Raw genomic sequence first — 57,671 nt, forward strand, 5'->3', positions numbered from 1 at the left:
GGGGGAATAGTGTGAAACAAATTTTTTCCTATGTAAAGCCTTATAAATGGACTGCATTTATTGCGTTAGGTTTGATGTTGTTGGAATTATTTGTCGAGCTTGCTCAGCCACTTATAATGGCTAAAATCATAGATGATGGAGTGCGAGCTCAAAACCAGGGGATGATTTTGCAATGGGGGGCTGTTTTACTTGCCTTATCCTTCGTAGCCTTTATAGCTGGTGTCGTGAATTCATATTTTTCATCGCATACAGCACAAAGCTTTTCCTATGATTTACGGAATGCACTGTTTGAAAAAATACAATCCTTTACTTTAACTACGTATCAAAAATTCTCAACGGCTTCCCTTATTACAAGGTTAACGAATGATGTGACACAAGTACAGACGGTGTTATTTATGAGTTTGCGTATCATGCTTCGGGCACCACTTGCCGTAGTTGGTAGCATTGTGATGGCTTTTGTTGTGAATGCAAAGCTAGCGTTGTTTTTAGTTATTGGTGCACCAATTATCCTCATTTTTCTTGTTTTTATGGTGGTAAAAGGTGTGTCTTATTTTGGACTTGTGCAGAAGAGAATAGACCGCTTAAATCGAGTTTTACAGGAAAATTTACAGGCAATTCGATTGGTGAAGGCTTATTTACGTGGTGCTTATGAAGCGTCGCGTTTCGATGAGGTCGCCTCACGTTTAAAAATTGATACAGTAAAGGCTCTTCGCACAATGGAGTACATTATGCCAGTACTGTTATTCATCATGAATATGAGCTTACTTGCAGTGCTGTGGTTTGGGACAAAGCAAATAGCTTCAGGTACAACACCACTTGGAGATGTTGTGGCTATTGTCAATTATGCAATGCGCATGACAGGATCGTTTTCGATGTTTGCCTTTATTATTATTTTTTATGCGCGTGCAAAAGCCTCAGCAGAGCGTATGGCAGAGGTCCTTTCGACTGAGAATGAGATTGAGCTACCGTCATCCTCAGAGAAAACATCTAATGACTTGAATTTTGGCGAACTAGCTTTCGAGCATGTTAGTTTTACTTATCCTGGGGGAGACTTGCCTGTACTATCCGATGTCAGCTTCCGAGTGAAATCTGGTGAAAAGTTAGCCATTATGGGGGCAACAGGTGCAGGGAAATCAACGTTGCTACAGCTTATTCCACGCTTCTACGATGTCACAGAAGGCAAAATAGTAGTAGAGGGGAAAGATGTACAGCAATGGGATTTACAAGAACTGCGCGAAATCATCGGCTATGTTCCACAACAGTCTCTATTATTTACGGGAAGCATTGCTGATAATGTTCGTTGGGGCGATACAGAGGCTGAAATGGATGCAGTGCTACAGGCGACAATGCAAGCGCAAATCCATGCTTCTGTGGAGGATTTCCCGAACGGATACGAGACAAGGGTCGGTCAGAAGGGTGTCAATCTTTCTGGTGGTCAAAAACAAAGATTATCTATTGCTAGAGCGTTATTAAGAAAAGGGCATATATTAATGCTCGATGATAGTACAAGTGCGCTTGATGTGAAAACGGAGCAGGCATTATGGGAGGCATTGAGTGAAGAACAAGCAACAATGCTAGTAGTCACTCAAAAAATTCGTACAGCAAAAGGTGCGGATCGAATCTTACTCATTGATGCAGGAAAAGTGGTCGCATATGGGACACATGAAGAGCTATTGCAAACTTCAGTGCTCTATGAAAAAATCGCAATTTCCCAACAGGAGGTGGAGGAATAATGGGATTTTTCCAAAAACCTTTTGACTATGAACCGATTTTGACGAAAGATGATGTGAAGCAGGCTGTTAAGAAAAAGAAGGGACCTCGTGCGACAGATTGGAAAAGTACACTGTTGCGTTTATGGAAAATTGTTGATGAACAACGTGTACTATTAATCGTTGTGCTGTTACTTGTCACGGTGAGCTCCATATTAGCTCTCCTTGGGCCATATTTAATCGGTAAAATGATTGACATGTATGTGATGCACGGAAAGCTTACAGGTCTAGGTAACGGAATTATGCTGTTAATCGGCATTTATGCGCTATTAGCAGTAGCATTATTTTTACAAAACTATTGGATGATCGGTATCGCTCAGCAAACAATTTATAGATTGCGAACGAGTGTATTTGCCCATTTCCAAAGACTGCCGATAACTTTTTTCGATCGTCGTCAGCACGGAGAATTAATGAGTCGAATGACGAACGATATTGAAGCAGTTAGCTCAACATTAAATAGTTCCTTTATCCAAGTGTTTTCTAGTGTATTAACGCTTACAGGAACAGTGATCATCATGTTAAGCTTAAGTCCTTTACTAACAGTATTAACGATGACAATTATACCGATTATGTTTTGGGCAATGCGTTGGGTCACACGGAGAACAGCACCATTATTTAAAGAGCAGCAAGCGGCCATAGGGGCACTGAATGGCATGATTGAAGAAACGATTTCGGGCCAGCGAATTGTGAAGGCTTTCTCACAAGAGGAACGAATGAAAGAGGAGTTTCGCGAAAAAAGTTTACGATTAAAAAGAACCGGCTTTTGGGCACAGACATACTCGGGATATATTCCAAAGGTCATGAACTTTTTAAACAATATGAGCTTTACAATTGTTGCTGGTATTGGAGGCGTACTTGCTCTTTATGGTCATGTGTCGATCGGAGTCATTGTTATTTTCACAGAATACGCAAGGCAATTTACACGACCATTAAATGATTTGGCCAATCAATTTAATACAGTACTGTCAGCAATTGCTGGTGCTGAGCGTGTATTTGCGTTACTGGATGAACAGCCTGAAGAGGAAGCTGCTTCAGCACAAAAGCATAAACTATTAGGACAAGTGAGCTTTCAACATGTGCACTTTAAATATGAGCAAGAAGAGGAAGCTTACACTTTAAAGGACGTTAATTTTAATGTAGAGCCTGGACAGACGGTAGCTCTAGTTGGAGCAACTGGAGCGGGGAAAACAACGATCTTACAGCTGATTGCAAGATTTTATGAGGTAACAAAGGGTGAGGTTTTATTTGATGGCGTGAACGTTCAGCAAATAGAACGACAAGCATTGCGCTCGCAAATGGCCTTTGTGTTACAGGATCCGTTTTTATTTGAAGCATCTGTACGTGAAAATATTCGTTATGGTCGATTAGATGCTAGTGATGAAGAAATAGAAGAAGCGGCAAAGCGTGCAAATGCACATGACTTTATTATGAAGCTAAAGGATGGCTATGACACAATACTTGCAGCAGATGGTCGTGAAATCTCGCAAGGTCAAAAGCAGTTACTGTCCATTGCACGAGCATTGATTGCAGACCCGAAAATTTTGTTGTTGGATGAGGCGACTAGTAGCATTGATACTGTGACGGAGCTGTCGATTCAAGAGGCTCTAGAGATGTTAATGCAGGGACGCACAAGCTTTGTTATTGCTCACCGCTTAAATACAGTGCACAATGCCGATATTGTGCTTGTTATGCACAAAGGTGAGTTAGTCGAAGTGGGCCCACAACAAGAGTTAATTGAATCAGGTGGCATTTATGCACAGATGCTACAATCTTCATCTCATCATCTTGATGAGTAGGGATACTTTGAAGATTTATCGAAACAAAATGGCGTTTTATCGAAACTATTTGAACGTTTATCGAGACTTTATCTCGTTTTATCGAAACTATTTGAGCATTTATCGAAAAACAATCTCTTGAACTACCTTTTCGTAGCAGTTCACACACAGTGAGCTGCTTTTTTGACAATTTGAGCGTTTATCGGAACAACTTAATTTTCTACCCAAAAAACGACTCAATCAGTTTTCTTCTAAGCTCAAATATATTTCCGAATTTTCATGTAATTTACCATTAAAATGGTATAATTGAGAATAAAACCTAAAAATCAGAAGTGTAGTTTGTCTAGTAAAAAAGTTGATTGTACGCCCCCCACACTAGATGAGCCATAATTGATTATAAAATAAAGGCATTTGTTGACGATAAATAAAATGTAAATCTAATTATATGGATCTATAGTTTCTAGTTAGTTTTAGTCATTTTATAGATGGACAGTAGTAAAAATCTGTTTGACTTTTCTGTTATTTAAAGTGAAATTGCTGATTATTAGAAGTTACAATTATATTTTGTTGCCAGCTTATTTTATTTCTTGCTAAAATAGGGCAATAGTCTGATACAAGAACGGAGTAAAGAATGAATATTTCGGTGATTACAGTGTCTTTTCCGTTAGATGGGGAAACATTAAATGAATTAAAATTATTATGTGAAGAAGCGACTACACATGACTATCGTGTATATGAAACTGCTATGAGTTTACCTATGGCGAGTTCCTTTGAATCGAAGGGCTTTATGGTACTTGCTTATGAAGACGACAAAGATATGTTAGTTGGCGCAGCAAGTGCAATAGATTTAATGGGCCTTCATACATATGAATGGTCTTTAGTTGTCACACCTACATACCGTCAAATGGGAATTGGAACCGCTTTAGTTGAGGTTTTACAAGCCGGCCTTAATGAGCGTGGCGCAGAAGGGCAATTGGCGGTAGTGATAGATGGCTCACCTTTTGGACACACATTTATTGAAAAGAAGGGCTTTACATATAGCTTTTCAGAGGCAACTTTAGAAACAAGAGCAGAGTCAGTAGAATTAAAGGATGATATCGAAATTATTCCTTATGCAGGTGAACAGGCAGAGCTGATTGCCATCTATAGTGCAGCATTTGGAGATCTACCTGAAGAGTCTGAGGAGCTAATCGCTTTTAATACGTCAACGACTGGAAGAAAACTATGGGTAGCACGTAAAGCCGGAAAAATTGTTGGAACAGTGACGACTGCTCAGGAGAATGAAATTCAATGGGTCACAGCATTGGCAGTTCATCCAAATTGTGAGGGGCAAGGGATTGGTACTGCGATGCTTTCGTTTTCTAAGGATTATGCGAGCAAAATTGGTGCGAAATTCGTCATGCTGGATGTAGAAATCGACAATAGAAAGGCGCTTTCTGTTTATGAGAAGGCAGGCTTTATGAAAGCTCAGCAAATAGATTATTTCGTAAAACAATAAGTGAAGAGTGAAGAGTGAGGAGTGTGCTTTTATGCATCGCTCCTCACTTTTTTGTGTCCAGCAGAAGCAGAAAATTTCCTGATGGAGATAGACGAACTACATAAAAGGATAGATAAGTTTTTCTTTCAACGTCAATTCCAAGGAAACATCATGCGAACCCGGAATATAAGGTTGAAAAAAATAGTCGTGATGATGCAATAAACAGTTTATCAAAATATGTTCAAAAGTAAGCAAAGATTGATTTGCATCTTTTCCTGGAAGGTTTTACGCTTAATAAGCCAATAATTGTTAAGAGATAAAAGGATGTCCGATAAAAGGATGTCCTTTTTTCGTTTCTTAAATGGGAAAATTTTAGCTCATCACCAAAACGTGTGGTTGATTTCCGTTCCGACTGGGCGCTTTGTTGCTGACGCTTCGCTTTCGCACAGAAAACATTTGTTGTTGCTATCGCTAAGCTTTCGCACAGAGCAAAGCTTCCTGGGGGCGTCCGATGAGCCGCTTCACTCGCGGCAGGGTCTCATCTGTGACGCTGATCCCAAAGGAGTCGCCCAGCCCTAACGAAGGTCAACTTATATACATCATCCACAACTTTTGTTGATGAGCCATAATTTTATATAAAAGTTGAATAATAGTTCTATTTAATCCTGAGGTCATGTCATTACACAAGATCCAATGTTTTCAACAATACTCGTTTATAAATAATCTAATTTATAAACTTATTAATTTCAAATTCACTATTATCAAATTATGCAAGAAAAGCAATAAAAATTGATTTTTATTATTTTGTAAAATGCGTTACACTTGCTAACTGTAAAAGGTGAAAAGTAAAAATAAACATAAAAGAGAAAAAATATGTTTAAAGAAGTTCAGTTTGAGGTATATATTAAGTGTAAAAAGTAAACAATCTTGTATTTGTGGTAATGGTAGTGCTATTTTACGTACTTCTTTTTACCTGATTCAGAAGGGATAGCATTGTTTGAAGACTTAGAAAAAATCCACAAACGGGATATGCATCTTATTTAGGAATAATAATTTAGGAGTGTGTTATTTACCGTATCAGCAATTTATCTGATTCGTTAATAATAAATAAAATACAAACGATGGAACGAGCTGATGATTTTAACTATGAGCAGGATGCCCTTTTTTGCTCAATAATTGTAATAATATTACATAAAATGAAAAGATAGTTAAAATTCGATCTTATTGTTGTAAGAATCCACAAAACGAGAGATATATCTTTTTGGAATTTTAGGAGTGTTATTTACCGTATCAGTATTTTGTCTGATACGTAAATATAAAAAATACAAATGAGAGGGGAGGTTAACCTATGAATAACAAGACAATACCAAGTTGCAGCAATCGCCGTGGTACTAAGTGGGATGGTTATCTCACCATCATTTTCTTCAGCAAATGGCAAAGGAGTCACTAATCAAATGTAACGGTGGAATTTATTCCGAATTCAGATCCGCAAAGTCCAGTAGACCTAAAAAATACTGATCCAGAGAAGCAAGTGGATCCAGTAGATTCGTTTAACCCAGGAACTGGTGGTCCTCTAAGCATTGAATACGCATCAAACCTTGATTTTGATGTTCATGAAATTTCAAATAAAAATATGACTTAATGAGCGAAGGACAAGAGTTGCGTTCTGAGGAGAATAAAAATAGGTATGTACCAAACTACGTCCAAATCTCAGATAAGTGTGGAATAAATGCGGACTGTTAAACAAGAAGACCAGTTTTCTAATGCGATAACACAACATAAAGAACTAACAGGCTCCCAAATCAAACTTGTGAAGCCAACTGCCGCAGGTAAAACAGAAGTGACACCGCCAACAGCTGCTGAAGTAATTACATTAGATCCAAATGAAGATGGGTCACTTGTCATGTCAGCAAAGCTAACTGAAAGGGCTGTTCTTTGAGTAAACCTTTGGGGGACAGTAGAAGAGATGACTGATGACCGAGAGAGAAAGTTCAAAAAAATAAAGCAATTACCCTTACTATTCCAGGGAAAACGCAAAAAAAGATGCCGTTAAATACAGTACAAAATTAACATGGAGCTTAACGGATGCTCCAAGTAACAAATAATAAAAAAGGATGATGAAAAATGAAAATTAATAGTAATTTAAAAGCGCTAGGCGTTGCAGCAACAATGCTAACAAGTTTCGTATTAGGAGGGAGCGCAACTGCCTTTGCAGAGGAAGGCAAAAAACCTGGCGGCGTATATACATCTAAAACAATTATCCAATTTGAAGCATCTGAAGGCATCATAACACCGCCAGTAGATCCAACTAACCCAGAAAACCCGGATCCGGTAATTCCTGTAGATCCAACTGATCCAGACAAGCCAGTAGACCCAGGAACACCTGGTCCATTAAGTATTGACTATGCTTCTAGCTTAGACTTTGGTATGCAAAAAATTACTTCTACTACTCAAATTTACAAAGCAAAAGCACAACTATTTAAAGGAGATCGTGGACCCGGTCCGAACTATGTTCAAGTTTCAGATACTCGTGGGACAGATGCAGGTTGGTCACTGCAAGTGAAGCAAAACGGTCAATTCAAGTCCGTGAAAGGTAAGATATTAGATGGAGCTGAAATTACTTTTAAGAATGCACAGGTGAATACTGCTTCTGCATCTCCAAAACCATCTATTTCCAAATCTAAATTTAGTTTAAAGCCAGATGGAAATGGTGTAGCTGAAAATATTATGACCGCTAAAGTAAACGAAGGTTCTGGTACTTACGTTTTAGCATTTGGTGATAACAATACAGGAGGAAATAGTATTGAACTTAATGTCCCAGGTGCAACTACAAAATATGCAGAAAAATATTCTACATCATTAACTTGGACACTTACGGACGTACCTGGAAAAGAAACAGAAACAAAATAAACATAATCATGATGGGGGACTATCATAAAAAATAGGATCCTATCGTTTCATTGCAATATGTTTATATACAGGTAAAAACCCGTGTGAACTCCTACTAATTCTATTGACAATAAAGCAATAGGAGCACCACGCCTTCGCGACATTTCTGTTGCTCCATTGCTAGAGGAGAATATAGCGGGTTTTTACCATAATTAATAACTTAGAAGATTCTTTTAGACAGTAAGGATGGTAGAAATTATGAGAAAAAATACGTTATTGACCTTAATTGGAATATTAATGGTAAGTCTAGTGTGGTTTACACCATTTGCTTCTGCATCTGAATTTAATTTTGGTGTATATACCGTTATTCCAGATAACCAAATTGATAAACAACAATCTTATTTCAATTTAAAGATGGTGCCGAACCAAAAGCAGACATTAACGATTCAATTAAAAAATGATACGGAAGATGATGTCGTTATTGAGCCTAAAATTCATTCAGCTACAACAAACCTTAATGGTGTTGTAGAGTATGGCCCTACAAACGCTGAACGTGATTCTACATTGCCTTATGAGTTAGGGGATTTAATTACAACAGAAAAAGAGATTAAGGTTCCGGCTAAAGGGAGTAAAGATCTATATCTAAATGTAACGATGCCTGAAGAGGAATTTGATGGTATTTTAGCAGGCGGTATTACGTTAGAAGAGAAAAAAACATCGGCAACTACGGAGGAAACAAATAAAGGTTTAAGTATTGAAAATAAATATGCATATGTAGTAGGAATTACCCTACAAGAGACGGATGAAGAAGTGCAACAAGATTTACAATTACACGATGTTAAAGCGGGCCAAGTGAATGCACGCAATGTCATTAATGCGACGCTTCAAAATCCAACGGCAACGTATTTAAACCGTTTTGAAGTGGAGGCAGAAGTTACGAAAAAAGGGAAAACAGAAGTGCTCTACGAATCGAATAAACAAGACATGCAAGTGGCGCCGAATTCCAACTTTGATTATCCGATTGAATTGAATGGGGAAAAATTCAAAACTGGAGAATATACATTACATTTAAAGGCTAAGTCTAGCAAAGAATCATGGGAATTTGAGAAAGACTTTGCCATTAAAGGTGAAGAAGCGCAGAAATTCAATGCAACAGATGTATCGATTGAAGGTCCGAATTATCTAGCTTATATGGTAGGGTTGCTAAGTTTGCTAGTGGTAGGGTTACTGTCATTCATTATTTATAGTAGGAAGAAGCAGAAAAAGCAATAAGAAATGAATAATGAATTGATAAAAAATACGCCTTTGTACTGTAAGTAGCTTCGGATTATCTCTTGTTTTCTTATCGTTTACTTTGCTAACTTTTTATTTTGGAGAAATTATGCCCAATCTTAAGTTTTTGAGATGCAGGATAGAGGCGATTATCGGTTGAAGCTAATTGCTTATAGACAACCGTTTTATTGCGATTGGTTTTTTTAACAAGTGAATCAATAAAAAATGAGATGGGTCACTTGTTAAAAATTAAAAAGAGAAATTAATTTGAAGAAATGGGAAGGTACGCAAAGTGATCGATACACGATACACTTCATTGTTTTAGTTATTATTCATTCCATTATTGAGGGTAATAATGGAATGAAATTATATAAAAAGGTCGGTGAAAAGAAAGAATGAGGAAAATATTAATTTCGATGTTGGTCATTCTTCTAGTCTTCTCTGAGCTGAATGTTTCAGTGGCGGAAATGTCTGTTGCTGATCCTACAGAGCCGGAAATCGAATGTGAGGAACAGCTAGTGACTGACAGCGAAGAAAATCAATCAACTCAATGTGAGGAACAGTCAGAGCCTGGGAGCGAGGAAAACTCAGCAACTGAAGGAGAGGAACAGCCAGAATCTGAAAGTGATGGAAATTCAGCAACTGAAGGAGAGGAACAACCAGAATCTGAAAATGAAGAAAATCTAGCAAATGCATGTGAGAGTCAGTCAGAGTCTGAGAGTAAAGAAAATCTGGCAACTGAAGGTGAGAAACAGCTAGAGTCTGACAGTAAAGAAAATCCAGAAATAGATTGTGAGGAACAAAAAGAGCCTTACGGTAAAGAAAATCCGGAAATTGAATGTGAGGAAGGTTTTTACCTTGAAGAGGAGCTAGCTATTGAAGGTGAAGAGCAGCTAGAGTCTAATAATGAAAAAGAGCTAGCAGCTGAAGGTGAGGGGCATCTAGAGCCTAATAATGAAAAAGAGCTAGCAGCTGAAGGTGAGAAGCAACTAGAGTCTAACAATGAAGAAAAGCTAGCAGCTGAAGGTGAGGAGCAGCTAGAGTCTAATAATGAAAAAGAGCTAGCAGCTGAAGGTGAAGAGCAGCTAGAGTCTAATAATGAAAAAGAGCTAGCAGCTGAAGGCGAGAAGCAGCTAGAGTCTAACGATGAAGAAGAGCTAGCAGCTGAAGGCGAGAAGCAACTAGGGTCTAACGATGAAGAAGAGCTAGCAGCGAAAGGCGAGAAACAGCAAGCACCTAAATGTAAAAGAGCTATTTTACAAAGTGAAGGAATGCTACTAAGAGATGTTGGTAAAATCGGCGATATTAATTTTGTCGACCTTGGATTGGATTCCCCGAATGAATTAGATGGATTTACACAAATGGAAACAAATAAGGGGCTTCCATTCACGGTAAAAGGAGAGAACGAGAGAGAGTATTACATGTATTTCGGAGACATTAATAATGCACGGTCTAAAGACTCGTTGGGAGTAGGGGACTCTTATATAAATAGGTATTATGATGACTGGAATCGTCCATTGCCTGATAAGAATACAACACTTGAAAGTTTAGTAAGTAAAAAGTATGTACACGCAAATATTTTCCAAGTAATGCTAGCATTAGGAACCAAAAATGATGATCATAGTAGTATCATGACGTACTTTTATAATGGCGGGAGACCTTCGACTAATCCATTAGGGAGTGGGCTAGTGATTGCGCACGGGCCTCATCCAGACGCGCGACCCTTTTTTCAATCTCAAGCTATGCCTATGTTAAAGCTATTTAAAAATGAAACGAAACAGGAATTAATTGCTTATGCAGCTGTCATTAATGGTAACTACTTAGATGGCTATATAAAAATTAAAATGAGTGCTGTGAATAAAAAAGGACGTATTAATGTAAGTATGAAATATTTGAAATTAAGCGCTAAATATAAATTCACAAATTTTGCTTATTCTGCCCATATGGATATTGGGCATCGGCATACGGATAGTAGGATGTATTCGTTAGGAAATGACCGAGGATTCTATTTTAATGAGCATTGGAAGGGCAAAGAGGATAGTTTAAACATTAGGGATGGAAGAAATTATGTTCTTTATTTCTTCCGTGATGGCTATGCAAATCATCCAACTCAGTTTAGACCAAATGATAATGAACCGTCAAACTACCCATTTAGTAGTGAGTTTTTTCCTGCAATGAGTTCGTCGGGGATTAAAGATATTGTTCCTTATACTATGTATAACTACACATGGCACCCAGGTTGGGCATTAAGATGGGACCCAGATGAACTAAAGCCTGGCTCTATCAGAGAGGCGAATCTTGAGGTTGCAGTAACTGAGAAATTAGATATTGCGCCAGAGATTCAATTAGACAATAACCATGGATATACAGATGATGGTTATCGTATTTCAGGAACATGGAAAGATAAAGAAGGTGATTTTGCTTATCTATATTATGAGGTAGACGGTGGGGCTCCTAATAAAGCCAAAATGCTATTTTCACTATATCCAGGGGAAGATAATGACTGGGAATATACGATTCCGATGGATCAAGTGAAAAAGGGTTTAGATCACGATATTACTGTATATGTGGTGGACGATGATGAACTGGAATCTCCTAATAGAAAAATAAAAATCCGCCCAACATTAACGATTACAAATCAAGTACTTGATAAAGATGGCAAAGAGTTAAAAGAGATCGCGCCAGGTGAAACCTTACGCTATGAGATTTCGGTAAAATCCGGCTATATCTCTGAAGATAAAGGCACATACGGTCAGTTTTTTAGGATTATTCAAGAACAGGGTACACAAATTGAACAGTCAACAGACCTTAAAATAATCGATGGAACTGGACAAGAAATCAAGGAAGCAACATATATCGAATCACCAAATGGGATTGTAGTAATGCTCCCTACTGACTTGCCGCGTTCTACGGAAGTAAAAGTTACTTATAATGCTAAAGTGAAAGAAGATGCGGCAGAAGGAGAAGTTGTTAAAGCTCAAGCGACAGCATCAGGGCAATACAGTACGGGTGATGGAGTCAGTCAAACATCAAATAAAGTGGAAATACCCATTATTGGCGTTTTGAAGTTTAATTCTGCGCCTCAAGAAATCGACTTTGGAGGAGAACTTAAGATTTCGCCAAGAAATAAAACGTATCGTCCAATCAAAGTGGATACGCCTTTAACAGTAAAAGATAGTCGTCCACTGTCGAGCAACCCTTCGTGGACGATGACAGCAAAACTAGATAAGCAGCTAACCACGGAGACAGGGTCTAGATTAGAAGGCTTACAATACCGATATCGTGGGAATGTTTCCCCTCTGACTGAAGATGCTTCTGTACAGATTTATCAAAAGGAAACAAAAAACAGTGAAGTAGTCAATATTTCTGATACATGGGAAACGAGCGAGGACGGACTTTATTTAGAAGTGAGAGCAGGAACCGCTAAGGCTGACGCTTATGCAGGAGTGATAAAGTGGGAACTACAGAATGTACCGCCGAATCGATAGCAGAAGGTAGATGATTTTAAACTGAACAGGGTCATTTGATGTGTGATTCGAATTTTACCATGAGCGATGCGAAAAATGGCAGTTCGTTTATTCAATTGGCATGCATGTGATCAACCAAATTAATTAAAAGATGGATGATCTACGCCAAAGAAAGTTCTCATATACTGAGCGTTTGAATACAAAATATTACCACTAAGAGAGATGTATCATTCATTTGATACATCTCTTTTTGGTTAGCAAAAAAATGTTCTAAAACACGTATATAAAGTCTAAACGCCCTTACCAAGAGTTGTGGATGACATTTGTTAAAACGTATACCAACAGATGTTTTTTGCGCAAAAACATACGATGTTGGTTACAAAGGCGCTATCTAATGAATGAAGATAGTTGTCCCAAGCGGCTCATCGCCCCCCAGGAAGCTTTGCTCTGTGCGAAAGCGAGGCGTCAGCAAATGTTTTATCTGTGCGAAAGCGAAGCGACAGCAACAACAAATGTTTTATCTGTGCGAAAGTGAAGCGACAGCAACAAATGTTTTATCTGTGCGAAAGCGAAGCGACAGCAACAACAAATGTTTTTCTGTGCGAAAGCGAAGCGACAGCAACAAAGCGTCCAGTCGGAGCGGAAATCAACCACACGTTATGGAGATAATCCAATTTTATTCCTTTTCAAATAGAAAAATATCTTGATTGATCATTGCATGAAAGTATTGATCCATTTCTTTTGCTGAAACGTCATTTCTATTTTGTAACCACCATGTACTTAACGTTGTAATGACACCTGAGTGATATTCGATAATTAAATCGAATGGTATCGTATGATTGTTAGAGATTCGAAGTAATTCTTCATCTTCCTGTATCTTCATTTCACGAGTTTGATAAGTTATAAAGTTAATAAATTGCTCATCATCCATTTGAGACTCTAAAATCTTACCAAGCTCTTTATGATGTAAGAATTGTTCCATCACTTGAAATGGCTTCGTTAATCGATCTGAAAGTGGTGCTATCGAAACTTCCTCTTGAACTTGTTTAAATCCAAATGCCAATAATGCATTTTTATCCTCAAAGTGTTGATAGAATGTTGTTCGATGAACCATCGCACGATCACAAATTTGATTAATAGTAATGGAACTATATTTCTGTTTTGATTGCGTCATTAATTCAAATAAAGCTTCCGACAATAGTTTATGGGTACGTCTAATACGTAAATCCAGCTGCCTCTCATTACTTTTCATCTACACTTCTCCTATTCTGTAGTTTAATTGTACAACTGTCGAAAATTGATTCTTCTCTTTTAATCTATACGTGTATATTATATGACTTGTGTTCTTTTGTATACACATGTATTAATAATCAAGACAGCAGGAGGAAAGTTAATAAATGAATATGACGACTACAAGTTCTACAAGTAGCAAAGTTGATCTTTCTACTATTAGACATAAGCCAATAATAATTGCATTAATGTTAGGTGCAATGGTCGCGCTTTTAAACGAAACATTACTTGGTAATGCATTAACTGTACTAATGAGAGAGTTTGATGTAACAGCTTCAACCATTCAATGGCTTTCTACGGCCTACATGTTAGTTGTTGGCGTTTTAGTGCCGATCACAGCATTACTTCAACAATGGCTCACAACAAGACAAATGTTTTTAACCGCCATGATTACATTTTTAGTCGGTACATTGATTGCTGGGGTTGCTCCGACGTTTAGCGTTTTATTAATCGGTCGTATTGTCCAAGCAATCGCTACTGGATTAATATCGCCGTTACTAATGAATACGATTTTAATTATTTGTCCACCTGAAAAACGTGGTGCCACAATGGGCTTAATCGGACTTGTTATGATGTCTGCTCCAGCAATTGGTCCTACCTTATCCGGAGTTATCGTTGATTCACTTGGTTGGCGCTGGTTATTCTACTTTGTTATTCCTGTAGTCATCATTGCCATCTTAATTGGAATTAAGTATCTTCAAAACGTCTCAGAGTTAACACGACCAAAAGTGGATTATATATCTATTGTTCTATCGACAGTAGGTTTCGGTGGTATTGTGTATAGCTTTAGTTCTTCAGGTGATTTAGGATGGTCAGATCCTAAAGTTTATGTCACTTTAATGATTGGGGTTATAGCGTTAGCCATTTTTGTTGTTCGTCAATTAAAAATAGATAATCCAATTTTAGAACTACGCGCGTTTAAATTTCCAATGTTTACTTTATCAGTTGGGTTAATATTCATCGTCATGATGTCCCTGTTCTCAACGATGACATTATTACCGATGTTTTTACAAACGGTTTTACTTGTGACAGCCTTTAAATCAGGGCTCATCATGCTACCAGGAAGTATTATTAGCGGCATTATGGGACCGGTTGCAGGTAAATTATTTGATAAATTAGGGCCGAAAATTATTATTATCCCAGGTATTGGGCTAGTTGCCGTTGCAATGTGGTTATTCAGTGGCATTAACGCAGAAACAACATTAACACAAATTATCTTGATGCACAGCGTATTAATGGTTGGACTCATGTTTGTCATGACCGTACAAACATATGGTTTAAATCAATTGACACCCGAGCTTTATCCACACGGTACAGCGATCTTTAATACGTTATCACAAGTAGCTGGCGCAATTGGAACAGCTATATTTATAGCAAAAATGACAACAGGCACAGCTAACTATATGGAAAACTCGGCAAATCCAATGGATCCAGTTGAAAATTTAAATGGTTTAACATCCGGCTTCCAAGGGGCATTTACGCTTGGTTTAGTCTTTATAATTGTTGCCCTCGTTGTATCGTTTTTCTTAAAAGGAGAGAAAAAGAAAGTAAAAGCCACTCAGCTCTTACACAATGAAAATTAGAAGAGTTTACATTTTGTATTGTCATTTAACTTCTTGTGGATTAGCGTCACAATAGATCCGTATCATTGTAAAAGGTGAAAATAGATTGAACACGCATTTTGATTAAACTTTTCAAAATGCGTGTTTTTTTTAGGGGAATTTCCAGGAGATTTAGAAGAATTGTTGTCGGTGGAGATTCAGCTGTTTAATATTCAAACAAATAAAAATATGTAGAACGTATCAATAGTATGTAAATATTAGAGAAATTTTGCTCATAGTTGCTCATCGGAAGCCCCTAGGAAAGTGCCCAGTCGCAACCACACATTATGGTGATGATCCCTCATAGTGGCTATTGTGAAAAGAAAGGGATCTATTGTAAGATTGTGACTCATATCAGTCAACTTGTCTCTTTCGAAGAGGTGAATATTAAAGGCATATCATCCAAACATATTGAAATCTCATCAATTTCCTGCACCAAAAACGTCTTTATTTATTTCTTTTCAAATTGAAAAGTATCTTGATTGATCATTGCATGAAAGTATCTATCCATTTCTTTTGCTGAAACGTCATTTCTATTTTGTAACCACCATGTACTTAACGTTGTGATGACACCGGAGTGAAATTCGAAAATTAAGTCAGCTGGTATCGTTGAATCTTTACAAATTCGAAGAAACTCTTCATTTTCCTGTTTCTTCATTTCACGAGTTTGATAGTTCATAAAGTAAATAAATTGTTCATCATCCATTTGCGACTCTAAAATTTTACCAACCTCTTTATGATGTAAGAATTTTTCTATCACTTGAAATGGCTTCGTTAATCGATCAAAAAGTGGTATTATCGAAGCTTCTTCTTCATATTGTTCAAACCCAAATGTCAATAATGCATTTTTATCCTCAAAATGTTGATAAAATGTTGTTCGATGTACCATTGCACGATCACAAATTTGGTTAATAGTAATGGTACTATATTTCTGTTTTGATTCCGTCATTAATTCAAATAAAGCTTCCCACAATAATTTATATGTACGTCTAATACGTAAATCCAACTGCTTCTCGTTACTTTTCATCTACACTTCTCCTATTCAGTAAATTAACCATACAATAATTGAAAATGATTTTTTCCTTTTACTCTACACATGACAATATTATAGTACATTCGATCTTTTGTACGGAGTTATATTGTTATTCATTCGTCAATTAAAATCGATAACCCAATTTTAGAACTACGCGCCGTTAAATTTCCAATGTTTACTTTATCAGTTGGGTTAACATTCTTCCAACAGTGGAAGTGCCGGCTGAAAAAGTGAAGGAAGGTTACACCATTATAGGCTGTTATAAAGATGCAAACCTCAATAGCATGGGATTTTGTGAAAGATACCGTTATGCTGTGATTAATTAGGGTATTTTTGGATGATTGGAAATTCACTTTATTTTCTCTGACAATAGATGCACAACTATACAAACAGATGTAAATATAAATGCATGCATTAATGCTTCAACCAAAGGATATTTTTGATAAAAAGATAGAATAAGCAGCATGACGATAAAAAACAAACTATAAAAAATCAACTTTTTTTTCATGTTCCACCTCTTAATATTCAATTTAAAACGCCTAATAAAGTCGGAGTCAATTTAAGTTGTTTAAAAAGATGGAGTGAAATGGAGTTTCTATTCCATCTTTTGTGTTTTAATGGCGAACGCTTTAAATCCTTATAGTCAGTATATTATCTTAGGTGGAATGGCATCTAAATCTACCATATTATTTTATATGTAATTTTGTGGTAAAATAGGTAATGTTGAGGATGGATAACAGATGAAGCACTTAGTCGAAACGGAAATCAGCCCCACGTGATGATGAACCTTTTTATCATAAATTTGTAACTATCTTCATATAGTATCAGTAAGCCTATGAAAGGAGTCGTTATCATGCGTATGCCGGCACTGCCTAAAAAAAAGTCTCCTCCAAAGGAAGCACCTCGTTCGTGGTGGAAGGTTGTTAAAGCGTATTTATCCAGAGGAAAGTTTTACCGTTTACCACCTCGGAATTGATAATTCTATTAAAAAAAGTCGCCGTGAAAGTAGCGACTTTTTTATTCATTTTCTAATAGAAAAGTATTTTTTGTTGGGCCAACTAAGTATAGCTCATGCATTGCTCGAGTGAGTGCCACATAAAGTAGCTTTCGATCAATTTTCGTATCGTAGAAAGGGACATCGAAGGCAGCTACGATGACCGCATCAAATTCAAGGCCTTTAGCTAAATGACTCGGAACAACGAGCAGTAATTCCTGATTGATGGACTCATTTTCAGTTAGGAGTTGAGCAGCAATCTTATTGTTTATTAATTCTTGCTGCATAGATTTTGCTTCTGCAGTAGTTTTACAAATTAAAGCAATGGAATGATGTCCGTTGGCACGAATGGCTTCAAAAATTTCTTTTATTTGTTGAGCATTAAAAGATTGTGCCTGTATAAAGGTTGGTGCATTGCCGTGACGAACCACGGGCTCAACTAATGGAAGCTGTTCATCCATTTGTGCTAAAACCTTGTTCGCTACCTCCATAATTTCAATTGTTGTTCGATAGCTTTTTTGAAGTGTTCTGAAGCTTGCTCGAGGAAATAGATTTTGTACGGGCTCCCAAGCAGTAAGAGATCGATAGCTGTGAATGCCTTGTGCTAAATCACCAACCATTGTAAACATATCCGTTTCAAGTCCTGTTTTTAAAGCAGCAAGCTGAAATAAACTATAGTCTTGTACTTCATCGATGAAGACAACCCGCATTTTCCATTCGTCTGGAATTCCTTTTAAACGTGCTTGTAAATAATAAAGTGCAGCTAAATCTTCAAGCACCCATCGTTCTTTAACATGTACTTGTAAAAATTGCTGTTGCTCAAGATGATGCCACTCTGGTGCAAGCTCTGCTAAAAGCTCAGCATTTGTTAGAAGGGTGCGATAGAGAGTTTTAATATTATGTTTAGCAAAGCGACGCATATAAACAGATACTGTGGATTTAGCCTCTTTCTCAATAGCAGGAATACGTTCATCACGTTCGTCAATAAACTTAGTAACAATGCGACGACGTTTGTCATCATCACGAATTCCATTTAATGCTTTCCCAAGCGCTTCATCATATTTTTTATGGAGCATATTTAAAATAGCCTGTTTCTTTTGACGGACATGGCTTGCTAGCACCTTTTTAATATGAGCTAGTCGTTTTTCAATTGGCATATAAGAAAATTCATATAAAAATAGCTTCTTTAAATGAGAGGCACGCATAATACAATATTTCTCAATAAGAACATCCTCAAACTGGTTAGCAATTTCCTGCTCGATTTTTAGGACGTATCGTTCTATTACATCTCGGTAATAAAGAGAGCCCTTCATTTCAGATATCCAGGAAATTGACTGTTGGGGTCCTCCTGCAACAAGAGATTCTAATTGCTCATTAGGGTTTTGAAGTTTCAGCTTTAGCTTAGTCGCAGCTAGAACATAATCAGTAAAGGTTGTTTGGCAAATTTTATCGACACCGAGCTCTGGTAAAACGTCGCCAATATAATCGATAAATAACTTATTCGGTGCTAAAATCATGAGCTGCTCAGGATTAAAATGCTCGCCCATTGTGTAGAGGAAGTAAGATATTCGGTGTAGGGCAATTGTTGTTTTTCCACTACCAGCAGCCCCCTGTACGATGATAGGCTGACGAAGATGTGCTCGTATAATTTCGTTTTGCTCCTTTTGGATGGTGGAGACGATTTCTGTCAAACGCACATCTGCTTTCCCAGCTAATGCTTCTTGCAGTAATTCATCGTTTGTTGTTAAATCAATATCCCGTATATCGAGCAATTCACCATTTTCTATTTTATATTGTCGCTTGGCAAATAAATGTCCCTTATTGATCTCTCCGCGAACATCATATTCCATATCCCCAAGGCGACCATCATAATAGACGTTTGCTACTGGTGAACGCCAATCGACTATAATAGGTTCGTGGGTTTCTCGATGAAACAAAGAGGTTTTACCGATATAAAGAAATTCTTCAGGATCTCCAGTCTTTTGAAAATGAATTCGGGCAAAGTATGGCTTTTGTTGAACAGCCTGTAAGCCTTCTTTTTGGTTTCGAGCCATTTCAAAAAATCGAGCATTTGCTAAGATATTTAAGTAACCCAAACTTGAATCTAAATAATCAAGATCTGCCATCGACTTACGAATATTTTCCTGAGCAGATTGCAAACCGCTTTGCGATTCATTTAAAATTTGCTGCATGTAATTTTTGGTGTAAGTTAGCCGTTCCACTTCAGCCTGAAAATCTGGATGTTGTGCAGTCATTTTTTTAGCACCTCCTAAGTACTTACATTTTCAAGTAGATTATCATACTACTATATATAATATTTACCATCAAGTGAAATTGTATTAGGTTTAATTAGGGAAAAGAGAAAAATGGCCCCCAGCAATCTGTTAAGGGGGGAGCGAAATAGGAGGTTATCAAATTTGAATATTTTTGCCCATAGAGGCGTTTCTGCACATTACCCTGAAAATACTATTGCTGCTTTTGTAGCTGCATCAAAGCTTCCGATTACCGGGATTGAACTAGATGTTCATTTAACAGCGGACAGGGAGTTAGTCGTTATTCACGATGAAATGATTGATCGCACATCTAACGGTTCTGGCTACGTAAAGGATTACACGCTACAAGAACTTCGTGCATTTGATTTTGGTTCATGGTTTTCTTCTGAATTTGAGGACGAAAGCATTCCAACTCTAGGTGACATATTAGAGCTGTTCGCAGGTACAAATCATCGCATTAATATTGAACTAAAAACAGATATATTTCCGTATAATGGAATAGAAGCGCTTGTTATTAAAGAAGTTGCCGCATACCAAATGACAGAGAGAGTGATTATTTCCTCCTTTAACCATGAATCGATTCAAATCGTCTCACAAAGGGCACCATATATCGAAAAAGCAGCCCTATTTGCAGAAATTTTAGTTGATTTTAACGGCTACACAGCTCAAATCCCAGCAAATGCTATACATGTCAGCTTACCCACAGCATTTCGGAAATCAGTTAAAGAAGCTCTTAATGAAGGAGCTATTGTACGTGTATATACAGTCAATGATGTCGAAGACGCAAAGCAACTGCAGCAGCTCGGTGTACAGGGACTATTTACAGATGACCCGGAGAAGATAGTAACGGCATTGACTGTTTAATTGGAAGGGAAGAGGTTAGAGTGGCGGGTAGAACTGGCAAAGCGAAGGAAAGAAGAGTCGGAGTGACGGATAGTAGTCAGAGTGGCGGATAGAAGAGCCAGAGTGACGGATAGAACTGGCAAAGCGATGGATAGAAGAGTCGGAGTCGTAGATAGAAACGTCATAATCGTGGATAGGACCATCATAATCGTGGATAGGACCGGCAAAGTCGTGGATAGGACCGCCGGAATCGTGGATAGAACCGTTAAAGTCGTGGATAGTCCCGGCAAAGCGAAGGAAAGAAGAGTCAGAGCGACGGAAAGAAGAGCCGGAGTGACGGATAGAACTGGCAAAGCGATGGATAGAAAGGTCATAGTAGTGGATAGTCCCGCTAAAGCGGCGGATAGGGCCGGCAAAGCGGTGGAAAGAACTGTCAAAGTGACGAAAAGAAGTCAGAGCGACGGATAGGACCGTCATAATCGTGGATAGAACAGCCAAAATCGTGGATAGGACCGTCAAAGTCGTGGAAAGAACCGTCAAAGTGATGGATAGTCCCGGCAAAGCGACGGAAAGAAGAGTCGAAGTGACGGATATAAAGGTCAAAGCGACGGAAAGACCCGGCAAAGCGGCGGAAAGAACTGTCAAAGTGACGGATAGAAGTCAGAGCGACGGATAGGACCGCCGGAATCGTGGATAGAACCGTTAAAGTCGTGGATAGTCCCGGCAAAGCGAAGGAAAGAAGAGTCAGAGCGACGGAAAGAAGAGCCGGAGTGACGGATAGAACTGGCAAAGCGATGGATAGAAAGGTCATAGTAGTGGATAGTCCCGCTAAAGCGGCGGATAGGGCGGGCAAAGCGACGGAAAGAAATCAGAGCGACGGAAAGAAGAGCCGAAGCGACGGATAGAAATCAGAGCGACGGAAAGAAGAGCCGAAACGACGGATAGAAAGGTCAAAGCGACGGAAAGAAGGGTCGAAGCGACGGAAAGAAATCAGAGCGACGGAAAGAAGAGCCGAAGCGACGGATAGAAAGGTCAGAGCGACGGAAAGAAGAGCCGAAGCGACGGATAGAAATCAGAGCGACGGAAAGAAGAGCCGAAGCGACGGATAGAAAGGTCAGAGCGACGGAAAGAAGAGCCGAAGCGACGGATAGAAATCAGAGCGACGGAAAGAAGAGCCGAAACGACGGATAGAAAGGTCAGAGCGACGGAAAGAAGAGTCGGAGTGACGGATAGAAAGGTTAAAGCGACGGATAGCCCCACCAAAGTCGTGGATAGCCCCGCCAAAGTCGTGGATAAAACCATCAAAATCGTGGATAGCCCCGCCAAAGTCGTGGATAGAACCGTCAAAGTCGTGGATAGCCCCGCCAAAATCGTGGATAGAACCGTCAAAATGATGGATAGTCCCGCTAAAGCGGCGGATAGGGCCGGTAAAGCGATGGAAAGAACTGTAAAAGTGATGGAAAGAAGTCAGAGCGACGGATAGAACCGTCAAAATCGTGGATAGCCCCGCCAAAGTCGTGGATAGAACCGTCAAAATCGTGGATAGCCCCACCAAAATCGTGGATAGAACCGCCAAAGTCGTGGATAGCCCCGCCAAAGTCGTGGATAGCCCCACCAAAATCGTGGATAGCCCCGCCAAACCGCCGGATAGCCTCACGAAACCGCCGAGCAAAACCGCAAAACCCACAAATAAACACTATTCATCAACTTTATCGGATTTAACGCGCTGAGGGTGCGAGAATAACAGTGCGTTAAATCCTTATATAACTCATCATCAATAGTAAAATATTTCCTACACTTACCATTTCACTCGGTTTTCTTCTATGCTGCCTAGCATTTGCTTGATTACAAGTGTTTCGCCATTGTCTAGTAATACGGTGCCGTCGTAGTAGCCAAACATTTGATGTACTTCAGATTTTACAAGACCGGCCTTAGTGACGGATACACGCTCGAAAAACGGGGAGAAAGTTAATGAAACTTGGTTAGAGAATTTTGTTTTGATTTTCCATCGTTGCATTAAATCCTCTTGATTATAATTGAATAGTACATCTTCATGTATTTTTGTCATTTTACCTTCAACAAAAACTGCATTTTCGGTCATTCCAGTTCCGTCTGTCCATTTACCACCTAAATTGAGTCCAATTCGTCTACCTCGAACTCGCTGTGAGGCCATTCCCCAATTCCATGTTGACTCACGCGGCCAAACACCACGGCTATATTCTAGTACAGAAAAGTTTTCTTCAGGTGAAAATGTAAAGCGACGAGTACCAATTGTTACAACTCCAGAAGTAGGAAGTATATGATGCTTGCCTGTAAATTGGAATGTTTTACGATTCCAAGGAATGACTACATTCAATGACTCATCTGTAGGTGGATGCTGAATGACAAGCTTCGCACGTAAAACATCTCCATCGAAGTCTGGGATCGAAACTGATAAATGTGTTTCATTTTGTAAATAAGTCATATCAATCATCATTTCACTATTTTTGAATGATACTGAATCTAGCACTTGCGTAGGCATTTTTAACTTTCCGCCCAATGGAACTGTAATTGTTTTTTCAAAATAACGCTGTGTTTCATATTCAAGGAAATAGACGAAGCAGACTGCGGCATAGTCTAGATGACTAACAGTTGCAGAGAAAATAATCTCATCTCCGTAGACACACCAATAATTCCATTTCTTTTTGCGCAGGAGATGGCCACTTAAATTGCAGTTTATAAGGGGCTTACGTGCAAATCCGATGGCAGCTGGATTTAAATTACCTTTTTTATCGCATAAAAGAGTAGGCTGTATAATTTCTTTCTCAGCATGCTGCTTCACTTTCAACATCCCTTCCAGTCATAAAATAATAAATCTATATTTCTTTTACCCTTATTGTAGCAAAAACAATCTTAAAATTAAAAAGATACTACCAAAAAAGACCACATTCTACAGTTTTGCGCATATGGACCTAACTAATAGAAGCACCTCTTTGTACATATGATGAACATAAGGAGGGGAAGTGTGGCAAAAATGTATAACAGACAGGCCGCTGTACAATATGCGAATTTGTGGTGGAACAGGCGTAATCCAGCATTTCCGAATTTTACTGTTGATTGTACGAACTATATTTCTCAATGCTTACTTGCTGGAGGAGCACCAATGCGAGGTGCTCCAAACAGAGGGAGAGGTTGGTGGCTTCAACATGGAAATTGGAGCTTTAGCTGGTCGGTGGCACATTCCCTTAGATGGTATTTGGAAGGCTCTACAACTGGGTTGAAGGGTAGGCGTGTAGAATCTGCTGAGGAATTAGATCTTGGCGATGTCATTTTTTATGATTTCCAAGGTGATGGAAGGATTGACCATTCTGTAATTGTGACGAGTATTCAAAATGGTATTCCATACGTTAACGCACATACTTCAGATAGTATTAATCGATCATATTTTTATGAAGATTCAACGGCCTATACGCCAAGCATGACTTATTATTTCATTCATATAGATGATAGTTTTGCTTAGGAAGGGTAACAGTTTTAAAGATCATTGTTTTGTGATAATGTGAAAGGTAGAAGAAGATATCAATTTCGCCTTGGCGTAATTTCAATATGCTGTAATGTTATAGAAGGAGATAGAAGTATATGAGCGAACATTTTTTGTCTGTTAGGGATGCGATTATAGAGCGTCGTTCTATTAAAAAATTTAATGGTCAGCCTGTAAATCGCGAAGATATGATGGCAATTATTGACGATGCGGTATGGGCACCGAATCATGGTAATCGGGAGCCTTGGCGTTTAGTAGTTGCATGTGGTAAGGAGTTATCTACTCTTTATAATTTATTGCGTGATCTAGCTATACCGAAATGGCAGGAGCTTTCAGATGAAGATTTAGCGAAGCAAATGATGAAATTTACATTATCAGGTGGCTATGCTTTTGTGATCGTTCCAGAGGATGCGCGACAAAAAGAGCGTTTAGAAGATTACGCAGCGGCAAGTATTTTTATTCAAAACATCCAATTGCTAGCATGGGATAGAGGAATCGGCTCATGCTGGAAAACACCTGCTTTCTTAGATAACCCAAAATTCCGTGAAGCTTTAAAGGTTCAGCCGGGTGAGCGTGTTATCGCAATGCTGCAAGTTGGCTATTTTGATGAAGTACCAAAAGGGAAAGAACGTAAAAAATCAGCAGATATCGTCACGATTTTTGGAGAATAATATAGCAAAATCCCCTCGTTTGAAATAGACGAGGGGATTTATTTAACTTCTTTCATCAGAAGTCTCCCACCTCTTATAGGTGGTGAGATGAATGCGGATCTAAGCTACTTTTCAGCGGGTGTCCAAACACTTGATGAAAGACGTTAGGATTTTATTTTTGTAATTCAGCAACTTCAAATAAATAATCGCTTAAAACGCGTAGTCCTTTATCGAAGTTTTCTAAATGGAAGTGTTCATTTGGTGCATGGAAGTTTTCACTTGATAATCCGAAGCCCATTAAAACAACTGGCAATCCTAAAATTTCATCAAAGGCAGCTACGATAGGGATTGATCCACCTCCGCGTGTGTAAGCAGTTGGGACATTATATACTTTTTCGTACGAGCGACCAGCAGCTTGGATAAGTGGATGATCAAATGGTGTTAAGAATGGACGACCTTTATCGAATTCAGAGATTGTCACTTCAACACCAGCTGGCTTATGTTTTTCAATATGTGCTTTTAAAAGTGCTACAATTTCATCAGGCTCTTGATTTGGAACAAGACGGCATGTGATTTTTGCGCCAGCCTCAGCAGGAAGAACCGTTTTAATGCCTTCGCCAGAGAAGCCACCAAACACACCATTAACCTCTAATGTTGGGCGTGCCCAAGTGCGTTCTAAATAGGAATAGCCAGCTTCACCGAATAATTCCTTCACACCAACTTCTTCTTTCACTGATTCTTCATCAAAACCAAGAGCGCGGTAAGCTTCGCGTTCCTCTTCAGATAATGGTAAAACTTTGTCGTAGAAGCCCTCTACTTGAATTGTGCCATGTTCATCACGGAAAGAGGCTAAAATGTCAGCTAATGCATGAATAGAATTTTGGACACCGCCACCGTAAAGACCAGAGTGAAGGTCACCTTTTGCGCCACGAACATCAATTTGAATACCCGTTAAGCCACGTAATCCATAACATACAGCAGGCTTACCAGGACCGTATAGACCTGTATCAGAAATCAAAATTAAATCTGCAGCTAATTTCGCTTTATGTTCTTCAACATAGGCAGGAAGGTTAGGGCTGCCAATCTCTTCTTCACCTTCATAGATGAATTTCACGTTTACTGGTAATGTGCCAGTTGTTGCAAATAAGGCTTCAATCATTTTCAAGTGCATAAACACTTGTCCTTTATCGTCACTAGCACCACGAGCAAACAATTTGTTATCACGAATTGTAGGGTTGAATGGCTCTGTTTCCCATAAATTTAATGGATCAACAGGCTGTACATCATAATGACCATAAAACAGAATAGTTGGTTTGCCCTCTGCATGTAACCAATCAGCATAAACAACAGGGTGACCTGCAGTTTGAGTAATAGAGATATTCTCAAGATTTAATTTTTTAAAAGCGTTCGCTAGCCACTCAGCAGCACTTTGTATATCCCCTTTATGCTCAGATAAAGAACTAATACTTGGAATACGTAAAAATTCGTTTAATTCATTTAAGTGTGTCTCGCGATGTTCTGTGAAATACGCATCTAATTGCTGTATATTTGTCATCTAGCATCCCTCGTTTCAAATATTTCGATAATAGAAATAGTATAGCATAATGTGGTTGGGGAATCCTTTAATAGCAATGATTTCAGTCACATTCGTTATTGATTAGCCCCAGTTTTAGCCCCACTAGCCTGTAAAGTTTGGCTAAATAACGAAACAGATTCTGCTTCTAATTCCTTTAGAACATGACCGTATACATCCATAATCATTTTAGGTGTATTACCTAATCTCTCAGCTATAACTTTCACATTGAGCCCACGATTTAACAAGATGGTGCAATGTGTATGCCTTAAACCATGTATCGTTGTTTTTGGCAATCCAGTCCGTTCTAAAATTTTTTTGAATGCATAAATAGGACTTGTCGGAGCAATCGGATCCGCAGCATGTTCAAATATGAAGACAAATGAATCATCTTTTGATAAGTCCTCTTGTAATTTACGGCCATTTTTAAATAACGCTATTTTACACCACTTTAAATAAGTTTCGAGTTGCTTCATAATCGCTTCATCCACTAAAATAGTTCTATAGCTATTCGTTGTTTTTGGTGTGTGGATGCCAATAACATCCCTAGTACGTTCAATAGTAATAGTGTTGTTTTGAAAGTCGATATTCTTCCACTGCAATCCTAATGCTTCGCCACGGCGGATACCTGTATAAGCGATCGTTAGGAAAAAAGTGTAGTGGGTAATATTTTCATGCTGTTTGGCATTCTCTAAAAAAGTGACCAACTCAGTAGGAGTAAGGAAGTTAGCAGCTTCCTTTTTCTTTTGGCTCTCTGTCGGAATTGTTACTTTCGTGAAGCGGTTACGATTGAGTATTTCTTCTTCAACTGCAGCATTAACAGCAATTTTAAAAATGGTATGCCATGCCCGTATTGTACTAGCCTGGTATTCGCCAACAAGTGCATTGATAAATATTCTTTGATATGTTTGCTTGTCTAATTTTTGCAGCTTGTAATGGCCGAGTAGAGGTTTTAAGTGAACACGTACAATGATTTCTCGTTGAACCTGTGTCCCTTTTTTCCATTTACCTTTATTCGTTTCATACCAAGTGTCTAGCCATTCACCAACAGTCATTTGGTCATTTTCTACATACCTTTTTTCACCACGCAGCGTTGCAGCCTTCACTTCCAACAGGGCTTTCAATGCTGCTTTTTCTGTTTTAAAACCACTTTTCTTCTTTTCTCTCCGCTTCCCAGCAGCATCATAATATTTATGTCGAAACATCCATAGTTTTTCTTTATTCGCATTGAAATAGTGATATATTTCAGGTTCTTTTGCTGATTTATATAACTTCACCTTGTCCATTCCTTTCATGCTTGGCGGCGTGTGTACAGGAATAGGTGAGTTTTATTTAATCTTGATACTCGAATTCGTCTTTCATTTCTTCTATTTTTGTCAGTATTTTTTGTTTGTCAGTTGGCGATAATTTTCGTCCTCCGTAGTTAATTTGAACGTCTGGTAAGTTTAATAAATACTGAAGATCAGGGGAATCACGCCATGAATTTGACATGGCATGTAATTGCATCAGTTGATTTATCTCATTAGCAAAGATATATGCATCATAAATTCTTTTAGCAGAGTCTACTTCTAGTATAGAACCATTACTTAACTCTTTATTCAATTCATAGAATTCTTCAAAAATCATTGAAGAGAATTTTTTTACACTACTATGCTGAAGTGACCTTAACTGAATTAGTATATTGTTTAAAATATTTTGTTCGAACAGATTGTTTCCTTTACCAGCTAACAAATATAAATAAGCAAAAGTAACATCTAGAGCCTTAGCAAGTTCCATAAGTTGAACATTGGTAAGTAGAATTTCCACACCGTTTTCTATTTGTTCAAGTGTAGTTTGTGGAATATTTGTCTCTTTAGATATATCAGATAATGTAATATGCAGTTGGTTACCGCTAACATCGTACATATCTTCTCTAACCTCTCGTATAGCTTCTCCTAGTGTAGGTATCTTGGGTGGTTTTAATAGATTTTCTAGAAGCATTTCTTTCCACTCATCTATATATTTGGCACCAATTAATAACTCCCCAAGTGGGATGTCTAAGATGCTGCCTAATGTCTTCAAGGTATCTATTTTTGGTATTTTAAGATTGTTTTCGATTTTAGAGAGATATCCTTGAGTTATTTCAGCTTTGTCGGCTAGTTCAATCATTGTCATATCTTTCTTTTTTCTGGCCTCTTTGATTGTTTCGCCAAGATTAACCTCAATGAACATTGTTTTCACCTCTTCTTTATAACCTTAATATACAATAATATTCCCAAAATGAATATAAAATATTGCATCTATTTATAAAATACTATAATATTCATATCAGGAATATTCCTAAAATGAATATTTGGAGGTGTTATGCATGGATAAACTCGTTTTAACAGTTCCTGAAGTAGCGAAAGTACTTGATTTAAGTACCGCAACCGTTTATGTAATGGTCCGCAATAATGAAATACCTTATAAAAAATTACGCGGCAAAATTGTTTTTCACCGTGAAACAATCGAAAAATGGCTAGCTACACCAACAGCATAGTAAAGGGGGCTATGAGATGTTACCTGCGAATATAGAATTACAACTCGATAAACAAGCCATTCGACAATACATCGAAAAGCGGCTTGATGAAGAAGTTAGAGAGTCTTTATGGTTTATTGATCTCAAGAAAATGGCGGATTTAACCAATATGTCACCACGCTTTTTAGAAAGTGACATTGTATGTGATGTTCGTATGCGAGCAATTGAAATAAAAAAAGCAAGAAAAAGATGGTGGCCAGCAAGGCAAGCATTTGAAGTTATAAGTGAAATTACGAGTGAATGGTGAAACCACACAACTTGGCGGCGTGTGTATGGAGTAGGTGAAAGAACGGAGGCAAAGAGAATGTATGAAAATCTAACAAATGACGAATTACGTATCTATCGTATTTTAGAAGGGTTGGGAGATTCAGAGAGTTTAACAGGTTCAGAAATTATGGAGCGATTGATGATTAAAGAGCGACGTTATTTTCATCAGCTTATTTTTAATTTGCGCTCGAAAGGTATGCCAGTAGTGAGCATTAAGAATGGTAATCATTCGGGTTATTGGTTAGCCAGAAATAAGGATGACCTCACAGCATATTTGCATGACAAAGAGCTTTATATTGCTACACATAGGAAGATTATTGAAGCCATGAGAGGTGCGGCAGAATCGATTTTTTAATCTCAATAATATTAACGAGGGTAGGAGTTGTGTTTTAAGACAGCTTCTAAGAATCGAGGTGATTGAATTTGAACAACAGAGAATTCGTTAAACAACTTATTACAGAAAGTATAGAGGATGAAAATTATTACTTCACTGTCAATCGAATTTTTAATAGATTTATGGATTCATTGGATGGTGGTGTGTTTTTATCACAGCTAGTTTATTGGTCAGATCATGCTAAGCGTTCGGACGGTTTCTTTTATAAAACAGCCAAAGAATGGCATGACGAAATTCATATCAGTAAACACCAAATTGATAAGCATACTAAGAAGTTAAGTGAATTAGGTATCGTCGAAACAAAGAAAATAAAGGCGAATGGTAGCCCAACAATTCATTACAAACTGGATATAGACCATCTGACCCTTTGCCTTACTTCCTTTTTTAAAAAATTAGAAATGGAAATCGAAAATGTTGAAAATGGAAATTCAAATAATTCGATTTCCAATATTAAAAATTCTGAAATGGAAATTCAAAAATTTAAAAATGGAAATCAAAATAATCAAAAATCCATTTTAAAAATTTCTGAAAACGAAATCAAAAATATTGAAAATGGAAATTTAAATAATTCGATTTCTTTAACAAAGATTACTACAGAGAATACACAAGAGAATACAACAGAGATTACTACTAATGAATACAACAAAGATTATCATCAAGAGATTTTGACTGAGAAAACGACAGACGACTACTCTTTTAACGCCTCTAGTTTATCTAATAGCGTAGATAGAGAAAAAGAAGAAAAGAAAAAAGAAAAAACAGTCGTCGGTCGGTCTCTTTCTAGAAATGAGCAAATTGTAAGTATTGAAAAAGCAATAAAATTCACATTCGATAATGTTGACGAGCAAGTCTATAAAGAAATACCTGGATGGCTTTTATATTCTGATTACGATTCAATCATGACAGTTTTACAAGAGACAGCACAGCTTGAGGAAATTCCTAATAAGCTTAGTAGCCATATATTGAACATGTTGATTGAGAGGAAAAAGCAAGGTCCTACAGCAATGAGTGGGTAAAGTAGGTTGAAAAATGTATAGCAAACTCGTAGAAGTGTTTTAGCATTAAATTTGATAAGCAATAAGGATGAGAGTTAAAAACGCTTCTAAGGCTATCTAAACGATTTTAGAAAGGGTGGAAGGAACATGGGGGACATAATAAATTTTCCTAATTTAGATAACTTATTTATTGAAATTGAACGTACAGAGGCTTTTATACAGACTGCAAATGAATTAAGCACATTCTTAAAAGCCTTACCTTTGAACAACGTTGATAACGATACATTAGTGGAGTTAATGGTGAAACATGTAAAGGAAGCAGAACAGGGGGCTTTTTTACAAGGTTTTAGTATGGGGTATGAATTTAGCGAATATCAAGGGAATGAAGGTAATCTATAGATGATCACTAAATTCAAATATACAGACACCGAACTAAAAAAGCTCCTCTCGTCAATGGTGGTACTCATTGATACTAGGGAGCAGGTGAATCAGCATATTATAAACTTTTTTCAAATCAATAATATCCCATATACAGCTATAAAGCTAGATACAGGGGATTATAGTGCTATGATTCCGCAAAATTTCGAGCTGGGTATATACAGAGATACCTATTTTCCATTAACAGTAGAACGTAAGAACAGCATTGACGAGTTAGCCAGTAGTATCAAAGAGGAGAGGTTCGAACATGAATTGATCCGATCGCAGAAATCAAACTTTACTTTATTAATAGAAGGTAGTTACTCAGACTTGGTGCATGGTAACTACAGAAGCCATTACAACTCCAAAGCATTACTCGCACGAATCAAAACGTTTGAAGCACGCTACCGCTTCTCTACAACCTTTTTGAATGATAGGCAATTAAGCGGTAACTGGATATACAACCATCTTTATTATCATGTTCGAGCCGCGTTGAAAGGATAGAGATGTTAGTCCTGAAACGACGTGTGTCAAATTTGACTCTCCCTACAGAGATAGTAATCGGACAAATCAGACACCTTAAAAAGAGAAGTTGTTAACCTTTGTTAACGTCTTTTATATAAAGCACAATTTTTCTAGTTACCAATTTGCAGAAGATGTACAGAGACATTCGGTGGAGATATAGCTTAGAACGCACAAGAAGCGACAGGGGCGTTTTAAATCTATTTTGTGAGAAAAAGTACAAACGTGAAACGAATGTTCTAAAAAGGGCTGTAAAACATGTTTTAGGGGTGATGGCATTTTGAATAAGAAATATGATTGGGATTGGATGCGAGAATATTATGCACGATCTCAGAAAAATAGCCGTACATCGTTAAAGGATGTTTCCCAGCTCTTTGAGGTACCTTATCAAACTGTTAGGAGAATAGCAGTGAAAGAAAACTGGATAGGCGGTGTAGCTGTATGTAGATGCGCTGAATTGATTGAGTATTTTCCAGATACTGAATACCAGGAACAATATTTGAAATTGGCTAAACCGCTAGCACATCGGAATTATAAGGAATTGGAAGAAATGCAACGATTCGATGATTGGTTTTGAAAGCTACAAATGATGACTTACTGATTGGTAACGTTACTAAATAGCGTTCCTTTTGAAATGCTACAAAAGCTCAGATAAATTACGTTTTTCGATGCACTGGACATGTTGAGAAATGTTAAGGTTGCAACGTTTCCAAAACGGAACTCAATTCACTTCCCAAACGGAACAGGACAGTAAGAAAACGTAAGGTATTAGTGATTTTAGAGCCTTGCAAAACCTAACATTTTACGGAGTACTCCATTGTAGTACTCCAATCGTTTGCCAGTAGTACTACATTGATTTAACTAAGGGAAAGCAGTCGTTTCATAGCGTTATTTTGAGAGTTGATTGGAACGTTCCAAAACACAACACAAATACTTTTCCAAAACAAACAAACCCCAAGAAAACCCATGAATTAGAACAAAAAGTATGCATCCAAAAGTGTGCATATCCAAGAAAAAAGGATGCAACCTTTTCGTGCGATGGTTGCAATGTTTGAAAAATGAGAGGAGGAAAACATAGTGGACATCAAAACAGAGAAATGGCTCGATTATGAAATTCGTTTTGTGGAAATTGAAGGTGAGTGGTGGGGAATTGCTAAAGATATAGCCGATGCCCTTTGTTACAGTAGTACAGCTGCTATGACAAGACACTTAAAAAGTAAATTTCTTACACATGTCAAATTGACTGGTATGAATCAGAAGTTTACAGCAATATCCGAACAAGGGATTTACAAAGCGATAACTCGTTCACAAAGACCTGAAGCAGAAGCATTTGAAGATTGGCTATTTGAAGTAGTTAAAACACTTCGCCAGTCGTCAGGGTTAGAAGGTTTTCAAATCTTTAGGATGCTAGACAAAGTGCATCAAAAGGAAACAATGGCTAAGTTGCAACAATCATTACTAGAACCAACAACGGTGAGCTTTATAAAAGCAAATACAATTGCTAACAAAGCAGTTTCTAGTCGTCATGGACACGTGAAATCTCTAAAGAAAAATCAGATGACACCTGAGATGTTAATTGAACGAGAGCCAATCTTAGCCGATACAGTTGATTTAATGATCGCAAAAGAGAAATTCCGACTTGATTTGTCAGTCAGTAAGAAAGTGTATGAAAAGTATGTGCATTAACAGGCAGTAAAGCTTATGAATATGTGATTAAAAATTCCGAACTGAACACATACATGAATTCAAAAAAATAGTGTGCATCTAGAATGCAACCATGCTAACTTTTGCTAACATATTTCCGTATTAAGGATGCTAAGAAATGCTAAGGTATGTCTCTTGTAGGAGGCTAATAACCGCTTCGAAGATGTTGGCTTTTGTCGGCAACCCACTAAGATGTTGGAAAATGTAGGTGTACTGTATATACGGGATGGTGAAAGATATTGACTTTAGATGAATTAAAACGCCTATTTAAAAAGCAAATACCAGCTGCTTATGAATCGCTAAAAGAAGCAGAAACAATGCCAGAAGGTGAGGTTAAGCGTTATAAAATATCAGCTGCTATTGAGGTGATTGAAAAGGCTCAAGATATTCTCTCGAGTTGCTGGGATGAATTAAAATTTAAGGACGAGCTTATTTTAGCTCATAGACTTGATAACGTACCAAGAGAACGTACAGCCATGATTTTCTTTGATTATGTAAATACCGAACCCACAAGGGCTATAAAAAATTTAAAAGCATTAGAGAATTTAGCGTACAAAAGGCTAATTAAGCTTTTAAACGATCAGGAAGTCCATTTAGAGGATGTTTCAAACACTAGCCAACAAAGTATGGCTGATCGTTTAAAAGCAAAAGAACAACGAATGAAAGGGTGATAGCATGATGACAGACAGCCAATTTTGGGCGTACTTACATGCACAACGAGAATTAGAAGAAATCGAACGAGTATATCAAGCGGAGCGACAGGAAGCTTATGAAGGGATCGTTCCCACTATAACAGGTTTCGATTATGGTAGCGGACGCATCTACAAATTGGCTTGTCATGTTGAAGATTATGCTATTTACCTGGTAGAGCTTTATGAAAAACGAAATCAGCGCATGGAAAAAGTAAAAAAGCGTGTCGAAGTATTGGAAGAAGCAGTTTCCCTTCTCTATGATGACGAGCGAGCGCAGTATGAGGCTTGGAAAGCAAATTCCGTTGGTTTATACCCTGATGTGTTAAAGACTCTGAAAGAGTGTTTGAGCTTTGTTTTAGAACATGACCAAATAAAAGAAGATGCTCATGAATTGTCGGTTACTGAATGGGATGCTCAGGTAGAGAAAATGGAAGAAGATGAGTTGCTTTCAGATTACTGGGATCGTGATGGTTCATTTGACGAAGAGATTAAGAAGCGGCGAGAAAAAGAAAAACAGTATGGCCGGGTTGATTTATCAGAAAGCGCGTTACAGAACTATGCTGAAAAGTTTACGATAAAAAACCGCTTCCATAAGGCAGTAGCGTATTATTAGTCGTGTAGGTACTTTATGCATTCGGAAAGTAACTACATAGAAAGGAGAAGATACATGTTTTGTGTCATTCAGAAAATACAAAAGAAGAAGCAGGATCCGTATGGCACACGTAAAGAAATCATTGTTAGTGAGACAACATTTGGCTTTGCTGGTGAAGAACCTAAGACGTCATATAGTTACACATACAGCGATGAACGATTTGAAAGACCAATTTTAGATGCCTATAAAATTAGTATTCATCACAGCTACCGAGAAAAAGGTGAAGTGAAAAAGAAACAATGGGTTATCTGCACAATGAGTTACTATGATTTCATAGATTCCTGGTACGGCGATCATTATGTTAATCAGACTTTAAAGGAGAAACTAAATGAAATGGGCATTGATGAAGATACCTTTCATGAACTTATTAACGCTAAGTTGGAACCACTCATTGAACAAATTGAGTTGGAGTTTCAACAGACAGAAGAATATAGGGTTAAGAAGGAACAAGAAGCTATCCTCAAGGCACATAGAGAAGCGGAGGTAGCATTTGAAAAGGAATATGGACCAGGTGAATACCGGTATTGCTATGACGTATTTGGGACATTGCGCAATCCAGCGTACTTAGAGGAGCTAAAGGTTAAGAAAAAGGTGCAAGAAGAATATAGAAGACGTAGTTACGAAGAAAGCTTTAAGCGTAACTACAACAATTATTCAAGCGGTGACGGAAGTAGTTACTCAACCGCTTCGACTAGTAACTACAACGAAGATGAAAAGAAGATGCTACATGAAATCTATAGAATGGCATCCAAGAAGTTTCATCCCGATGCGTGCGGTGATGACGGTAGTAAGATGAAGCTTTTAACCAAATTAAAAGATCAGTGGGGACTATAAATGAAATAAGAGGGGGACGAAATTTCGTTTTCCTATAATCTACTAAAGAGAGATGACTTGTTAAACCCTACAACAGACCAATATTAACTTGAAAGAAAGAGAGGAGAAAGAACAATGTAATCTAATCAAGTACCAAGTGCTCGCTATAGAATGAGGACTTGGTATTTTTTTGTTTATATACTTACTCTAATTTCCATTAGAAAACGACGGAAAACTCAGCATCAGAATCTCGTTTAGACATTCAATGTTAAACATGATGCACAGCTAATTTAGTAAGTTTTTTTGTATTTATAATATAAATTTTGTTATTTGGCAAATATTTAACTTGACTCCGTTTTTAAAAGTATGTAATATGAAATAAACTTCACATGAAGTCAACTTCATATTTCGGAGGGGAGTATTGTATTGAAACGAAAGTTATTTCAAAGAGTATTAATATCGTTCCTTGCAATTATGTTAGGTGTTATTAGTCTTTTGATGAATCCAGTAGACAAAGTGTCGGCAATCTATCTTTTCATTGCTGGTATTATTATTTTGATTGTATCGATTACAATCTATTTAAGAAAATCGGAAAAAGAGGATGATTTATCGAAAGAATATGATGAAAGAGATGCTCTTATTGAAGGACATGCTTCAAATATAACTATGCAAGGTATAACGTTATTAATAATAGTTTTGCTGTTTTTGAGTAATTTTATTGTATTATCTGTAAAAGCGGTTCTTTTACTATTAATACTAGCTCTTTTCATCCTCAATACTGTAACTAAGTTTTTCTATGAACGAGTCCTTTAATTCTAATGGAGGATGAATATGGAAAATAGAGTGCGAGATTTAAGAAAACAGCATAATTTAACTCAACAAGAATTGGCTGATCGTGTAAGTGTATCTTCAAGGACGATTATTTCACTTGAGAATCAGAAGTATAATCCTTCTGTATTGCTTGCCTATAAAATTGCATCGATTTTTAATCAATCGATAGAAGAAGTTTTTATTTTTGATGAAAATGACAAATAAGGAGATTATTTAATATGTTAGGTTTAGTAAGTATTTTTATCATTTTTGGGATTGTTTTAACTGCTTGGGGAATTTATCGAATGAAAACAGATGATGGTCTTTTTGGAAAGAGTCAAAAAAGCAAAAATATTTTTAATTTGTTTTTAATGGGAGAGGCATCCGGAATTGGTCAATTTTTAAGTGGAATTGTTTGTGTAATTGTAGGGGTGGCTATTTTATTGTTTGGGTAAACTAATAAGCTACCAATCGTTTAATTTAATAATTTAAGCAAAAGACCAGGACTCATTTTTATGAGTACCTAGTCTTTTTTGTTTGTTCACCTTGTAATTCCTTTTCTTGAGCTTCTATAACTTGCTTTAATTCTGCTAATTCATCTACTTTAATAATTTCAGTTACCGTTAAATTGTCGGCTACAGACGGAAAGAGAGGTATCTCTATAGAATCGCCTTAATAGTAAGGAACTATGCTCAAATTTGAGCGTATTGTTTTGGAATTGGAAATTGAACTACGAACAATGTTCGTAACAAAAAAGAGCTAAGAATGTAATTTTTAAAATAAAGATTCATCAATTAAATGAGCTTTGTTTAACAAAATATCCCCGTTAGAATAGAGGAAAGTTGAAGATTATTTTATTACATTTATTTTTATTAAAAATCTGTAATACCAATACAAAAAAGAATAAGGGAGCAAATATGAGAAAAAGGTAAGATAGATATTCCAACCGTTTCCGTAAGTTACCCTTTCAAAATAAACAAATACCATTTCTAAAAAAGTGGTGAGCAAGGTCATTAAAAATAGAACAAAATAAGGTTTGTTAATTTTTTTAATGAAAAAGATTAAGTAACATGCGAAGACAGGATAAATTCCTAAATCAAAAGGTAATGAAGCTAAATTTTTTTGATTAGGAAAAGGTAGCACCTCCCAAAAACCAAAATAAAAACCTAGGGTATTTATTGTATAGGTAACAACGCTAAAAAATGGAGAAAACAAGAAAAGTAACATTTTATCTTTTTTGTAAAGGTGCATTATACAGATAATCCATGGAATAAGAAATATCAAAAGTAGGTGTAAAATCATTATTTTCCCTTTCATTTTAATTATAAATTTATACTTAATCTCTTTATTAAACTGTGTAGGTTTACTGAACAATATAAGGGAATTGAATAAATTATTATGATTTAGTGGGATAGCGCAGTGCAATAACAACTTGGGGCGATGCAATGCAACAGGTTGCTATCCCAAGTCCATTGTATGTAATTCAAGTTGAAAGCATTACAACTATAAATATGTGTCGGAGGATGAAATAAAAAGAGCCATCTCCATAATAAGAAATGGCTATAATGGTGATCTAAGGTTTGGTAAAAATGTAAAGCATAAATGGGATACACTATATATAATGCTTTCAATATGAATATAGCTAGGCTTTGAAATCTAAATAAAATATAAATGTAAAAGGGTCACTTGATCAGAGTGACCCAAAGCCAAAAAAATCGGGAGATTTCTTAGCTAAGCTAAATAGCTTAACATTACTATAACTATGCTGTAATTATTACATCTGTATAGGGACTTGTCCTGCAAAATAAAAGTATAGAAGTGGTTCATTAAGTTTGTGTAACTAATTCTACAGCTTCTACTACTAATGGAGTTCCCGCTGTGATTGTACCAGTAACACCGTTAAAAGTTAATTCTGTTGTTGAAATTGTATACGAATCGCCTTCTTGTAATACACCGTTGATATAGAAATTATAGTAGCCGTTTACTACTACCGGAAAAGCAGTGGCAGCAGTCCCGCTATCATCTAGAAAGGCAGTTGCAGGAATAGTAGTACCATCAGCGACCGTCAAATTTGCTGCTAAAACATCAAAAAATCTAGTCGAAGTACCTGTAACATTTACATGAATATTAATAATTGAAAGTGCCATTTTTTTCACCTCCTTTCAAGGGAAGAAGCATTATTTAAAAGATTTTTATATCACATTTGTTGGAATCCCAATGATTCTATAATGATTGGAGTTCCAGCAAAAATAGTTGCATTAAATGGGTCAAGAGTTAACGAATCTGGGGTTACTTTATAGGCACCGCCCTCTTGCATCACAGCATTGATGTAAAGATTGACATATCCGTTGGGATTAAAAAGTTTGAATGCTGTTACTGGATCGCCATTATCATCTGTAAATAAATTAGCTGGAAGGGTTGCTCCGTTTGTTAGATCAATATCTTCTGTAACAATATAGAAATATCTATTTATCGTTGGAATAATAGTTCCTTCAGGGATAACGACTGGAGGAGATGGGATAGAAGATATGTCTATAGCTTTTATACGGGGCCAAAAAAAATTATTACCTTCACAACAATCATTGCAAATAAAACTTAAGTGATTTTTGTTGTTCATTATTGTGTCACCTCCCTTTTATATTTTTGACCCCATAACTATTTTTTGAAATATTCTGAGCCTCACACTAATAGGTTATGTTTTCACGTTGAAACACGATTAGTAATACGTCTATTAAATTGAATTTTTTTTAATATAAAGATTGTTTATAGCAGAACAATTAAAAGAGGTGAGAATTCTTTAATCTAATGAAGAAGAGGTTCAATTGCCTGTTAATTGAAGAAAAAATAAAAAAGCCGCAGCGTGTTACACGCTACAGCTCAAGATTGGTTACCCTTTTGTGGTTAGTCAGTAGAAGTATTATGCCACAAATGTAGTATGGTGACAAAGTATTTATAAAGTACCTGAAGAGATATGCATATCGAAATTAAAACATCAGCAGTATCAAAAATGTGCTACTATTACGCTGGCGCCAGAAAACAAAAAGCATCCGCTCCAGAAGAGTAGATGCTTTTTTTGTGTGGTTATTCCTCAACAAGTTCTAACAAGTCACTGATTTCGCAATCTAATGCCTTGCATAGTGCCCCAAGCGTATCACGTTGATATTGTTTAGATTCATCGTTGTACATTTTACGGACTGTTTCAAAGTTTACTCCTGATATTTCCGAACATTTTCGGATTGAGATATTTCTTTCATCAAGGATTATTTTTAATCTTGATTTAGCTCTAACTCCCACATTATCACCTCTCTATATATTTATTATACAGAAAATCTAAACAAAATGACAGCGAAATGCAGTTGACTTCGAAATAAAGTCAGTGCTATACTAATGACAGTGAAATACAGTCTGTTGTGGACAACCATCAATGGTTAGTCGGTGAATGGACTAGAAATAGCCGACATGCGTTAGGAAGGTAGGTGAATGGATGAAGCGATTTACTAAACAGCAACGCCAACAAGTAGCTCGTGCCATGCTTAAGGGCTATCTAATATTGCTCACACAACAGATCAATAAATAAATTCAGGGAGACGAAGTTTCGTCCACTTAAAAAGGGGGGCATCCAAATGAAAGTAACAGCTAAAGAATGGTGTATCATGTCGGACCACAACTAGCAATTACTTTTGAATGCAGTAGCAACAATTCGCTAAGGTAACGAATCATTCAACAGTGAATAATGACTATTAAATCACACTATAAAACACAGCAGATAGGAGCTAAGAAACATGGAAAAAACAACAGTAACATTTAGCTTAGTAGACACAGTAGATGCACTAGAGGACATTCGAGAGATCTTAGAAAATGCACATTATGTTCAACAGCTAGTCGAAGAAAAATTTTTCGGTCGTTGCGATGTTGAGGAAGCCGATGTACAGCTCGGCATTGTTCATGATTACCATCGTTATGGAGTTTTCAACAGAATACTAAGCGACAATGTTTATCATGCTGAAACACTACTAAAAGACCTATTGCATACAGTCAAAATAACTTTGCAAGATAGTTAATCAATAACAAATAGAGAGGGGAATTGAACATGATTAAGAATTTATTTGCTGGTGTAAAAAACGTTGATTTTGTAGGAGAATCCTTTTCAAGAATAGTTGGCCAAGAGGTCAAAATGGAAACAGTCGTTTTAGAAGAGCTTGATACAAGTCGTTGGAATACACTGGCTGAACGTACTAACACAAAATCATTCATTCGTATGGTTGGCAGGGAACCAGTGAACTATGCAGAGGTACAGGCATGGGTGAAAGGTTTATCAGAAGGCATAGAAAAAGCCGCAGCGTTGGCAGACGCTACAGCTCATTGATTCATGCCCTTTGAAGTGCAGAAATAGTTTATCATATAGATTTAGTATATGCCAATTAGAAAAGCTTTACAGTACACTGTAAGGCTTTTTTGTATCATTTATATATTATATAATTTCCATCCTATGACTTATTATAGAATCAGGAGGCGATTATATGAATAAGGAAAAATTAAAATATGCAATTTTAAAAGAAATAGATTCGAATAATTTACCTTTAACGGAAAATGATTTTGGTGCAGCTCTAGGTTTTTTGTCTAGAGAAAACTATCTATCCGGATTTTTTAGGGCAGATCATAGAGCTCATTTACACAAAATGGGACCTTCTCTAACTGAACATTCAATCCCGACCCTGATTTTTTTGCAAATAACCTTTGCGAAATTGGGGTCTTTTTATATGGAACATAATTGGAAAATATCTCGTATTCAGCATTTATGATTAGTACACGGATTAATCCATCCATTTCTTTTCTAGGAAAGGAATTACTTGTATTGGTTTTATATCATGAATCCCTCCTATGCTTATCACGTAATCAAGTGGTTAATTTATAGGGGCGCTTTCCAGAAGTTTCGTGACTTTTTGGAGGCCTTTATTTCATAGCTATTTCAAGGGGATTTAGAGAATAAATTTTCATTTTACTTCATGATAAATTGTGTTGTCAATAATAAATTTGTGAATTTATAAAAAAATGTTATAATAGTCTTACAATTATTTTTTTAAAATCGTATTTCGAATTCCGCTGTCCTTTTTGCAGATAGAATTTGGATACGTTTTTTTAATATCCTTTTTAAGCCGAAGAAAAAATTAAAACAGTTATGTGAGCTTTAAAGGAAGTTAGTTGAATAAAATTATTAATTTACTATCTAATAGTAACCGATTTTTTATTTCATAAGGAGGACTAGAATAATGAATCTAATCAATAAGAAAGTTACACACAAGCGTTTTGGCATGGGTAGTATAGTTAAACATAATGATTCTCGTATTGAAATACATTTCGCATCGGAAAATAAAATGTTTGTTTTCCCTGATGTATTTGGAAAGCACCTAAAACTACATGATAAAAGTGATGCTAAGTCACTTGAAGAAATTTTGAAAAAAAAGGAAAACGAACGAAAAGAGGAAGAATGGAAGAAGGAAGAGGAAAAAAAACTACAACGAAAAAAACTGGTACTTCGCTTGGAACACGAAAAACTTATGAAAAACCATAAACTTCATCCCGAATCACAAATGGTTTTTTGGTGTGACACAGAAGAACAGAATAGTTCTTTTTCAGAGCGGAAAGTTTTTTCAGGCGTATTAAAAAGTGGTAATAACAAAGGAAAGCCAAACAAGCCGAGCCGCTTGCACCAAAATAGCGCTGTCCTATTAACAGCAATAGATTCCGGCATGCCTGAAAAAGACAGACGTATCTTAGGTGTCTATATGGTGAATGAAGATTTTGTCGGTAAGCTTTGTGAAGATGGATATATTCCTGCTCATTCAAAATACAGAATTCAACTTACAGAACAGGAGTCGGATCAGCTGCTTTTCTGGCAATATTATATAAATGAAAAATTCCCTGAAAAAATGACATGGAAGACAGGTAAATATCGTTATTTTGAAAATTTATGGATGGCTCAAATTTTGCTTGATATAGTTTCGTTGAAAAGTGACCCAAATGAACGAGAGCTGGCACAACAATTTTTTAAACATTTTTGTAAAATGAATATGATAACAGCTCAAGAGTTACCAAAGCCTAATGGTGCATTAATGCGTATTTAGAAGTTAGCCCAAAGATTATAAGAATGACTAACACCTACTTTCTTTTTAGCAGTATGTTTGATTGTAACTGCTGGGATTGTTCGTGTCATAGCTAACCTGATTTGGAATTAAAATATAAGGTATGCTGTTGCTTCAAAGGCACCAATTTTATCAAACTTAGATTCAATTGTAGCCATGTTTATGGGGTGGCCATATAATACAAATTATTCTGAGGGTGTAAAATGGGTTGTCCACTTGAGGTAGGACATTACCAAAGATTAAAGTACCTAGATTAACCAGAAGGTAATACGGGAACAGTCATCCTTTTTAGATGTTGTAAATTTACACTTTTATGGAAACGTTATATAAAACTTTAATAACAGATAAAGATTGATCAAAATATTCATCTTGTAGATGTAGTAAATTAGGATTTATAATAGGAAAGACACTAACATTATTTTAGCCATTTCTCAATTGAGATATGGCTTTTATTTTTAACTTGTATGGAAGAATATTAAATTCATGTTGTTGTAAGTAATTCGTTCAATTATTGGCCCGATTCTTTATAGGAAAAAGCAAATAACTCCTGAAGAGCCTTAAATGGTCTATTTACATAACAAAAAAAGATTGAAGCAGTTAGCCCCAATCTAAATCACTCACACATTCCTATACACACGCTCGCCTAGTTTTTAATTAGCCCCATTCTGCCCCACCTAGCCCCAATGCAAAGCTATTATATGCAGTATCATGCAATTAATGTTTATGCTAAATTACCGTTAAACCGTTGATACATAAGGCTTTCTTGCTTATTGATGTAATACCTTGCACCCTGAAAATAATAGAAATAGTATAGCATAATGTGGTTGGGGAATCCTGTGATAGCAACATACGAAACTACCCTAAATTTGATGGAGCTCAAGCATTAATAAGACGAACAGGTCAGCAGATTTTTAGTCATAGCAATTACACTGCTAGTTAATCTATACATGTATCTAGCATTTTCAATTAGTAAGAAAAATAGCATGGAAACAAATGTTATTTTATAGTAGCATTTGTTTGGAAAGGAGTGGATTTTTATGAAAAAAATAAGTGTAATAGTATGCGTGCTGTTGAGTTGCTTTTTTTTAAATGAGGAGAAGATATTTGCACAAAATCAAACTTTAGCAGATTTTGATTTTATGGAAATAAAGTATACCGTAAAGATTACAAAGTCTGGGGCAACTGTTAAAGAGTTACCCTCCAGGTCATCCAAAACTATTGGTCATGTGAAGGGTGGAGAATTTGTTATTTCCGAATATATGGCGGAAGGTGGTTGGATGCCCATTTTATTTAATGGGCAACATGGCTTTATTGAAGTAACTCAAATAGAATTTGACTTACCTCAAACAATTAGTATATCTAATTCTAAAAGCGGTGTAGTAGTTAAAGAAAAACCAACAGCAGACAGCAATACATTAGGAACACTCAGTAACGGAATACTAATGGATAATTACGGAGAGGTTGGGAATGGCTATTCGTATGTCCAATATGGAAACATCATAGGTTACGTTAAAACAAGTTTTATTACTAATCCTAAGCCTGTAGTGAAATATATTAGCAGTTCAACTGAATATATAGATTCATACCTAATAGCAAGTAAAGGATTTGGAAGTGCAGGATTAATTGAAAGTGAAACAAAGGTTCATGTATATGGATCAGTTGCGGGTTGGTCTTACATTGACCAATATCCGGATGATGGTGAAATTAATGGTATTTATATTGAATCGAAGTATATAGTAGACAAATTAAGCCAAGTACGTAAATAAACAAAGCGTAAGACTATCACTTTTTGGTAGTCTTATTTTTATGACGTTTTATTTAGTTAAATGTTATAGTTTGATTTATGCTCCGTTTTGCACCCTAAAATAAAAATATAGCATAATGTAGCTGGGGAATCCTGTTATAACAATGGTTTCTATAGTCTTTGCTAATGCTTATGCTGCTGGGTAAACAGATTCAATTGAAAGAAGCTTCGAGGGCAAAGAAAAAGCTGTAGCGTTGGCAGACGCTACAGCTTTCAAAAGAGCCTTATCTCTAGCATAGAAAGGCTTTTTTTGTATCAAATTTATATTTATTTTCTGACTTATGATTGGGTGAGGGAAGAAATTGCTTAAATCCATCCCTTATGTTATTTGGTCATACCATATATCATTCCAGATATATAAGGAATCAACCAAATGAACCATACTAATATACTTAACGTATGGAATTTTCTCATCATTTCTGAGTCTTTTTTTACCAATACAATAGAAGCCCAAATGGCATGAAATAACATTAACAAGATTGCTAATAAACCTGTTATGCCATGAAAACTAAATAGAGATCCTTGGGAGGCCATTTTTTCCATCATAGTAGTTCCAAGTGTATCGCATAGTAAGCCTATCCAAAAAATAATCACATGCCATAACTTTAATGTTTTTTGGAATTTTTCTGCCCATACTCCTACTGAATAAAAAACTAGTGCTGCTGTAATAAATATAGTAGCAATTATTAGCATTTCAATCACCCGATTCATAGCACTATTTAAATGTTTTTTTCCCTTAAAAGTACTACTTTATACTCTAAAAGAATATATACACCTACTGCTCAGATTTATTATAAAAAAGCAATATGAACAACAGATGAACAACAACATAGAAATTAGCTTCTTTATGTTGGAGTCCAAATAACAAAACACAAATATTGTACGTTATTGAAACTTTTCGTAAGTAAACATCGTATAGATAATTAAATGTTTTATTTATACATTAATGGGAGTTGTCAATATGGAGAAATTCAGTAGTCCAGAAGAAGTCATAGATATTTGGTTAAAAGAAGGTTACGAAAAAGTTTATGATGCTACATCAGAAGAGTTTCAGAAGATAGTCACTTTAGAACAATTTATTGAGCTGAGCACATCTTTTAATAATGGTGTTAAAAATTATCAATTAGAAACAAAGACGGTATTACAAAATTTAACACATTATGTATGGTTAGATGATAAACGTGAGAAAGCAGTTGTAGCTTCCTTTGATACATTCAATCAAATACAGCGTTTTTATTTAACGCCTTTTACTGTTTTTCCGAAAACGGACCAACAGTATACAAAAAATAAATACATAATGCCAATTAGAGATGAGTGGTTTGTTTTTTGGGGTGGTACGAATGAATTTGTAAATTATCATTATTTATATGAAGGTCAGCGATATGCTTACGATTTAGTAAAAGTTCAAGATGGACAATCTTATCAAAATAGCCCAATTCGAAATGAAAATTTTTATGCTTTTGATGAAGATATTATAGCACCAGCAGATGGTAAAGTCGTAACAGTTGTAGATGGAATAAAAGATAATGTGCCTGGTGAAATGGATGAACATAATCCAGCAGGAAACTATGTCGTGATTGAACATGCAAATAATGAATTTAGTATGATTGCACATTTTAAAAAGGACTCGATTTTAGTAAAATCAGGTGAAATCGTAACGGCAGGGCAACTTATTGGGAAATGCGGAAACTCTGGTAATTCATCAGAAGCTCATATTCATTTTCAGGTAATGGATGCGCCAGATATTGTAAATGGAAAGTCAATTCGTATTCTATTTAAAGATGGTAAAGAGCCAATACAAGGGGATACGATATCTAATTCATACGAATAAAATTGACAGAAAAATTATCAATTCCAAGAACAATAGGTCGGTTCTTTCATTCATTTCTAATAAAAGCAGTGAGCAGTGCCAATAGTGGAACTTGCTCACAAAAGCAAAATGAAAAAGGATTAAGTCCGGTTCAAAACCGAACTTAATCCTTTTGGCTACTAAACTAAATAAACGGCGTAGGGGGTCACTTCAAAATGAAGTGACCCCCTAATCATTAGTGGTGAAAAAAGAAGTTAAACTCGGAATTGAGCTGCTAAGTCTCTTAACTCTTCTGCTAAGTTTGCGAGTGCATAAGCAGATGATGAAATTTCCTCCATTGATGCCATTTGTTCTTCGGACGTAGCAGAAACACTCTCTGTGCCAGCTGTAGTAGATTGAGTTACGGAATGGATCGTATTCATACTACCAACAATTTCTTCAGTTCCAGCTGCCATTTGCTCGACTGCAGCAGATACTTCTTCTACCTGCATCGAAACACTTTGAATGGCACTTTGAATTGAAGCGAAAGTTGTACGTGTATTTTCTGTTGTTTTAATCCCTTCAGTAACTTCCGTTGTTACTAACTTCATTGATTCAACAGCTTTTTGAGTATCTTTCTGTGTCTCTGAAATCAATACTTCAATTTGGTTTGAAGAAACAGCAGACTGTTCTGCTAATTTCCTAACCTCATCTGCAACGACGGCAAAGCCTTTTCCATGCTCGCCAGCACGAGCGGCTTCAATTGCAGCATTCAGGGCAAGAAGATTTGTTTGCTCAGCAATTGCTGTAATCGAATCAATAATTTGACCAATTTCATAAGAACGTTTTCCTAATAAGTCGACAACTTCGGATAAGCCTTTTACTCGATCTGTGATGTCTATCATTTGTACATTCATTTGATTTGCTGCATTCATACCATTTATCAACAATGATAATGAATCCTTTGAAAGCTCACTTACAGATTGAGCATTTCCAGCTACTTGTTGCACACCTGTTGAAAGCTCATTGACAGTATTGAATGTGTTAGAAACATTTTTTAGTTGCTCTACAGATCCATGAGCGATAGTTTCCATCGTATTTGCAACCATCTCTGTTGCTTTCGTAGTTTCTGCTGCATTAGCATTCAATTCTTCTGATGCTGCGGCTACATGATTAGCAGTTTCAGTGACTTTAGTTACTGTATTACGAATGTTATTAATCATCGAATTAAATGATTGAGTTAGTTGACCAATTTCATCTTTGGATGAATATGTACCTTGCACAGTCAAATCACCGTCGCCCGCTTTTAACATATTAGCCTGCAACTCTTTCACTGGATTTACAATTAAACGTCCAATCCATGTTGCCAATGTAATAAAGAAAATAATGGCTAAAACAGTGAGAATGGCAGAAATAAGCATAGTAGTGTATAGACTTTGTTCATTTTCTTTATTCAACTGTTTAGCATCTTCGGAACATATAGTCATAAGATCGCGTGCATTAGATGCCACTTTTTCACGAAAATCATGCATAGTTGTAGTGTATAAAGAATAGGCTTCCTCGTTTCGGTTCTTACTAGCTAAATCAATGACCTCTGTCATAGTACTATCATAACCGTCAAGATTGGATTTAATAGATTCTAACAGTTTTCGTTCATCTTCATTTCCACTGTAAGTGTCTTCGAATTTTACAATTGATTCTTCAATATTTTTAGCTCTTTCTTGGATGTTTGCCTGTAGTTCAGCGTTACGTTTATTATCCATAGTAATCATAAGCTCTAAAACGAAAGCATCCATCGCACGAATGTCAGTTCGAATTTGACCGAGATGTTGGATTGGCAAAAGTGATTCGTCGTACATCTCCTTGGTTTTTTTTGCCATGTCATTAATGTAATAAAAACCGGCACCTGAAAGAATTAATAAAAAAATAACAGCGGACGTAATGAGTGTCAAAATTTTCTTTCTAATAGAAAAGTTTTTCAAAAATATTTCCTCCATTGGCTCAATTATCTTCAAATAAGTGGTATATACTAATAACTTTGGATATATTGAGTAATTTGTATTTTGTAATAAATATACTACATCCAAATTTACAATAAGAGAAGATAGAATTATGAAATTTTTATTACGAAAAATAAAAGGTTACAGCTCATTGCAATCGAGTGTACTGACGGGTTGATTTCTTTGGTAGAAAGAGCTTGTTTTTCGATAAAAACCCAAAAAGTTTCGATAAAATGAGATTTTGTTTCGATAAAAGCTCAAATAGTTTCGATAAAGAGCGATTTTGTTTCGATAAATCTTCAAATTATTCCTATAAAACGAAAGAAAGGAGCTTTAGCGATTCAGTTTTGGGACTCGACACTAAAACAATCACAAAGATTACCTTGATCATTTTGTTTTTCAATACTAAGAAAAAGTTGTCTCTTCCGCTGAGACAACTCTCGAAAAATGAGGGGGTTGGGGCGTCCGATGAGCCGCTTCACTCGCTCCAGGGTCTCATCTGTGACGCTAATCTCCAAGGAGTCGCCCAGCCGAAACGAGATCAACTAATACATGGCATATGTTTTAACAAATGTCATCCACAACTTTTGGTGATGAGCCAATTAATGAAAAGCTATACAAAACATGAAAAAATGGTTTCGGGATTAGCCCTTTTCTTTTTCTACCTATTATAGAAGGAATAGCGAAATCTGAGTCCTTATAGGGAGCGAAATGCTTTGATTTCGTGCTGTGGGGAGGACCTGGGACTAATATTTCAGATTGGAGATACGATGAGACTCGTTACCCTAAGGCAAAAAAAGGATTAAGTCCGGTTCAAAACCGAACTTAATCCTTACTAGCTACTTAACTAAATAAGCAGCGGCAAATGTAATTGTTGAAAGAAGTTATACTCGGAATTGAGCTGCTAAACCTCTTAACTCTTCTGCCAAGTTTGCGAGTGCATAAGCAGATGATGAAATCTCCTCCATTGATGCGGTTTGTTCTTCAGTCGTTGCAGAAATACTCTTTGTGCTGGCTGTAGTAGATTGAGTTATGGAGTGGACTGTATTCATACTACCAACAATTTCTTCAGTTCCTGCCGCCATTTGCTGGACTGCAGCAGATACTGTTTCTACCTGCATCGTAACATTTTGAATGGCACCTTGGATTGAAGCGAAAGTTGTACGTGTATTTTCTGTTGTTTTAATCCCTTCATTAACTCCTGCTGTTACTAACTTCATTGATTCAACAGCCTTTTGAGTATCTTTCTGTGTCTCTGAAATCAACACTTCAATTTGGTTTGAAGAAACAGCAGACTGTTCTGCTAATTTTCTAACCTCATCTGCAACGACGGCAAAGCCATTCCCATGCTCGCCAGCACGTGCGGCTTCAATTGCGGCGTTCAGGGCAAGGAGATTTGTTTGTTGAGCAATCGCTGTAATCGAATCAATAATTTGACCGATGTCATTAGAACGTTTTCCTAGCACGTCGACAACTTCGGATAAACCATTTACTCGTTCTGTGATGTCCATCATTTGTTGATTCATTTGATTCGCAGCATCTATACCATTGATCACTAGAGATAAAGAATCACCTGAAAGTTCGGTTACAGCTTGAGCATTGCCAGCTATTTGTTGCACACCTGTTGAAAGCTCATTAACAGTATTGACGGTGTTAGAGACATTGTTTAGTTGCTCTACTGATCCATGAGCGATAGTTTCCATCGTACTTGCAACCATCTCTGTTGCTTTCGTAGTTTCTGCTGCATTAGCATTCAATTCTTCAGATGCTGATGCCACATGATTAGCAGTTTCAGTCACTTTTGTTACTGTATTACGAATATTATTAAGCATCGAATTAAATGATTGGGTTAATTGACCAATTTCATCCTTAGATGAATAAGTACCTTGCACAGTCAAATCTCCATCGCCTGCTTTTAACATATTAGCCTGCAACTCTTTCACTGGATTTACAATTAAACGTGCAATCCATGCTGCTAATGTAATAAAGAAAATAATGGCTAAAACAGAAAGAATGGCAGAAATAAGCATAGTAGTAGATTGATTTTCCTCATTTATTTTATTCAGCTGATCGGCATCATCAGCACATAGAGTCATAAGCTTGTCTGTATCAGTTTCCACTTTCTCGATAAGATCATCTGAAACTTTGGTGTATAAAGAATAGGCTTCCTCGTTTCGGTTCTTACTAGCCAAGTCAATGATATCTGCCATGGTATTAAAATAACGATCGCGATTGGATTTAAGAGATTCTACTAGTTTTTGTTCATCTTCTTTTCCAGTGTAAGAGTCTTCGAATTTCATGAGTAAGTCTTTAATACTTTCACTACTTTTTGAGATGTGTGCCTGTAGTTCGGTATTACGATTAGCATCCGTAGTAATCATGAGTTCTAAAATGTAAGAATCTATATCACCCATGTCAGATCTAAGTTGCCCGATATATTGAATTGGCAAAAGTGACTCGTCGTACATTTCACTGGATTTCTTCGCCATATCATTAATGTAATAAAAACCATCAAATGAAATAATCAGCAAAAAAGCAACAGCAGACGTAATAAGTGTTAGAATTTTCTTTCTGATTGATAAGTTTTTCAAAAAATTTCCTCCGTTAGCTCAACTATCTCAAAAGTCCTAGATAACAGTGGTATATACTAATAACTTTGGGTATATTGAGTAATTTAGATTTGATGATAATATACCATGTCTAAGTCTTTTATATGAGAAGAGAGAATTATGAAATTTTTATGAAAAATAAAGAGTTAAAGCTTATTGCAATCGAGTTTACTGACGGAAAAACCCTTAATTGAAATGAATGAAAAACTAAAGAAAACACGAACCATGATTTTCGAGATTCGTTAGATAAAGTTCAATTTGGACTTTGCAAATTTGCAAACTGCTACTGATGATAAAATCGAGGAGTTACTATTCTTTGCTCAATATTTGTTATTTATTGGCGGTGGCGCGAACATAAAAAAGATTAATTAACATTAGCATTAAAAGATTGCTTCACTTCAAAGAAATTTACTTTCGGCAAAGCACGCAATACATAGATGCCGTTCTTTATACATTTAATATCCTCATATTAAACACTAACTTTGGCAGTTGTTTGTAATCAATTCCTCCGCATTGCTGTTAAAAATTACCTTCCATTAATTTCATAAAATCTTAAGGAATATCCTAAGTTTTTATTAATAATTATTCTTTATACTCAGTACTATCCTGATAAAAGGGAGATAAGATACGAAAAAATTATTACTAGGAACACCGGATCATATAATGGAATTTTGTTAATTAGCAATAAACCAGTCAAATAAAAGGAGAACTGATTATGAAAAAAACAACTAAGAAATCCTGGATGATTGTATCGGCATTAACAATTGGAATGGCTGTCTTCACGCCACATCAAGCAGATGCATCAACAGCAAAACCAACAAACGAAATAACTGTTAAAGTTGAGCAACAAATTAAAGGAACTGTTAAAAGCATTAACGGCGATAGCGTAACAATCAAAGGGAAAGACGGTAAAAACTACTATATCGGAATCCAAAAATTTTCAGATGAGCAAATAGCAAAAATGAATTTAGCTGAAGGTCAGGAAATTTCTGTAGAAGGTAGCTTAGTACAAGATTATGCAGACTTCTACACGTTTGACGTCTATAAAAAAGAACTACCTAAAGAAATCACAAAAGAAGATTTAGCTAAATTAGAAAAATTGTTTAATCAAACGAAGAAGTTAGAAAAAGAAGAGGAGTATGATGAAGTAGATAAAATCAATCTTGAAATGGAGAAAATCATAAAACCATATATTTTGGCTAGCTGGGTACCAGTATCTTTTGATGAGTTCATCAAAGAGTACGGATTTAGTGAAAAAAATATTGTGATTAAAGAGAATGATAAAAAACAGCTAAAAGCTATTTATGAAGAGTGGATAAAATTAGAGAAATCCGGTAAAGAAGAAAAAGCACAAGAAAAGTTTGATGAATTCCAGAAGATTCTTCAACCTTATTTAGATGCACTATATCCACCAGTAACATTTGAACAATACATTTCAGATATGAAATTAGATATTCCAGCTGAAGCCTTACCAAAACTAAAAGCGCTTTACAAAGATGCTCAAAAAGCAGATGCAGATAAAAATGATACATTATCTGAAAAGCTTTGGGGTCAATTTGATGAAATGATTAAACCGTACTTGAAGCCAATTAGCTTTGAAGATTACGTATCTGACTTTGATTTCGAAATCAAGGCAAATGATAAAAAACAATTAAAAAAGCTTTATGAAGAAGCATTAGCTCTTGATAAAAAAGGTGACTATGATAAATCTAATGAAAAATGGGCTGCTATCGACAAGATTTTAAATCCTTATTTTGAAGCAAATAAAGAAATTCTAATCTCGGCTTCTAAAGTAACGATTAACGGCAAAGTTTACCTTACACAGCATAAATAAGTAAAAGGTTACGGGCTAATCCCAAACGTCATTGAAAAATGATTTAAGGGATTAGCCCCTTCTTTTCCTATCATCTGTCTTTGTCTTATCCTCAATGTCCAACCACAACGTCTATATTAGCTCAAGAAGAAGGAATCTCATTTTGATACTACTAATCATCATCTTTTCTTAAGAGATATCATAAGAAATTCTTAAGATTTATCTACTAAAATAACATTAGTGAAATCAAAAGAGGGTGTCTTAGTGAAAAAAGGATTGGAAATTATATATTGGTTTATTTTACTGTTTTATATTTTTTTACTGATTGATACAGTATTTATTTCAAGAGAGAGTCTAAGAAGCGTAAATTTGATTCCTTTAAAAACAATTAATCAATTTATAGCAGTAGATAATAGATTTGGAAATGGATTAGTAGTTAATGTAAATATTTGGGGTAATATTTTGATGTTTGTACCTGCTGGAATATACGTCATACTTCATAATAAAAACAAATCAATTTTAATAAACTTATTTTTAATTTTCTTACTAAGTTTAGGAATAGAAATCATTCAATATATTTTTTCAATCGGCGCAACAGATATTGACGATATTATTCTAAACGTAGTTGGTGGATTTATAGGTTTATTAATCTATAGTCTTTTAAAAAAATCCTTAAAAATGATGAAAAAAATAGAATTGCTATTTCTATTTTATCATTGATAGTTGGTTTACCCGTACTTATATTAGTTATGGAATTTATATGAGTCTTAAAAAATATCCAAATGGTAAATATGTGATAGCTCCTAAAACCAATTTGAATAAAAAGTAATTGTTATATATGTAAGTAAAGTTCCAACATCATGTAAACAACTGCCGAAATAAAAAAGATTGAAGCAATTTAGCTTCAATCTTTTTTGTTTATGCTCGGCGTTTTATACTCGGAATTGAGATGCCAAGTCTCTTAATTCTTCTGCCAAGTTTGCAAGTGCATAAGCAGATGATGAAATTTCCTGCATTGATGCTATTTGTTCTTCTGATGTAGCAGAAATATTTTCTGTGCCAGCAGTAGTAGATTTAGTTATGGAGTGGATTGTATTCATACTACCAACAATTTCTTCAGTTCCAGCTGCCATTTGCTCGACCGCAGCAGATACTTCTTCTACCTGCATCGTAACACTTTGAATGGCATCTTGAATTGAAGCGAAAGTTGTACGTGTATTTTCTGTTGTTTTAATCCCTTCTGTAATTTCTGCTGTTACTAACTTCATCGATTCAACAGCCTTATGAGTATCTTTCTGTGTCTCTGAAATCAACATTTCAATTTGGTTTGAAGAAACAGCAGACTGTTCTGCTAATTTCCTAACTTCATCAGCAACGACGGCAAAGCCCTTCCCATGTTCGCCAGCACGTGCGGCTTCGATTGCGGCGTTCAGGGCAAGGAGATTTGTTTGTTCAGCAATTGCTGTAATTGAATCAATAATTTGACCGATTTCATTAGAACGTTTTCCTAACAAGTCGACAATCTCGGATAAGCCATTTACTTGTACAGTGATGTCCGTCATTTGTTGATTCATTTGATTAGCGGCATCTATACCATTTATCACTAGCGTTAAAGAATCACCTGAAAGTGCACTTACGGCTTGAGCATTTCCAGCTACTTGTTGCACACCTGTTGAAAGCTCGTTGATGGTATTGACGGTGTTAGACACATTATTTAGTTGCTCAATTGAACCATGAGCGATAGTTTCCATCGTATTTGCAACCATCTCTGTTGCTTTCGTAGTTTCTGCTGCATTAGCGTTTAATTCTTCAGATGCTGATGCTACGTGATTAGCAGTTTCAGTCACTTTTGTAACCGTATTACGAATATTATTAATCATCGAATTAAATGATTGAGTTAATTGACCAATTTCATCTTTGGATGAATATGTACCTTGCACAGTCAAATCGCCGTCGCCTGCTTTTAACATATTTGCCTGTATTTCTTTCACTGGATTTACAATTAAACGTGCAATCCATGTTGCTAATGTAATAAACAAAATAATGGCGACAACAGAGAGAATGGCAGAAATAAGCATAGTAGTGGATAGACTTTGTTTATTTTCTTTATTCAACTGATTGGCATCACTAGAACATTGATCCATAAGCTTGTCTGCATCAGATACCACTTTCTTACGAAGATTATCTGAAGTTCCGATGTATACAGAATAGGCTTCCTTGTTTTGGTTCTTGCTAGCCAAATCTACGATATCTGTCATGGAATTGAGATAACCGTCGAGATTGAATGTAAGAGATTCTAATAATTTTTGTTCATCTTCTTTTCCGCTGTAAGAGTCTTCAAATTTCTTGAGTAAGTCTTTAATACTTTCTCTTCTATCTGAGATGGCTGCCTGTAGTTCAGTATTACGATTAGCATCCGTAGTAATCATGAGCTCTAAAATGTTAGAATCGATCTCACTAATGTCAGTTCCGAGTAAACCGATATATTGAATTGGCAAAAGTGACTCATCGTACATCTTGCTAGATTTTTTTGCCATATCATTAATATAATAAAAACTACCACCAGAAATAATTAGTAAAAAAATAACAGCAGACGTAATGAGTGTTAAAATTTTCTTTCTAATAGAAAAGTTTCTCAAAAATATTTCCTCCGTCGTCTCAAATATCTTCAAAAGTTCTGGTATTAATAACCTTGGATATATTGAGTAATTTAGATTTTGTAATAGTATACTACATCTAAGAGAAGAAAAAATTAAAAAAAATATTAAATAAGTATTAATTATTTGAAGAAAAAACCTAATAGTAGTTTGGAAGTAGTGGATATAAAGTTCTATACTCTGAGTTAGTGAAATTGTCATTAATAAGTAATGTTATGAAAAAGCATATATAAGAGGTTGCGGAAAATTAAAGGAAATAGGTCCCGTAAAGGTTTTTGAACAATCGTAGGATACGTATAATAGTCCTTTGTTTAAATCGAAAAACCGAACATTCATTTAGTAATTATATGACGCTAGTGATATGGAATATATTTAAGGAGAGTTCATGCTGATGATTCAGCAATAAATTACGTAAAAGATCAAGTGTTTTATAGAACAAATGTTGTTTCATATTTTAGGTCAGTGCGAAGAATACCTTTTTTGGGGTGTTCTTTTTTTTTTACCTAATATATCTGTATCGAAAGTGATAAAAGAATACCATCTCAAAATGGAGCGAAAGAACTGCCTGTAAAAGCCTGATTGATGAAGACAAATAATCAGTGGGGATGAAGAAACCCCTGCTGATTAAAATTTCACTTTATATCAAGCGTGTTGATTAGGGGGAAATAGGTTGTTACTAATTTCTAATATATTTGCTCGATTCTCGCAGGAAAGCGAGTAGCCCGTAGCGGAAATCAGTCTCTTCGATTAAATTCGAATGTGTAAAAATGACACACCTGACTTTATATAAATAAAAAAAATGTCGAAAAAAGTCATAAATGAGGAAAAAAAACTTTTGGCACGGTTTGTTTTTCTTATAAATCTAAAATACGGTACTATTAACGTTTTTTAATTCCTTAAAATGGATATTTTTGAGGTTATGAAATTAGTAAAAATACTAGTTTCAAAACATCTATGGTGAAATGGTTATATAGTCATGTTTTGGTAAACATTAAAATATTTTTCAATTCTTTAGTCATGTGTTATATTACTTTAGGTGCTATTTGATTTGTATTATTGAGAGTTTAGACTCTTATGAAATTTAATTTTAATGTTTTTTTATTGAGTCTATATCAATGGTAAGAAAGTCTATGAAGTTATCCTTTCATTAAAATCCAAAGCAAGAAATGTTTATTGAAATAATATGAATCACGTAAAATTTAACGCTAGTGTTTAAAAATTCAAACAGGAGGTTAATAAAAACATGCTAAGCAAAAAAATATTTCCATTATTATTATGTTTTGTAGTTGTACTATTTCAAACAATTGTACCCGTGATCGGAAAAGCACAAGAACTAAGCAATACAGGATTTATTGATAGTGTGGAAATTAAAAATACAGATTTATCATACGGTAATCAAACGGGAATCTATGTAACATTTAGTGAGAAACCTGATCTGAAATTGAAAACAGGCGATACAATTACGATGACATTGCCACCTGAATTAAAAGGTTTCAATTCGAATATTAATCTAGAAGATTACGGTTCATGTAATGTGACTAGCGGTCAAGTCGTATGTACATTTAATGACAAAGTAGAAAAACGCGAAAATATTAGAGGTTACTTTAACTTTACTGTTCAAGCAACAAATGTAGAATCTGGAGTTACAAAAACGATTCATACGAACTTTGGAACAGATTTAAGTGAGCAAGCCGTAACAATTACTCACCCAAAAAGTAGTGGTTCTTCGCCAGGGATGTTCTTCTATAAATCAGGAGATATTCAGCCGAATAACTCAGATGAAGTTCGTTGGTTCCTAAACTTCAACTTAAAGAAGGAATACCTTGATAGTGATATCGTGTTACAAGATTTTTCAAAAGACGGTCAACTACTACAGAAAGATAGTTTTTATATCTACACGAGTGGTGGTAGCTTAGGAAATCGTCAATTCACACCTGAAGAGTTTCAAAGAAATGGGCTTGGATATGTAGGTTTTACGAGTGATAGTTCATTTAATGTAGTGATTAATCGAGGGTATGCAAGTTTAACATCATTCACTGTAAGTTATAAAACGACTATTACAGCTGAAGGGGTAAATGAAAAATATCTGAAGAACGAATATGATTTGACTTACAAAGTTAACAACCAAACCCCGGTACATGAGAAAAACGTGGCTCAAGTAAAAAATATTTTTGCTGATGGTTGGGCTATAGGAGATTTACCGGACAAAGGTACGTTAAGAATACTGAAATATATAGATGGTAATAGAGAGCAAGTCATTCCTGGTGTTCAATTTAAAGTTTTCTCAAAAGATGGTCAACAAATTGGTGATCAATATACAACTGGCGACAAAGGAATTGTAGAAGTACCAAACTTAAAAGCTGGTGATTACTATATAAAAGAAGTATCAGCTCCTGAATATGTAACATTTGATGCAGATAAGGAATTTCCATTTACAATAGAAGCTGGTGCTATAAAAGGTGTAGAAGTACCAATTAGTAACAGTTTGAAAGAAATCTCAATTGAGGGGACGAAAACTTGGAAAAACGATAGTGAACAAGATCGCCCTTCAGACATCAAAGTAGATTTACTAAAAGACGATGCGGTTATTGATACAAAAACAGTAAC

The 57,671-nt window shown here is 36.1% G+C and carries 57 protein-coding genes and 1 pseudogene (2 of these 58 running past the window's edge); 37 read left to right on the plus strand and 21 right to left on the minus strand.

Annotated elements, in window-relative coordinates:
* The 10 genes and pseudogenes from QUF91_RS02620 to QUF91_RS02670 form a co-directional block, all read left to right on the plus strand.
* Positions 1–15: the 3' portion of a hypothetical protein gene (locus QUF91_RS02620; protein WP_289416747.1), read on the plus strand. The gene continues 156 nt to the left of window position 1, outside the view; only the last 15 of its 171 coding nucleotides appear in the window; the start codon falls outside the window, past its left edge; it ends in the stop codon at positions 13–15.
* On the plus strand, positions 12–1,733 hold the full coding sequence (locus QUF91_RS02625; protein WP_289416748.1) for an ABC transporter ATP-binding protein: 1,722 nt from the start codon (positions 12–14) through the stop codon (positions 1,731–1,733). The genes QUF91_RS02620 and QUF91_RS02625 overlap by 4 nt, the downstream gene beginning before the upstream one ends.
* Positions 1,733–3,565 carry an ABC transporter ATP-binding protein gene (locus QUF91_RS02630; RefSeq protein ID WP_289416749.1) on the plus strand — a complete coding sequence of 611 codons (1,833 nt, stop codon included), beginning with the start codon at positions 1,733–1,735 and terminating at the stop codon, positions 3,563–3,565. The genes QUF91_RS02625 and QUF91_RS02630 overlap by 1 nt, the downstream gene beginning before the upstream one ends.
* A 610-nt stretch (positions 3,566–4,175) precedes the next feature.
* Entirely contained in the window at positions 4,176–5,042 is an 867-nt protein-coding gene (locus tag QUF91_RS02635) for a GNAT family N-acetyltransferase (protein ID WP_289416750.1), read from the plus strand.
* 1,441 nt (positions 5,043–6,483) lie between these two features.
* A pseudogene (locus QUF91_RS28260) lies at positions 6,484–6,960 on the plus strand (WxL domain-containing protein).
* Positions 6,961–7,145: 185 nt separating this feature from the next.
* Positions 7,146–7,931, plus strand: coding sequence for a WxL domain-containing protein (locus QUF91_RS02650; protein WP_289416753.1), 786 nt, complete (start codon positions 7,146–7,148; stop codon positions 7,929–7,931).
* A gap of 237 nt (positions 7,932–8,168) precedes the next feature.
* Positions 8,169–9,182, plus strand: coding sequence for a WxLIP family cell surface protein (locus tag QUF91_RS02655; protein ID WP_289416754.1), 1,014 nt, complete (start codon positions 8,169–8,171; stop codon positions 9,180–9,182).
* 267 nt (positions 9,183–9,449) lie between these two features.
* Complete coding sequence (locus tag QUF91_RS02660) at positions 9,450–9,581, plus strand: hypothetical protein (protein WP_289416755.1); 132 nt, start codon at positions 9,450–9,452, stop codon at positions 9,579–9,581.
* Complete coding sequence (locus QUF91_RS02665; RefSeq protein ID WP_289416756.1) at positions 9,578–12,670, plus strand: hypothetical protein; 3,093 nt, start codon at positions 9,578–9,580, stop codon at positions 12,668–12,670. The genes QUF91_RS02660 and QUF91_RS02665 overlap by 4 nt, the downstream gene beginning before the upstream one ends.
* A gap of 387 nt (positions 12,671–13,057) precedes the next feature.
* Positions 13,058–13,318: a hypothetical protein gene (locus tag QUF91_RS02670; protein ID WP_289416757.1), complete on the plus strand. Its 261-nt coding sequence runs from the start codon at positions 13,058–13,060 to the stop codon at positions 13,316–13,318.
* A 7-nt stretch (positions 13,319–13,325) separates the two neighbouring features.
* Here the strand turns inward: QUF91_RS02670 and QUF91_RS02675 are convergent, their stop codons facing one another.
* On the minus strand, positions 13,326–13,901 hold the full coding sequence (locus QUF91_RS02675; RefSeq protein WP_289416758.1) for a TetR/AcrR family transcriptional regulator: 576 nt from the start codon (positions 13,899–13,901) through the stop codon (positions 13,326–13,328).
* A 145-nt stretch (positions 13,902–14,046) separates the two neighbouring features.
* Here QUF91_RS02675 and QUF91_RS02680 point away from each other — a divergent pair, with 145 nt between their 5' ends.
* Entirely contained in the window at positions 14,047–15,522 is a 1,476-nt protein-coding gene (locus QUF91_RS02680; RefSeq protein ID WP_289416759.1) for an MDR family MFS transporter, read from the plus strand.
* Between the two features lie 469 nt (positions 15,523–15,991).
* Here QUF91_RS02680 and QUF91_RS02685 read toward each other — a convergent pair whose 3' ends face one another.
* Both QUF91_RS02685 and helD read right to left on the minus strand, forming a co-directional pair.
* Positions 15,992–16,567, minus strand: coding sequence for a TetR/AcrR family transcriptional regulator (locus QUF91_RS02685; protein ID WP_289416760.1), 576 nt, complete (start codon positions 16,565–16,567; stop codon positions 15,992–15,994).
* 1,023 nt (positions 16,568–17,590) lie between these two features.
* Positions 17,591–19,822 (minus strand): RNA polymerase recycling motor HelD, encoded by a 2,232-nt coding sequence (gene helD, locus QUF91_RS02690; RefSeq protein WP_289416761.1) that lies wholly within the window; start codon positions 19,820–19,822, stop codon positions 17,591–17,593.
* Between the two features lie 162 nt (positions 19,823–19,984).
* Between helD and QUF91_RS02695 the strand changes: the two genes are divergently transcribed.
* Positions 19,985–20,704, plus strand: a complete 720-nt coding sequence (locus QUF91_RS02695) for a glycerophosphodiester phosphodiesterase (RefSeq protein ID WP_289416762.1) — start codon at positions 19,985–19,987, stop codon at positions 20,702–20,704.
* 15 nt (positions 20,705–20,719) lie between these two features.
* Here the strand turns inward: QUF91_RS02695 and QUF91_RS02700 are convergent, their stop codons facing one another.
* The 6 genes from QUF91_RS02700 to QUF91_RS02725 form a co-directional block, all read right to left on the minus strand.
* Complete coding sequence (locus QUF91_RS02700) at positions 20,720–21,223, minus strand: hypothetical protein (RefSeq protein WP_289416763.1); 504 nt, start codon at positions 21,221–21,223, stop codon at positions 20,720–20,722.
* A complete protein-coding gene (locus QUF91_RS02705; RefSeq protein ID WP_289416764.1) occupies positions 21,117–21,494 on the minus strand; it encodes a hypothetical protein in 378 nt (125 codons plus the stop codon). The genes QUF91_RS02700 and QUF91_RS02705 overlap by 107 nt, the downstream gene beginning before the upstream one ends.
* 17 nt (positions 21,495–21,511) lie before the next feature.
* Entirely contained in the window at positions 21,512–21,637 is a 126-nt protein-coding gene (locus tag QUF91_RS02710) for a hypothetical protein (protein WP_289416765.1), read from the minus strand.
* Positions 21,638–21,715: 78 nt separating this feature from the next.
* The gene (locus tag QUF91_RS02715; RefSeq protein ID WP_289416766.1) at positions 21,716–22,072 is read right to left on the minus strand and encodes a hypothetical protein; all 357 of its coding nucleotides are present in this window, start codon (positions 22,070–22,072) and stop codon (positions 21,716–21,718) included.
* A gap of 17 nt (positions 22,073–22,089) precedes the next feature.
* The gene (locus QUF91_RS02720; RefSeq protein ID WP_289416767.1) at positions 22,090–22,380 is read right to left on the minus strand and encodes a hypothetical protein; all 291 of its coding nucleotides are present in this window, start codon (positions 22,378–22,380) and stop codon (positions 22,090–22,092) included.
* A 101-nt stretch (positions 22,381–22,481) separates the two neighbouring features.
* Positions 22,482–23,504, minus strand: coding sequence for a DUF2804 domain-containing protein (locus QUF91_RS02725; RefSeq protein ID WP_285396655.1), 1,023 nt, complete (start codon positions 23,502–23,504; stop codon positions 22,482–22,484).
* 183 nt (positions 23,505–23,687) lie between these two features.
* Between QUF91_RS02725 and QUF91_RS02730 the strand changes: the two genes are divergently transcribed.
* Positions 23,688–24,182 carry an amidase domain-containing protein gene (locus QUF91_RS02730; RefSeq protein WP_285396653.1) on the plus strand — a complete coding sequence of 165 codons (495 nt, stop codon included), beginning with the start codon at positions 23,688–23,690 and terminating at the stop codon, positions 24,180–24,182.
* 119 nt (positions 24,183–24,301) lie between these two features.
* Positions 24,302–24,874: a nitroreductase family protein gene (locus QUF91_RS02735; RefSeq protein ID WP_285396651.1), complete on the plus strand. Its 573-nt coding sequence runs from the start codon at positions 24,302–24,304 to the stop codon at positions 24,872–24,874.
* A gap of 151 nt (positions 24,875–25,025) precedes the next feature.
* Here the strand turns inward: QUF91_RS02735 and QUF91_RS02740 are convergent, their stop codons facing one another.
* The 3 genes from QUF91_RS02740 to QUF91_RS02750 form a co-directional block, all read right to left on the minus strand.
* Positions 25,026–26,408: a dipeptidase gene (locus QUF91_RS02740; protein WP_289416768.1), complete on the minus strand. Its 1,383-nt coding sequence runs from the start codon at positions 26,406–26,408 to the stop codon at positions 25,026–25,028.
* Positions 26,409–26,503: 95 nt separating this feature from the next.
* Positions 26,504–27,703, minus strand: coding sequence for a site-specific integrase (locus QUF91_RS02745; RefSeq protein WP_483308074.1), 1,200 nt, complete (start codon positions 27,701–27,703; stop codon positions 26,504–26,506).
* Positions 27,704–27,758: 55 nt separating this feature from the next.
* Positions 27,759–28,637: a helix-turn-helix domain-containing protein gene (locus QUF91_RS02750; RefSeq protein WP_289416770.1), complete on the minus strand. Its 879-nt coding sequence runs from the start codon at positions 28,635–28,637 to the stop codon at positions 27,759–27,761.
* Between the two features lie 136 nt (positions 28,638–28,773).
* On the opposite strand from QUF91_RS02750, the gene QUF91_RS02755 reads away from it, so the two are divergent.
* The 14 genes from QUF91_RS02755 to QUF91_RS02820 all read left to right on the plus strand — a co-directional run bounded on the left by QUF91_RS02755 (position 28,774) and on the right by QUF91_RS02820 (position 36,704).
* Complete coding sequence (locus tag QUF91_RS02755) at positions 28,774–28,944, plus strand: helix-turn-helix domain-containing protein (RefSeq protein ID WP_289416771.1); 171 nt, start codon at positions 28,774–28,776, stop codon at positions 28,942–28,944.
* Between the two features lie 16 nt (positions 28,945–28,960).
* Positions 28,961–29,230: a hypothetical protein gene (locus tag QUF91_RS02760; protein WP_289416772.1), complete on the plus strand. Its 270-nt coding sequence runs from the start codon at positions 28,961–28,963 to the stop codon at positions 29,228–29,230.
* Between the two features lie 57 nt (positions 29,231–29,287).
* A complete protein-coding gene (locus QUF91_RS02765) occupies positions 29,288–29,605 on the plus strand; it encodes a hypothetical protein (RefSeq protein WP_289416773.1) in 318 nt (105 codons plus the stop codon).
* 68 nt (positions 29,606–29,673) lie between these two features.
* On the plus strand, positions 29,674–30,660 hold the full coding sequence (locus QUF91_RS02770) for a hypothetical protein (RefSeq protein ID WP_289416774.1): 987 nt from the start codon (positions 29,674–29,676) through the stop codon (positions 30,658–30,660).
* Positions 30,661–30,786: 126 nt separating this feature from the next.
* Complete coding sequence (locus QUF91_RS02775; RefSeq protein ID WP_289416775.1) at positions 30,787–31,038, plus strand: hypothetical protein; 252 nt, start codon at positions 30,787–30,789, stop codon at positions 31,036–31,038.
* Entirely contained in the window at positions 31,039–31,560 is a 522-nt protein-coding gene (locus QUF91_RS02780) for an ERCC4 domain-containing protein (RefSeq protein WP_289416776.1), read from the plus strand.
* Positions 31,561–31,858: 298 nt separating this feature from the next.
* Complete coding sequence (locus tag QUF91_RS02785) at positions 31,859–32,155, plus strand: hypothetical protein (RefSeq protein WP_289416777.1); 297 nt, start codon at positions 31,859–31,861, stop codon at positions 32,153–32,155.
* 500 nt (positions 32,156–32,655) lie between these two features.
* Positions 32,656–33,264: a BRO-N domain-containing protein gene (locus QUF91_RS02790; protein WP_289416778.1), complete on the plus strand. Its 609-nt coding sequence runs from the start codon at positions 32,656–32,658 to the stop codon at positions 33,262–33,264.
* A gap of 257 nt (positions 33,265–33,521) precedes the next feature.
* On the plus strand, positions 33,522–33,953 hold the full coding sequence (locus tag QUF91_RS02795; RefSeq protein WP_289416779.1) for a hypothetical protein: 432 nt from the start codon (positions 33,522–33,524) through the stop codon (positions 33,951–33,953).
* A 7-nt stretch (positions 33,954–33,960) separates the two neighbouring features.
* Positions 33,961–34,587 (plus strand): hypothetical protein, encoded by a 627-nt coding sequence (locus QUF91_RS02800; RefSeq protein ID WP_289416780.1) that lies wholly within the window; start codon positions 33,961–33,963, stop codon positions 34,585–34,587.
* 54 nt (positions 34,588–34,641) lie between these two features.
* Entirely contained in the window at positions 34,642–35,460 is an 819-nt protein-coding gene (locus tag QUF91_RS02805) for a hypothetical protein (RefSeq protein WP_289416781.1), read from the plus strand.
* A 405-nt stretch (positions 35,461–35,865) separates the two neighbouring features.
* Entirely contained in the window at positions 35,866–36,252 is a 387-nt protein-coding gene (locus tag QUF91_RS02810) for a DUF2178 domain-containing protein (RefSeq protein WP_289416782.1), read from the plus strand.
* Positions 36,253–36,270: 18 nt separating this feature from the next.
* On the plus strand, positions 36,271–36,474 hold the full coding sequence (locus QUF91_RS02815) for a helix-turn-helix transcriptional regulator (protein ID WP_068985171.1): 204 nt from the start codon (positions 36,271–36,273) through the stop codon (positions 36,472–36,474).
* A gap of 14 nt (positions 36,475–36,488) precedes the next feature.
* Complete coding sequence (locus tag QUF91_RS02820) at positions 36,489–36,704, plus strand: hypothetical protein (protein WP_289416783.1); 216 nt, start codon at positions 36,489–36,491, stop codon at positions 36,702–36,704.
* A 394-nt stretch (positions 36,705–37,098) separates the two neighbouring features.
* On the opposite strand, the gene QUF91_RS02825 is transcribed toward QUF91_RS02820, so the two are convergent.
* From QUF91_RS02825 to QUF91_RS02840, 4 genes are all read right to left on the minus strand, one after another.
* Positions 37,099–37,566 (minus strand): CBO0543 family protein, encoded by a 468-nt coding sequence (locus QUF91_RS02825; RefSeq protein ID WP_353957834.1) that lies wholly within the window; start codon positions 37,564–37,566, stop codon positions 37,099–37,101.
* Positions 37,567–38,075: 509 nt separating this feature from the next.
* Positions 38,076–38,396: a DUF4183 domain-containing protein gene (locus QUF91_RS02830; protein WP_289416784.1), complete on the minus strand. Its 321-nt coding sequence runs from the start codon at positions 38,394–38,396 to the stop codon at positions 38,076–38,078.
* A 50-nt stretch (positions 38,397–38,446) separates the two neighbouring features.
* Entirely contained in the window at positions 38,447–38,866 is a 420-nt protein-coding gene (locus QUF91_RS02835) for a DUF4183 domain-containing protein (RefSeq protein ID WP_289416785.1), read from the minus strand.
* 464 nt (positions 38,867–39,330) lie between these two features.
* Positions 39,331–39,543 carry a helix-turn-helix domain-containing protein gene (locus tag QUF91_RS02840; RefSeq protein ID WP_289416786.1) on the minus strand — a complete coding sequence of 71 codons (213 nt, stop codon included), beginning with the start codon at positions 39,541–39,543 and terminating at the stop codon, positions 39,331–39,333.
* A gap of 488 nt (positions 39,544–40,031) precedes the next feature.
* Here QUF91_RS02840 and QUF91_RS02845 point away from each other — a divergent pair, with 488 nt between their 5' ends.
* From QUF91_RS02845 to QUF91_RS02865, 5 genes are all read left to right on the plus strand, one after another.
* Positions 40,032–40,310, plus strand: a complete 279-nt coding sequence (locus QUF91_RS02845) for a hypothetical protein (protein WP_289416787.1) — start codon at positions 40,032–40,034, stop codon at positions 40,308–40,310.
* A gap of 29 nt (positions 40,311–40,339) precedes the next feature.
* Complete coding sequence (locus QUF91_RS02850) at positions 40,340–40,615, plus strand: hypothetical protein (RefSeq protein ID WP_289416788.1); 276 nt, start codon at positions 40,340–40,342, stop codon at positions 40,613–40,615.
* 154 nt (positions 40,616–40,769) lie between these two features.
* Positions 40,770–41,051 (plus strand): hypothetical protein, encoded by a 282-nt coding sequence (locus tag QUF91_RS02855; protein ID WP_289416789.1) that lies wholly within the window; start codon positions 40,770–40,772, stop codon positions 41,049–41,051.
* A 468-nt stretch (positions 41,052–41,519) separates the two neighbouring features.
* On the plus strand, positions 41,520–42,374 hold the full coding sequence (locus QUF91_RS02860) for a malate synthase (RefSeq protein ID WP_289416790.1): 855 nt from the start codon (positions 41,520–41,522) through the stop codon (positions 42,372–42,374).
* Between the two features lie 1,055 nt (positions 42,375–43,429).
* Complete coding sequence (locus QUF91_RS02865; protein ID WP_285396645.1) at positions 43,430–44,158, plus strand: SH3 domain-containing protein; 729 nt, start codon at positions 43,430–43,432, stop codon at positions 44,156–44,158.
* 362 nt (positions 44,159–44,520) lie between these two features.
* On the opposite strand, the gene QUF91_RS02870 is transcribed toward QUF91_RS02865, so the two are convergent.
* Positions 44,521–44,889: an HsmA family protein gene (locus tag QUF91_RS02870; protein WP_285396644.1), complete on the minus strand. Its 369-nt coding sequence runs from the start codon at positions 44,887–44,889 to the stop codon at positions 44,521–44,523.
* A gap of 268 nt (positions 44,890–45,157) precedes the next feature.
* Here QUF91_RS02870 and QUF91_RS02875 point away from each other — a divergent pair, with 268 nt between their 5' ends.
* On the plus strand, positions 45,158–46,027 hold the full coding sequence (locus tag QUF91_RS02875; protein ID WP_289416791.1) for a M23 family metallopeptidase: 870 nt from the start codon (positions 45,158–45,160) through the stop codon (positions 46,025–46,027).
* Positions 46,028–46,260: 233 nt separating this feature from the next.
* Here QUF91_RS02875 and QUF91_RS02880 read toward each other — a convergent pair whose 3' ends face one another.
* The 3 genes from QUF91_RS02880 to QUF91_RS02890 all read right to left on the minus strand — a co-directional run bounded on the left by QUF91_RS02880 (position 46,261) and on the right by QUF91_RS02890 (position 50,576).
* The gene (locus QUF91_RS02880; RefSeq protein WP_289416792.1) at positions 46,261–47,967 is read right to left on the minus strand and encodes a methyl-accepting chemotaxis protein; all 1,707 of its coding nucleotides are present in this window, start codon (positions 47,965–47,967) and stop codon (positions 46,261–46,263) included.
* A gap of 359 nt (positions 47,968–48,326) precedes the next feature.
* Complete coding sequence (locus QUF91_RS02885; protein WP_289416793.1) at positions 48,327–48,503, minus strand: hypothetical protein; 177 nt, start codon at positions 48,501–48,503, stop codon at positions 48,327–48,329.
* A gap of 366 nt (positions 48,504–48,869) precedes the next feature.
* Positions 48,870–50,576, minus strand: a complete 1,707-nt coding sequence (locus tag QUF91_RS02890; protein ID WP_289416794.1) for a methyl-accepting chemotaxis protein — start codon at positions 50,574–50,576, stop codon at positions 48,870–48,872.
* 733 nt (positions 50,577–51,309) lie between these two features.
* On the opposite strand from QUF91_RS02890, the gene QUF91_RS02895 reads away from it, so the two are divergent.
* Positions 51,310–52,428 (plus strand): hypothetical protein, encoded by a 1,119-nt coding sequence (locus QUF91_RS02895; RefSeq protein ID WP_289416795.1) that lies wholly within the window; start codon positions 51,310–51,312, stop codon positions 52,426–52,428.
* A 243-nt stretch (positions 52,429–52,671) separates the two neighbouring features.
* Entirely contained in the window at positions 52,672–53,127 is a 456-nt protein-coding gene (locus tag QUF91_RS02900) for a VanZ family protein (protein ID WP_285396637.1), read from the plus strand.
* Positions 53,128–53,339: 212 nt separating this feature from the next.
* Here QUF91_RS02900 and QUF91_RS02905 read toward each other — a convergent pair whose 3' ends face one another.
* On the minus strand, positions 53,340–55,046 hold the full coding sequence (locus QUF91_RS02905; RefSeq protein WP_289416796.1) for a methyl-accepting chemotaxis protein: 1,707 nt from the start codon (positions 55,044–55,046) through the stop codon (positions 53,340–53,342).
* Positions 55,047–56,307: 1,261 nt separating this feature from the next.
* On the opposite strand from QUF91_RS02905, the gene QUF91_RS02910 reads away from it, so the two are divergent.
* On the plus strand, positions 56,308–57,671 hold the 5' end (the start) of the coding sequence (locus QUF91_RS02910) for a Cna B-type domain-containing protein (protein ID WP_289416797.1). 1,444 nt of this gene lie beyond the right edge of the window; only the first 1,364 of its 2,808 coding nucleotides appear in the window; it begins with the start codon at positions 56,308–56,310; its stop codon lies beyond the right edge, outside the window.

This window comes from Lysinibacillus sp. G4S2 (assembly GCF_030348505.1).
Lineage (GTDB): Bacteria > Bacillota > Bacilli > Bacillales_A > Planococcaceae > Lysinibacillus.

What these genes read in the sequence shown, in the direction of transcription:
- QUF91_RS02630 (WP_289416749.1), top strand. Translation starts at nt 1,733, where the DNA reads ATGGGATTTTTCCAAAAACCTTTTGACTATGAACCGATTTTGACGAAA.
- QUF91_RS02635 (WP_289416750.1), top strand. Translation starts at nt 4,176, where the DNA reads ATGAATATTTCGGTGATTACAGTGTCTTTTCCGTTAGATGGGGAAACA.
- QUF91_RS02650 (WP_289416753.1), top strand. Translation starts at nt 7,146, where the DNA reads ATGAAAATTAATAGTAATTTAAAAGCGCTAGGCGTTGCAGCAACAATG.
- QUF91_RS02655 (WP_289416754.1), top strand. Translation starts at nt 8,169, where the DNA reads ATGAGAAAAAATACGTTATTGACCTTAATTGGAATATTAATGGTAAGT.
- QUF91_RS02665 (WP_289416756.1), top strand. Translation starts at nt 9,578, where the DNA reads ATGAGGAAAATATTAATTTCGATGTTGGTCATTCTTCTAGTCTTCTCT.
- QUF91_RS02675 (WP_289416758.1), bottom strand. Translation starts at nt 13,901, where the DNA reads ATGAAAAGTAATGAGAGGCAGCTGGATTTACGTATTAGACGTACCCAT.
- QUF91_RS02680 (WP_289416759.1), top strand. Translation starts at nt 14,047, where the DNA reads ATGAATATGACGACTACAAGTTCTACAAGTAGCAAAGTTGATCTTTCT.
- QUF91_RS02685 (WP_289416760.1), bottom strand. Translation starts at nt 16,567, where the DNA reads ATGAAAAGTAACGAGAAGCAGTTGGATTTACGTATTAGACGTACATAT.
- helD (WP_289416761.1), bottom strand. Translation starts at nt 19,822, where the DNA reads ATGACTGCACAACATCCAGATTTTCAGGCTGAAGTGGAACGGCTAACT.
- QUF91_RS02705 (WP_289416764.1), bottom strand. Translation starts at nt 21,494, where the DNA reads ATGACCTTTCTATCCATCGCTTTGCCAGTTCTATCCGTCACTCCGGCT.
- QUF91_RS02735 (WP_285396651.1), top strand. Translation starts at nt 24,302, where the DNA reads ATGAGCGAACATTTTTTGTCTGTTAGGGATGCGATTATAGAGCGTCGT.
- QUF91_RS02740 (WP_289416768.1), bottom strand. Translation starts at nt 26,408, where the DNA reads ATGACAAATATACAGCAATTAGATGCGTATTTCACAGAACATCGCGAG.
- QUF91_RS02750 (WP_289416770.1), bottom strand. Translation starts at nt 28,637, where the DNA reads ATGTTCATTGAGGTTAATCTTGGCGAAACAATCAAAGAGGCCAGAAAA.
- QUF91_RS02755 (WP_289416771.1), top strand. Translation starts at nt 28,774, where the DNA reads ATGGATAAACTCGTTTTAACAGTTCCTGAAGTAGCGAAAGTACTTGAT.
- QUF91_RS02760 (WP_289416772.1), top strand. Translation starts at nt 28,961, where the DNA reads ATGTTACCTGCGAATATAGAATTACAACTCGATAAACAAGCCATTCGA.
- QUF91_RS02765 (WP_289416773.1), top strand. Translation starts at nt 29,288, where the DNA reads ATGTATGAAAATCTAACAAATGACGAATTACGTATCTATCGTATTTTA.
- QUF91_RS02775 (WP_289416775.1), top strand. Translation starts at nt 30,787, where the DNA reads ATGGGGGACATAATAAATTTTCCTAATTTAGATAACTTATTTATTGAA.
- QUF91_RS02780 (WP_289416776.1), top strand. Translation starts at nt 31,039, where the DNA reads ATGATCACTAAATTCAAATATACAGACACCGAACTAAAAAAGCTCCTC.
- QUF91_RS02800 (WP_289416780.1), top strand. Translation starts at nt 33,961, where the DNA reads ATGACAGACAGCCAATTTTGGGCGTACTTACATGCACAACGAGAATTA.
- QUF91_RS02805 (WP_289416781.1), top strand. Translation starts at nt 34,642, where the DNA reads ATGTTTTGTGTCATTCAGAAAATACAAAAGAAGAAGCAGGATCCGTAT.
- QUF91_RS02815 (WP_068985171.1), top strand. Translation starts at nt 36,271, where the DNA reads ATGGAAAATAGAGTGCGAGATTTAAGAAAACAGCATAATTTAACTCAA.
- QUF91_RS02820 (WP_289416783.1), top strand. Translation starts at nt 36,489, where the DNA reads ATGTTAGGTTTAGTAAGTATTTTTATCATTTTTGGGATTGTTTTAACT.
- QUF91_RS02825 (WP_353957834.1), bottom strand. Translation starts at nt 37,566, where the DNA reads ATGAAAGGGAAAATAATGATTTTACACCTACTTTTGATATTTCTTATT.
- QUF91_RS02830 (WP_289416784.1), bottom strand. Translation starts at nt 38,396, where the DNA reads ATGGCACTTTCAATTATTAATATTCATGTAAATGTTACAGGTACTTCG.
- QUF91_RS02835 (WP_289416785.1), bottom strand. Translation starts at nt 38,866, where the DNA reads ATGAACAACAAAAATCACTTAAGTTTTATTTGCAATGATTGTTGTGAA.
- QUF91_RS02845 (WP_289416787.1), top strand. Translation starts at nt 40,032, where the DNA reads ATGGAAAAAACAACAGTAACATTTAGCTTAGTAGACACAGTAGATGCA.
- QUF91_RS02850 (WP_289416788.1), top strand. Translation starts at nt 40,340, where the DNA reads ATGATTAAGAATTTATTTGCTGGTGTAAAAAACGTTGATTTTGTAGGA.
- QUF91_RS02855 (WP_289416789.1), top strand. Translation starts at nt 40,770, where the DNA reads ATGAATAAGGAAAAATTAAAATATGCAATTTTAAAAGAAATAGATTCG.
- QUF91_RS02860 (WP_289416790.1), top strand. Translation starts at nt 41,520, where the DNA reads ATGAATCTAATCAATAAGAAAGTTACACACAAGCGTTTTGGCATGGGT.
- QUF91_RS02865 (WP_285396645.1), top strand. Translation starts at nt 43,430, where the DNA reads ATGAAAAAAATAAGTGTAATAGTATGCGTGCTGTTGAGTTGCTTTTTT.
- QUF91_RS02870 (WP_285396644.1), bottom strand. Translation starts at nt 44,889, where the DNA reads ATGCTAATAATTGCTACTATATTTATTACAGCAGCACTAGTTTTTTAT.
- QUF91_RS02875 (WP_289416791.1), top strand. Translation starts at nt 45,158, where the DNA reads ATGGAGAAATTCAGTAGTCCAGAAGAAGTCATAGATATTTGGTTAAAA.
- QUF91_RS02895 (WP_289416795.1), top strand. Translation starts at nt 51,310, where the DNA reads ATGAAAAAAACAACTAAGAAATCCTGGATGATTGTATCGGCATTAACA.